Here is a 55,758-nt window from a genome sequence, read left to right on the forward strand (position 1 = left end):
CATCACACCCGGCATCGGCAAAACGCATGAACGCCAACCCCAACGGGAGCGGCAGGGACGCTACGAGCCAGACACCAGGTGATCAGGATCCAACCACCGCAACGCGGCACTGTCACCCTGACACTGAGTTGATGCTAGACGCCCCGGCGGTGCCGTGGCGCACAGGCATGGCGCGGTCTCCGAGGCGGCGCGAGAGAATGTCGCAATGACGCCGCCGCCGTTGCCGCACACCGAGATGCCGTCTCCGCAGTTCGTCATGTCGCTCGAGGGTCACCGGATCGCCACCTATTCGTGGGGTGAGGATGCCGCGCCCGCCGTGCTGTGCGTCCACGGCTTCGCATCGAGCTGTCTCGACAACTGGGTGAGCACGGGGTGGGTGCGCGACCTCATCCGAGCGGGCTTCCGGGTGCTCGGTGTCGACCAGCGCGGACACGGCGCGAGCGACAAGCCGCATGACCATCAGGACTACTCGATGCATGCACTCGTCGAGGACCTGCTCATCGTGCTCGACACGTACATGCTCGACGACGTCCGGTACGTGGGCTACTCACTCGGCGGGCGGGTCGGCTGGCAGCTCCTCGTCGACGCTCCCGACCGGGTGACGCGCGGCATCCTGGGCGGAATCCCCGACGGGCGACCACTCGCGCGCCTCAAGATCGACGAGGCACGCGCTTTCGTCGAGCGCGGCATCCCGATCGAAGACCCCGTCACCCAGAACTACGTGACGCTCGCCGAACGCGTGCGAGGCAACGACCTCGGCGTGCTCATCGCGCTGGCCGAAGGCATGCGGTTCGGTGACGCGGACCCCGACCCGGCGAATCCTCCGCAGCAGCCGGTGCTCTTCGCGACCGGCAGCGACGACACGATCCTGGAGCGTTCGCGTCGACTCGCCTCCCTGACCCCGCGTGGGGAGTTCATCGAGATTCCCGGTCGACACCACTTCAATACGCCGGGTTCGCGGGTCTTCCGCGAGGCGGCGGTGGCCTACCTCGGGGCGGAGTGAGCCCACGCAGCCACCCGCGCGGGGTCAGTCGCCTCTCTTGGCTCCCACGAAGTCCGGCTCGACCAGCGCTCCGGCCTCGTCGGCCGCACGCTTCGCCCCGAGTGCCGCATCGTCGGCTGCCTCCTGCAGCGCCGACTTGGCACGCAGCGGCGGAGTCCGGAAGAACAGCGACAGCACGAATGCGATCAGCACCACCCACATCGCGACACGGTAGATCGTGACCGCCGAGGCGTTGAATGCCACCAGGATCGGCTTGGTCAGCGCAGGATCGGCGTCCTTCAGGAACGACGTGTCGTCGAGCGTGCCGCTGTTGACGGCCGAGTTGCCGCCTGACCCGTCGAACTGGTCGAGGAGGGTTGGCACGAGCGCGGTCACGAAGGCCTCGCGGTCAGTCGCGTTCGAGAAGTCGAGCGTCACGGTTCCGTCGGCCGCGATGTTCGCAACCGGGATCTGGCTCTCGATCTGCGTAGCGGCCAGCTGCTGGGCCTGCGCGATCGCCGCAGCCTCGGCGGCCGCCTGGGCCGACGCCGGGATGGCGCCCGACGCCACCTGATCGGCGACCGCCTTCTTCGCGGCATCCGATGCCGCAGCCAGTCCGTCCTGGATCTTCTTCGTCGTCGCGTCGGTGACCTTCGTCACGATCGGGCCGTAGATCTGGTCCATGATCGCCTTGTTCGCCGGGGCCGACGAGACCGCCGGGTCGAATGCGGCATTCAGCGCACCGGTGAGCGTCTTCTCGGCGGCGAACGCGGTCTGGATGTTGCCGGGCATGGCCGCGAACAGCAGCGAGAGCAGCACGGCGGTGCCGAGGGTCCCGCCGATCTGGCGGAAGAAGGTCGAGGCGCTGGTGGCGACGCCCATGTCGCGGAGGCCGACCGAGTTCTGGCTCGCGATGGTGAGCGTCTGCATGAGCTGGCCGAGACCGAGTCCGATGAACAGCATCGCTCCGGCGATGAACCAGTACGAGCGGTCATACTCCAGGTTGGTCAGCCAGAAGAAGCCGAACGAGAGGCACAGTGTTCCCAGGATGGGGAACATGCGGTAACGGCCGGTTCGAGCGATGACCTGCCCGCTGCCGATGGATGCCGTCATCATGCCGACGATCATCGGCAGCATCTGCAGGCCGCTCTGGGTGGGGGTCGATCCGAGCACGATCTGCAGGTACAGCGGGATGGTCAGCATCGCCCCGAACATGCCGAAGCCCACGAGTACGCCGATCACCGTCGCCATCGAGAACGTCGGCGAGCGGAAGAGCTTCAGCGGGATGAGCGCGTCATCCTTCATCACGGATTCGATGATCACGAACGCGATGGCGCCGATCGCCCCGATGACGTAGCAGGCGATCGAGAGCGGCGAGTCCCAACCCCACACCCGACCCTGCTCCGCGACCAGGAGGAAGGGCACGAGGGCCATGATGATCGTGGCCGCACCCCACCAGTCGATGCGGACAGAGCCGTGCACATGGCGCGGAACGTGCAGGAACCGCAGGACTATGGCGAGGGCGAAGATCCCGATCGGCACGTTGATGAGGAAGACCCAGCGCCAGCCGGCGATCCCGAGGATCTGGTCAGCGCCGGCGAACAGGCCGCCGATCAGCGGCCCGAGCAGGCTCGAGACGCCGAAGACCGCGAGGAAGTACCCCTGATATCTGGCGCGCTCGCGTGGCGCGAGGATGTCGCCCATGATCGCGAGCGGCATCGACATGAGACCGCCCGCACCGAGGCCCTGGATGGCACGGAACACGGCGAGCTCGGCCATGGACGTCGAAAAGCTCGCGAGGATCGAGCCGATGATGAAGACGACGATCGCGAAGATGAACAGCGGTCTGCGGCCGAAGATGTCGGAGAGCTTGCCGTAGATCGGCGTCGAGATCGTCGACACGATCAGATATGCGGTGGTGACCCACGCCTGCTGGCTGAGGCCGTGCAGATCGTCGCCGATCGTGCGGATGGCGGTGCCGACCACCGTCTGATCGAGAGCCGAGAGGAACATGCCGGCCATCAGGCCGAACATGACGAACAGGATCATCCGGTGGGTCATCACCGGTGCGGTGCCGGTGGGCGCCGTCGTCGGCTTCGCTGTGATGTCTGACATGGGTCCTCGATGTTGGGGAATTGATCGGCGACCCCGGTGTCGTCAGTCTCGGTTCACAGCCTAAAGGAGCATTCCGGCCATCGGTACCGGTGGCACGGAGGCGGCATCCTGCTGACGGATACCACGCCCCAGTCATGCGATCAGGGAGAACGGATGCCGCGGCCGGCGCGAGACCGGTCGCAGGCATCCATGCGGCTCAGGCGCCGCGTCTCATGTAGCGCAGCAGCCACGCGATGATCGCGACGACGATGATGACGATCCCGACCCACAGGAGGAACTTCGCTGCCCCGACGAAGATGCCGAGCAGCAGAAGGATGATCCCGACGACGAGCAGAATTACAGCGAGTGCGGTCATGCTCCCCACTGTGGCCTTTCGGGGGCACCGTGTCGACGGCTTGACAGCCGTGCCCGCGACGAATACGCATCTCACGGCCCGGGGAACAGCGAGTCCCGCAGACTGCCCCAGACCCGTCGCCCGGTCGTGAGGCGTCGGCATCCGGAGTGCTGTTCCGATATGGCTCGCGGGGTGTCAAGCTGGTGACGGCGGCGGTCGCCGGGTGACTGGCGACCGCCCGCCGTGACCGTGCTCCGGATCGTCGACGGGATGCCGGAATGGCCAAGGCCGCATTTACCGGACCCGATGAGGCGCTTTTGCTCTACGAGCGGGCGATCGCTGCGGCCGGCTGGGAGCGCAAGGGCGCGACGATGCCGTACACCTCGGCCGGCGGTCACATGTCGAGCTTCCTCGATCCCACCGGCACGATGGCGATTCGCCTCGCGCCTGCGCTGCGCGATGAGTTCATCGAGAGGTACGCCTCGCGCATCGCCGAGCAGCACGGCCGCAGCATGCCGCACTTCGTGGTCGTTCCCGAAACCCTGCTCCGCGACACCAGCGAGCTGGTGCACTGGCTCGAGCGCGCGGAGGTCTGAGCGGCTCGTCCATCCTGACGAACGCCGCCCGGTGAGTTTGTCGCTCGACACCAACATCGTCGATCGGACCCCACCTAGCCTGACCACGTGATCAGGTGCGCAATGAGTCAGCCGGCGTGATGCCCGACGTCGACGGCATCCGTGAGTTCATCCGTTCCGAGCAGGCGCGGTTCGCGGTTCCCGGCATCGCGGTCGCCGTGGTCCACGACGGGACGGTGCTGCTGTGCGAGGGCTTCGGAGAGGCGGATCTGGAGGCCGGGGAGCCCGTCGGCGTCGATACCCACTTCCCGATCGCCTCGGATACGAAGGCGTTCACCGCCGCGACACTGTGTCTGCTGGCGGATGCCGGACGGGTCGACCTCGACGCCCCGGTCCGCGACATCCTGCCCTGGTTCGAGATGCACGACCCTCATGCCACCGCCCTCGTGACGCCGCGTGACCTGCTCAGCCACCGCACGGGACTCCCACGCCATGACATGGTCTGGTTCGGCGACTCCGATCTGCCGCTGCAGGAGACGACGCGCCGCCTTCGCCACCTGCCGATGTCGCAGCCGCTTCGCACCTCATGGGACTACAACAACCTCTGCTACATCGCCGCCGGCCACCTGACCGAGGTCGTGACGGGGATGCCATGGCACGAGGCGGTCCGGACGCACCTTCTCGACCCTCTCGGGATGACGGACACGGTGTTCTCCGCGCAGGACCCGTCCGTGCGGCGGCTCGCGCAGCCGTACCGGGCCTCGGGCGACGGGATGTCCCGACTGGCACTGCCCGCCCAGGCCGCCGCACTCAAGGCCGGACCTGCCGGAGGACTGGTGTCGACCATCGCCGACCTCGCGAGGTGGCTCACCGCGCGGCTCGGACATCGGGATGACGTCCTTCCGGCGTCGACTCTGGACCAGCTGCACTGCCCGGCCATGATCGGCGGGATCAGCCTCGACGAGCTGCCCGAGGTCGCCTCGCTCGGCTATGGGCTGGGCTGCCAGGTCGAGAGCTATCGCGGAACGCGCCTCATCCACCACGGCGGGAACATCCCCGGGTTCTCGTCCGACGTCGCCATCGTCCCCGACACCGACATCGGCATCGCCGTGCTCACGAACCTCGACAGCAGCTACCTGCGACTCCCGTTGATCTACGGGGTCGTCGATCTGCTGCGGGGCGAGCCGGATGCCGGACTCGGCGCCCGCATCCACGAACTGCAGACGGCGCTCATGACCGGCCACACCGAGGCCCGTGCCCGGCAGCATGCGCGGGCAGACGACGCGCCGCCGTCGCGTGATCTCGACGGCTTCGCCGGAACGTATTCCCACCCCGCCTACGGCGAGTTGAGCATCCGCGTGGCGGGCGATCAACTCGTCCCCGATTTCCACGACGCGGCAGACCGCATCCTGTTGGAGCACCGTGGGCACGACACCTGGGATCTCGTGTTCGTCGATAACGAGCTGGACTGCCGGCTCGTGTTCACCCAGGGACTCGACGGCCGTATCGCGGGCCTCTCGGTCGACCTCGAACCGGCTGTCGCCCCCGCGGGGTTCGCCCGCCGCCACGAGCCCGCTTCCGCCGCCCTGCTCGCGGCGATGGTCGGCGCGTATCGGATGGGCCCGGCCACTCTCACCATCCGGATGCGCGGTGCCGAGCTCGTCGCGCATTCCGACATCCTGGGAGACACCGCTCTGGTCGGCGCGGGCGGCACCGACTTCACGTGCGCCGCCCTGCCCGGCATCGGTGTCACCGCCGAACTCGATGCCGTCGGCGAGGTGTCGCAGATCGTCGTGGACCAGGTCGGGATCTTCCTGCCTGCTGCCCTCTGAGCACCACTGCTGCCCGACACTGCGTGCGCACTGTCGACCACAGCGCTCCATGACGCCAGACTGGGACTGCTGACCGACAGGGGCAGCTCACGAACTGGGGACTTCGGAGCACCGGAGTGGGGGATGCCGTGGAGTACGCGCTCGAGATCCGTGGACTCACGAAGCGCTACGGGGGAGCGACCGCCGTCGACGACCTCAGCCTCGCGGTCCCGCATGGCTCGTTCTACGGGCTCGTCGGTCCGAACGGCGCCGGGAAGACGACGACGCTGTCGATGGCCACCGGTCTGCTGCGGCCGGATGCCGGGAACGCCCTCATCCACGGCATCGATGTGTGGCAGCGACCCCGCGAAGCGAAGCCGCTGATCGGCAACCTCGCCGACGGCGTCGATCTCTACGACCACCTCACCGGCGAGCAGCTCATCACCTTCTCCGGCCAGCTCTTCGGCCTGGACCGCGCCACGCTGCGGTCGCGGACGGCGGATCTGCTGCAGCTGCTGGATCTCGAGAACGCGGCGGGCCGACTCGTCGCCGACTACTCCGCGGGCATGACCAAGAAGATCGCGCTGGCCGCCGCGCTGGTCCACTCGCCGCGGCTCCTCGTGCTCGACGAGCCCTTCGAGTCGGTCGACCCGGTCTCGGCTGCGAACATCCGCGACATCCTCGACGAATTCGCGAGGGCCGGGGGCACCGTCGTCGTTTCCAGTCACTCGATGGAGCTGGTTGAGCGCATGTGCGACCACGTCGCGATCATCGCAGCGGGCCGCGTGCTGGTGTCGGGCACGATGGACCACGTCCGCGGACCCGGCGACCTGGAGACGCGGTTCCTCGAACTGGTCGGCGGACGGCGTCACGGGGAGGGTCCCGCGTGGTTGCTGTCCTCCTGAGACTGCGATTCCGGGTGCTCGCCAACACGCTGCAGCGCAACCCGATGCAGCTGGTGGCAGTGGTCACGGGCGGCGTGCTCGCCCTCGGTCTGGTCATGCTGGTGCTCGCCGGCATGCTCCTCGCATCGACTGCCCCGCCACCGGTGACGCAGGCGCTCGTCGTGATCGGGGGCACCGCGCTCGTGTTCGGGTGGCTCGCCGTGCCGCTGCTGTTCGAGGGAGTGGATCGTACGCTCGAGCCCCTCAAACTCGCCCCATTCCCGCTGGGCACCGGCACGCTGATGGCGGCGATGTTCGTGTCCGGTGTCGCGTGGCTGCCCGGAATCGCCACCGTGGCGGTGTCGCTGGCGACAGCGATCGCCTGGCACGCCTACCCGGTCTCCGCCTTCGCCGCGATCGTCTTAGGCCTGCTCGGGGCCGCGACCTGCGTGGTCGGATCGAGAGTGACGACGGCGGCCGCGGGCGCCCTGCTGCGCGGTCGTGGCGCCGCGCGGGCGGTGTCGGCCGCGCTCGGCGTGATGCTGCTCGCGATACCGCTCGCGATCGCCGCGCTTGACGGCGTCGCGGTCGCGGGCGGTGGCGACCCCCTGGCGGGTTTCACCGCAGCCGTCCAGGTGCTCTCGTGGTCGCCCTTCGGTGCGGTCTGGTCGGTCCCCGGCCGCATCGCGATGGGCGACGCTCCCGGCGCGGCAGTCGCCGCGACGATCGCGGTCGGCACATTCGCGGCGGCCGCGGTGCTGTGGCGGCTGACGCTCAGCGCCGGGCTGCGGGTACGCGGGGAGCGTGCACCCCATCCCGCTGCCGGCGGGCACCTCGGCTTGTTCGGACGGGTGCCGTCCACTCCGACCGCAGCCGTGCTCGCCCGATCGCTGATCTACTGGTTCCGCGACGCGCGGCAGGCGCGGCAGCTGCTGCTCCTGCCGCTGCTGCCTGCGCTGCTGCTCATCTGGTGGCGCCTCTTCGACCTCGACGGCTTCGCCCTCGTCATCGGCCCGATCGTCGCCTCGCTGCTGCCGATGTCGGCATTCGCCGCCCTCTCGTACGACGGCACCGCCTTCGCGGCCGAGCTCGCCGCCGGTGTCCGGGGTGTCCACGATCGGCTCGGCCGGGCCCTGGCGATGCTGATCATCGCGGCGCCCGCCACCACCGTCGTGCAGGTCGCCGTCGCCGTCCTCATCGGCCGAGTGGAGGATCTTCCCGCGCTGCTCGGGCTGTCGCTCGGCGTGCTGCTGATCTCGCTCGGCGTGGTGAGCGTGTCATCGGCCCGCATCGTGGTGCCGGTCGCGCGCCCGGGACGCAACCCGTTCTCCGCGCAACCCGGCGCGGTGACGACATCCATCTTCGCCTCGTACGCGGTCGCAGCCGTGACGATCGCACTGACGCTGCCGGTGGCGGCCCTCGCCATCGCCGCGCTGCTCACCGGGTTCGCTCTGCTCGGCTGGATCGCACTCATCGCGGGTCTCGCGTCAGGAGCGACCGTCGCGCTCGGCGGAGTGGTGCTCGGCGGTCGCCTTCTCGACGCGTCGGGGCCGGAGCTGCTCGCCCGCCTTCGCCTGCTCCGCGTCTGAGCGTCGCGTCCGGCGACGGATGCCGGGCAGAATCGTGGGGATCCTGCCCGGCGTCTGATTGCGCACCCCGGGTCAGGTCGCGACGATGCCTTCTCCCCCTGCTGCACCGGGAACGGTCACCGAGCCGATCCGGGTCAGCGAGCCGGCAGGGCCGATGCGGTACCCATCGACGACTCCGGCGGCACCGGCCTGCACATAGACGAGGCGTCCGTCGATGGATGGCTTACACCGTGGTGCGGTCGGCCAGCTTGCTGCCGTAGTGCAGCCGCTCGCCATCGGGCGCGCCGGCCTCGATCCATGCGGTGAGCCGGCCGGTGAGATCGCGCACGAGCACCGCGGGCTCTTCGGTCTGAGAGATCCCTTCGCTGAACGCGATCCCCTCCTCGAACTCCGGCAGTAGGCGAGCACACGCGTCACCATGAACGCGTCTGTCTCGGACGGGTGGCGGGTGACGCGGAGGGCGAAGTCGTCGTACACACCGCGGTCGATGTCGGCGAGCTGCACCACGATGGTGTGGATCAGTGCGCGGAGTGCCACGACTTCCTCACCACGTCATCGTCAGCGCATCCGCCCCGACGATGAAGTCCATCGAGACCTTGGCGACCTCCGCCCACCCGTGATCGATCGTCAGGGAGTGGCCGCGGTTCGGCAGGATGGCGATGTCGGTGACGCCCGGGTTCTTCGACTGGATCTTGTACGCCTGCTCGGTGGGCTTGACCGGAACGGTGTGGTCGAGCTCACCGCCGATGATGAGCAGCGGACCGCGATCGGGGTTCTTCGTGTCGACCTTCGTCTCGGAGAACGGGTTGAGGTTCGCCATGACGACCTGGAAGATCGGGTTGCCCGCTGCGGCGACATGGAACTCGTCGTACAGCCGGCGCGCCTCGTCCTCGTCGAGGGCGTTCGCCCAGCCGTACTGGAACTCCTCGAACGACAGCGTGACGCCGTGCTTGAGGCTGGTGCCGGGATGCGAGACGACGGGCGCCGAGGACTTGAAGGAGGATGCCGGCACCGACAGGACGCCCTGGAACGGCGCCGGGTCGATCGCGACGGTAGCTCCGGAAACGCCGGTGCCTGCGATCTTCTGGGCGATGAGACCGCCGAAGGAGTGGCCGACGACCGCGGGGATCTCGGTGAGCGCGGCGATGGCTTCGAGGTAATGGTCGGTGACCTCCTGCACCATCTTCGAAGCGAACGCATCGGGGTTGGCCCGCGCATCCTCGATCGATTCGGGGTCGTCGGGCCATCCGGGCGCGATCGTCGTGAATCCGGCCTCTTCGAAGAACGCACGCCAACGATCCCAGCTGCTCGACAGCAGCCAGAGCCCGTGCACGAAGACGACGGGCCGCAGCCCCGATTGATTGGCCCGTTCGATCTCGGCGAGCTCGTTGGCGGTCACTGACATGGCTTCTCCTCATCGTGTGCGAACACGTGCAGGCTATCGTCGCAGCGGGGCTTCGGCATCCGTGCGTCGCGCATTTGGGCGGTCTCTTGCACCACGACGGCATGAATGCGCAGCTGGATGCCGTCTGCGCCGACTACTCCCCCCGCCGAGCTACAGCTCATCTCCAACTTCCTCCGTCGAACTGCGGATGCCGGTCGCCGGGCCGTCGGCGTATTCGTGGACGTACGCTGAGTGGACACGGATGTCGCCGGCACGCCTCGAGTTTTCGCACCAAGAGCGGCGCACAGCAGCTCAACCCGCGTTGTCACCGAATTCAGGAGTCCCATGAGCGGTCCCCACGCCGACTGGAACCAGCAGATCATCGACGAGTTCCGCGCGAACGGCGGTGACATCACGTCGCGGGGCTTCGGTCGCAGCCTGGTGCTGGTCCACCACATCGGCGCGAAGTCCGGGATCGAGCGCGTGGCCCCCGTGATGGCATCCGCCAGGACGACGACACCTGGCTGATCGCCGCGTCCAAGGCCGGTGCGCCGCAGAATCCGGCGCGGTACCACAATCTGCTCGCACATCCCGACGTGATCATCGAGACCCCCGAGGGTGTCGAGCACGTTCACGCGGACGAACTCACCGGGGCTGAGCGGGATGCCGCCTGGGCGCGGTTCACCGAGCGCAGCCCCGGGTTCCGCCGGTACGAGCAGACGACCACCCGGGTGATCCCGGTCGTCGCGCTGCGCCGACGGGTCTCCGCCGGCTGACCGGGCCAGGCCGACACGATCCGGACACGTTCGCGAGTACGCTCGGGCACAGCAGTGACCGTGCTGCGTCAGGAGACGACGATGACGGCGAACTCGCGCGCAGCTGACTCCGGCGGAAGTCCGCGGACAGCGGACCCCGGCCTGATCGGGCTGCTGGGCTTCGTCATCGCCACCGTCGCCGCACAACTGGAGCACCTCGGCCTGCAGGACAGCAACCCCGTGTTCTGGATCGGGGCCGTCTTCGGCGGGCTGGTGCAGGTGACAGCCGGCATGCTCTCGTATTTCAAGGGCGACGACTTCCACTTCGCCGTCTACAACGCCTTCGGGTGGTACTGGATCGTCGTGCCCGGGTTCCTGCTCGGAGAGGAGCTGGGATTCCTCGAGGTCACCGGCATCGAGCGAGGCATCTTCGCGCTGGGCTTCGCGCTCATCGCCCTCGCATTCGCGGTCGCAGGCGCGGCCCACAACACCGTGCTGCCGATCACCCTGCTCTGCGTCTCGGGGGGCCTGGGCCTCCAGGCCATCGGCTCGTTGACCGCGAGCCCCGCGGTCGCGAGCGTCGGCGCATGGGTCCTCCTCATCGCCGCCGCGCTTGCCGCGTACATGCTGGTCGAGAAGTTCTACTGGCTCACGCTCGGCCGACGGGTCGTCCCGCTCGGGCCGCCCTGGCTGGCCGGAAATCGGGACCGCGAGTCCTGAGCTGCGCGCCTGAGCCGCGCGCGCCGCGGACTCATTCTGCCGACTCGAGAGGCACCCGCACGGTGAGCGCGCCCGGCTCAACCCAGGTGCGGATGGCGATCGCCTCTCCGAACTCGTCGCCGTCGATCTCGAGCTTCTCCGGGCCCTTCAGCGTGAGGACGAAACGCCTTCCCGTGAGGTAGGTGAGTGCCCTGACGTCCTTCGTGCGCACGCTCCGACCGGCGCGGGTGCGGCTGAGCACGCCGTTCTCCCACATGATCTTCCCGACGATCTGGAACCAGCTGAACAGCGTCTCAGGGCGAAGCAGCACGATGTCGAGCAGTCCGTCGTCCACCACCGCGTCGGGGAAGAGCTGCACGTTGCCCTGCAGGGACCCGCAGTTGCCGACGATCACCGTGTGCGCCCGCAGCGACCGGGCCGGGCCGTCATCCAGTGTGCAGCGCAGGTGAAGCTGATTCTTGTCCCGCAGCGCCAGTCCGATCGCCTTCACGTAGGCGAGCCATCCGATCTTGGCCTTGAGCTCGTCATCGGTATTGGCGAGCATCTTCGCATCGAGCCCGAACCCCGCCATCACCAGATAGGCGTGCGTATCGGTCCGCGAATCCGCGCGGCGGACGTCGACCATGGCGAGGTCGATCTTGCGGTCCTCGCCCGTGAACGCCGAGTGTATCGACCCTTTGAGATCGTCCAGGGTCAGGTCCAGGTTGCGGGCGAGGAGGTTGCCTGTGCCGGATGGAAGCAGCGCGAGCACGACGTCGTGGCCCCGGACGGCCTCTGCGACCGCGCGCACCGTGCCGTCCCCGCCCGCCACGACGATCATCGAGACGCCGGCGGCGAGCGCCTGAGCAGCGGGCCCCTGACCAGGGTCCTCCTCGGATGTCTCGAACCACAGCGTCCGGCCCCAGCCCGCCGCCGCTTCCTCGATCTTCACCGCCGCCTTGATGGCCTCCAGGTCCACCTTGATGGGGTTGAAGACCACAGCCGCAACGCGGCCGACCGCAGACGGTTCGGTCGCGACATCGTCCGCGACGACTTCGAGATCGCTCATCGTTCGCTCATGTTCGGGCGACCCGCGCATTCGATCATCTTCACCGTCGATTCCCGGCGCTCTGATCGCCGTGCTCACCACCCTATGCACGGACCGCATCGCGCGGGCGGGCTTGACAATCGCCGCCAGAGGACGAACGACCCAGCCGTGGCAGCCGTTGCCGTCAGGAGAGGATCGAGGGTTCCGGCGGCACGTCGGCCCCCGCGATGGTGAGCTTGTCGATGGCGAGTTCATCGACCTCGAGCTTGCCGACCGTGATCGCCTGATCCGTTTCTTCGGAGTCGTCGGGCCCGGTGTCGATGTTCTCGGCGACGAGCATGATGCCACCCGAGGAATTCGCAGAATTGGCGAGTTCTTCGATCCACGCGCGGCTCAGTTCGGCCGGCTCGGGTTCGTCGAACACGAATCGCAGGGGGATCGATGGATGCAGCCAGATCGTGCTGCGGCCGCGGGGCTGATCGTCCGGATGCCGCCACGACAGGGTGAAGCTCTCACTGCGACGCAGCTTCGTCGCTATGACGACCTTGACGTGCGCCAGCGCGCGGTCCTCGATGTGGATCGGGGTGGCTGATCCGCCATAGAACAGGGTGCCCACGACGACACGATAGGCCTCCGCGACGACGTGCGCCACACTCTCCCCATCCCGACGGATCGGCGGCATCCTCGGCTCCCGTCGGCGCCCGGCCGGTAGCGCCATCGACAACCTCGGCGCCGCTGGGGGAAAGCCCCGAGTGTGAACGGAAGTCTGGATCGAGACCTCAACGTCCGTGCGTCGATGACGCCACCGGGGTCCTGGGTGAACAGACCCAGTGTACGAGCCCAGGTTGCGCGGCGCCAGGGTCCCGATCCTGACACGCCCCGGGGCTAACCTGGGGATCTGCCCTGCCGGGGATTGCGGATGCGAGCCGGAGGGTTGAAATCAGTACACGGTTGTCCCTGGACCACGGTTGGCCGTCCTGCCCCCTCACTGGGAGCGGACCATCTCGCCCACCATGGATCGAGGCGCACGTGAACACTCTGGCACCCCCTCAGCCCGACAGTCGCATCAGGACGACGACTCCTCGTGGCGAGAGGACCAACCCCACGACCGAGTACTCCGCGCTGCTTCGCGCCGTCCGAGACCAGGGACTGCTGAAGCGCCGGACCGGGTTCTATGCGCTGATGTTCAGCGCCGTCACGGCTGCCCTGCTGGGTGCCGGCGCCGCCTTCGTCCTGCTCGGCGACTCGTGGTATCAGCTGCTCATCGCCGCAGCGCTCGGCGTGATCTTCACCCAGTTCGCGTTCCTCGCGCACGAAGCATCGCACCGCCAGGTGTTCGAATCGGGCAAGGCGAACGACCGTGCCGCGCGCACCATCGCGAACCTCGTCGTCGGCATCAGCTACTCGTGGTGGATGACGAAGCACAGCCGGCATCACGCGAACCCGAACGTCCTCGGCAAGGACCCCGACATCGCACGCGACGTGATCTCCTTCACTGACGAGGACGCGGCGCGCGCAACCGGGCTCTACGGATGGTTCACACGACGCCAGGGGTTCCTGTTCTTCCCCATCCTCATCTTCGAGGGCGTCAATCTGCACATCCACGGCCTGCGCACGGTCTTCGGACGCGACAAGGTCGACCGACGCTGGCTCGAGATCAGCATGCTCGTGCCCCGGCTCGGGCTCTACGTCGCAGCGATCTTCGTCATGCTGCCCCCGGGCCTGGCGTTCGCGTTCCTCGGCGTCCAGCTCGCGGTCTTCGGGGTCTACATGGGCGCCTCGTTCGCCCCGAACCACAAGGGGATGCCGCTGCTCCCGCGCGACTCCAAGGTGGACTTCCTCCGCCGTCAGGTCCTGACCTCGCGCAACATCCGCGGCAATCGGCTCATGGACGCGTTCATGGGCGGACTGAACTACCAGATCGAGCACCACCTCTTCCCGAACATGCCCCGCCCGCATCTGAAGCAGGCACAGCTGCTCGCCCGGGCCTACTGCGCGGAGCACTCCATCGCCTACACCGAGACCACGCTGATCCAGTCGTATGGAATCGTGATCCGCTATCTCAACCGCGTGGGGCTCGCCGCAGGCGGCGACCCCTTCGACTGCCCCGCCGCGTCGACCTACGGCCGCTAGCAGACAGGCGAACCGCGGATGCGTGTCGGCCTACGGCAGTCAGTAGGCAGGCGAACTGCGGATGCCGCGCCGCCCGACGAGTCCCGCCTGGGCGCGCAGGTAGCCGGCGTACCCGCCGGGGGTCCGTCCGACGAAGCGGCCCGACGTGAGGACCTCGGCCGCGTCGCTGGCGCAGATGTTCGCGCCGAGCAGTCGGCAGCGGTCCACGAGGTCGACGTCCTCGTGCTCTGCGAGAGCGCCGAACCCGCCCGCTGCGGCATAGAAGCTGGCGCGCACACCGAGATTCGCGCCATGGACGTGGCCGTTCGGGACACCCGGAGAATGGGTCCGCAGCCAGTGGCGCCGATGAGGGCCGCTGAGATCGGCGAAGTCGGGGCGCACGGTTCCGACGAAGACGTCCGCACCCCGCGCCGCGGCGTGCGATTGCGCGACGATCCAGTTCGGCGGCACGGCGGAGTCGGCGTCGGTGTTGGCAATCCACACCCGATCCGCCGCTGTGCCCGCCAGCTCCTGCTTCGCGGCCTCGATCCCCTGCGCGCGCGCCTCTCCCACTCGGGCCGAAGCCAGCACCATCGTCGGGATCGGATGCACGCCCGCGACCGCGGCCGAGCCGTCGGTGCAGTCGTCGAGGACGATGCGCACCGCGCACCGGATGCCGCATCCCGCCGCCGTCGCGACCGCAGCGGCCAGAGCGGTCAGAGAGCGATCGAGCAGCGCCTCCTCGTTGTGCACCGGAACCACGACGATCACCGCCGACACCTCGCCACCGGTCACAGCAGCCCCTCACGCTCGGCGACGGAGTGCACCGGCGCGCGACAGAAGACCTCGAGGATGAAGTCCCGCTCCTCGTGCCGGACGAGCGCCTCCCACACCGTGCTCTGCCGAAGCGCGGCGTGCACGACGTCGCCGGTCTGGGGGTAATCCGCGACGGGATGCCGCCAATGGCAGGCCACGAGGCATCCGTCGTCGGACAGGCATCCTTCGACGAGCCGGATCGTGCCGTCCAGGTCGTCTGCCGAGAGGTAATAGCCGACCTCCGAGAGCACGACGGTGTCGAACGTTCCGTCCGGCCAGTCGCGCGGCATCAGGCCGTGGACGAACGTGACGCGACTCTCCTCGCCGAGGCGCGCACGCGCCGCCTGCAGCGCCGCCTCGGCGGGATCCACGGCGACGACGTGGGAAGCCCGGGCCACCAGCTCGCGCGTGACCAGGCCCGTGGCGCATCCGATCTCGAGGACATCGCCCAGGTGCGCGTTCGGGAGCGCCGACATCAGGATGCCGCGCTTGCGCTTCTCGTACCATCGGGTCTCGAATCCCCACGGGTCGTCGTGGCGCTCGTAGAACCGGTCGAACCACTCGCCGGCGAGCGACGGTGCGGAGTCCCGGCGCGACTCGTCGATGAAGACCTCGACGCCGCGCTCGAAATGCGCGCGCATGTCGCGGTGGATGACGGCTTCGTCACCGGCCGCCGGCGACAGCGGGGCGACCTGGGTGGCGTGGACGCCGAGCGCGCGACGCTTCGCCGTGATCTCGCTGCGCGTCAGGGTCAGGGCGCGGGCGGAATCCCAGGGCATGTCGTCGGGCGTCCCCCAGTGCCAGAGCCAGATCGGATACCCGAGATGGCGGATACCGCGCCCTTCGCAGACGCGCGCCACGGCCTCCGCCGCGATCCGGTGATCGCGATGGCCATCGCCCGCCCACGGCGCGGCGATCGCCACACGATGTTCGCGGCTCGGTGCGACGTCCAGCTCCTCGAGGACCATCGTCAGTGAGTCGGCGAGCGCGTCGATGTTCTCGCGAAGAGCGCCGTCCGGGATGCCGAGGAACTCCACTCGCGCGCCGCCGGCGAGCGATTCGACCGCCCGCCCGACCTCGGTGCGGCGCAGCGCTGCGAGGCGCCCGGGCGTGTGGGTGGGCGAGTCCGGATGCGAGGCCTCGCCATCCGTCGCGACGATCACGGTGACGCGTCCGCCGCCGCGGTGCACCCGGTTCATCAGCCCTGCCGCGCCGAGCGTCTCGTCGTCGGGATGCGCCGCCAGGACGATGAGCTCATCCACCTCGAGCTCGAGCTCGGGGACGCCGGCCGTGCGCGGGTCGGCGAGCCAGACTGCTTCGGGCGTTCCGGCGTCGAGATGGCTGAAGGCCGGCATCACGACCCGGCCGATATGCGCAGGCGCCCGATGCGCGCGGCATCGCGCAGGCCGTGGTGCTGCCTGAGGTACAGGTGAAGATCTGAGACACGGCGGGCATGTCCCGGGTCGCTCACCAGCGGAGCGGGGCCGAGCGCGGCATCCGCTTCGGCGAGTGTGAGGGTCGCGGCATCCACCACCGCTGCCCGCACCCGCTCTGCGAGAAGTCGCTGGTCCAGACCGGGAGGAACCCCCGCGTCGACGAGGTCGGCTGCCTCGGCGAGCACACTACGCGCCGCCCACAGCGCGGCATCGGCTCTGCCCAGATGGACCAGAGCGAGCTGGTCCGCGCGCTCTCCACGAGCCGGCTCGACCAGAGCGTCCGCGACACCCTGCGCCGCTCCCCACCAGCACGCCGCCACCGACATGCCGCCCCACGCGAATCCCGGCCGGGAGAGGTACCACCCCACGTCGCCGACGGGCGCGGCGGGCGCGTCGTGGAAATCCACCGGGCTGCTCACCACGTGCGGCAGACCGCGCGCGAACCATTCGCCCCGATGCGGCTGGACGCCGGCCCCTCGCAGGTCCACCGCGAACAGCTGCCGCCGAGTGTCGTCGACGAACCCCGTCACGAGGGCGTGCGAGAGCTCATGGGCGAGCGAGCACCAGGGCTTCGTGCCCCGCAGCACCCATCCGGCGTCGGTGCGGACCGCTTCGAGCCGGGTTCCTGCCGATTCCGCCGCGAACACTCCCCATGACGAGCCCTCGCCCGCACCGACTGAGCCGACACCCCACGGATCACATCCGTCGGCGAAGTCGCACCCCGCCTGATGCAGGATCCCCAGTGCGTCCAGGTGCGGCTCGAGCATTCGCGCCGCGGACACGCTCACACGTGCGATCGCGGCCAGCAGCTCCCACAGCAGTCGCGTGTCGCCCTCGCCCGCGACGGGAGCACGCCGGCCGACATCGACACACCAGTCGAGCGTCGCCGCGACATCCGCCCCGAGCTGCGGCATGCGACTCGCCGATGCAAGCGTCTCGGTCACGAGCGGACTGTCGTGACCGTCGGCCGTCAGCGAGACGGCGGACATGTCACCAAGCACCGCCTGGCCGGACGTCCGCTGCCATGCCCAGGCTGCGGTGCGGACGGGTGGCGGTGCGGACATGCCCGGGACGATACGCACCGCACCTGAAACGGATGACCCCGTGGCGCCGTCCGCCGATCCCGTGGTATTGGCAGGCTCCGATATCCGGCTGACGGGATGCCGTGAACCCTGACCTGCGGCAGGCGCGCGGCGCTAGAATGGGAGCGGATGTCCTAGACCCAGTCATTCTCGCGACGCGCATCCCGTATCGCAGGCCGACCGACAGGGGTCTGACATGACCGACATCCTTCCCCGTGAAACCGCTGGCGCGGTTCGAACGACGGGCGGCGGGCCTGCGAACGCCTACACCGAGTTGGCGCGCATGGTCGCCACGAGCGGCCTGATGCGCCGCAGGTACGGCTATTACTGGACGAAGCTCATCGCCGCGCCCGTCGTGCTCGCGCTCGTGCTCGCGGCCTTCGTGCTGATCGGCGACACGTGGTGGCAGCTCATCACGGCGACCGTGCTGGCGATCGTGCTCACCCAGGTGGCGATGCTGGGTCACGACGCCGCCCATCGGCAGATTTTCCGCTCGGGCAGATGGAACGACTGGACCACGCTGGTCATCGGCAATCTGCTGGTCGGCATGAGCTATGGATGGTGGCAGCACAAGCACACCCGGCACCACGCCAATCCCAACAAGATCGACTTCGATCCCGACATCGATCTGCCCGTCATCGCGTTCACTCCCGAGCAGGCCGACCGCCGTCGGTCCAGCCGCAAGGGACCCGTGCGCTGGGTCATCGCGCACCAGGGTGTGTTCTTCTTCCCGATCCTCCTTCTCGAGGGACTGTCCCTGCACGCCTCGAGCGTCCGACGCGTCTTCTCGAAGGAGCCGCTGCGTCGCAGGCCCATCGAGATCGCGTTCATCCTGGTGCGGATCGTGGGATTCGTCGCGCTCGTCTTCGTCGTCCTCTCGCCGGGGATCGCCTTCGCATTCCTCGGAGTGCAGCTCGGTCTCTTCGGCGTCTACATGGGGATGTCGTTCGCGCCGAACCACAAGGGGATGCCCCTGGTGCCCGCCGGGATGAAGCTCGACTTCCTTCGCCGGCAAGTGCTGATGAGCCGCAACATCCGCGGCAGCCGGCTGCTCGACACCGCGATGGGCGGCCTCAACTATCAGATCGAGCACCACCTGTTCCCCTCGATGCCGCGCCCGAACCTCCGCGCCGCCTCCGGGATGATCGCCCAGTTCTGCAACGACCATGACGTCCGCTATACGGAGACCGGCCTCTGGCAGTCGTACGGGATCGTGGTCCGCTACATCAATCGCGTTGGGCTGGGCGAACGCGATCCATTCGAGTGTCCGCTGCTCCAGCAGCGCCAGGCGGTGTAGCGCAGCCGCTCAGAGCTTGAGCCGGCCCGCGATCACCTCGGCCGCGACCACACCGAGGCGGCTCTGCGTGGAACGCGCATGCGCGCGCAGGCGCGTGAACGCGGCATCCATGTCGATGCTCTCCCGCTGTGCGAGATAGCCCTTGGCCTGCTCGATGATCACGCGGCTGTCGAGGGCGCGCTGCAGCTGCGTTCGTGCGATCTCCGACTCCTCCACGAGACGCTGCTGCAGGATGCTGATGGTCGCGATGTCGGCCAGCGATTGAGCGGCTATCGCATCGGGGGTGTTGAGCTCGCCGGTCTGGTCGCGGAACAGGTTGAGCGAGCCGAGGGTGGAGTCACGCAGGCGCATCGGGATCGCGTGGATGGACGAGAACCCCGAGCGGCGCGCCTCGGCGGCGAACGCCGGCCACCGGTCGGCTATCTGATCGAGATCGGCGACCGAGACGACCTGCCCGAGGGTGACGGCCTCGACGCACGGCCCCTCGCCGACTCGCACCTGCATCAGCCCGACGAACTCGCTGCGCTCGTTCGTGGAGACGATCACTTCGAGGTGACCTTCCGGGCTGCGAAGGAGGATTCCGGCCGCGGCCGCGTCGAAGAGGGCGATGCATTCGTCGACCAGATGCTGAAGCACGTCGACGACGTCGAACTCGTCGACGAGCGAATCAGCCAGCGTGACGAACGTCCCCACCAACTGCTGCTCACGGGTCAGCGCCGTCATGCCGTCATTGTAAACCTTGCGTCGAACCATGGACCCGGATGCAGGCGACGGGCACGAGGTCGTCGGCCACCTTTATTCGTTGCATACAAGATGCACGGATCATCCCCGCCTGCAACCCCTGTACGTGCGCGCCCAATGCCCGACACCATGGACGAATGCAGCGGTTGCACTACGCGGGTGACACGATCGTGATCTCTGACGAGGTCTCCACAGCGCTGCTCGCCTTCGCGGCGGCACTGGCCGAAGCCCAGACCTCGGAAGTGGTCGCCGTGCCGGTCCTCGACGAGCTGGGAATCGTGACGAAAGTCGACATCCTCCTGGGTCCGGCGAGCCAGCTCTTCGCGACCCCGGTTTCGGGACTTCGCGAGATCGAGACCGACGGCGGACTGGTGGCGGACCTTCGCCGGCGGACTTCTCTGCTGCGTCCGCACGCCGGAACCGAGCAGTCCGATCCGTGGGCCGGGGTGGACTTCGACCTCTAGCGGGCAGGTGGCGATGCACGGCAGGGTTGCGGAATGGAATATCGCTCGCTCGGAAGTTCCGGACTCAGGGTTCCCGTGCTGTCCTTCGGCACTGCGACGTTCGCCGGCGGCGACCGGGTGGGCTCATGGGGCAATGTCCAGGTGGATGAGGCCCGCCGCATGGTCGATCTGGCGCTCGATGCCGGGGTCGACTTCTTCGACACGGCAGACATCTACTCCGGGGGGCGGGCCGAGGAGATCCTCGGGCAGGCTGTCGCGGGTCGCCGCGAAAAGGTGCTGATCGGCACGAAGGCGAACGGCCGGACCGGCACGGGCACCAATGACGCGGGCAGCTCGCGCCATCACCTGACCCGTGCCCTCGAGGCCAGCCTCCAGCGCCTCGACACGGACTACGTCGACGTCTACTACCTCCACGGCTTCGACGCCCTCACCCCTGTCGATGAGGTGCTCAGCACTCTCGACGACTTCGTGCGGAGCGGGAAGGTCCGCTACATCGGATGCTCCAACTTCTCGGGCTGGCAGCTGATGAAGTCCCTCTCGGTGTCGGAGCGGTACGGATGGAGTCGTCACGTCGCCCATCAGGCGTTCTACTCGCTCGCCTCCCGCGAATTCGAGTGGGAGCTGATGCCGCTCGCCATCGACCAGGGGATCGGAACCGTGGTGTGGAGCCCGCTGTCGCAGGGACGGCTGACCGGCAAGCTGCGACGCGACGCGCCCGTTCCCGCGGGCAGTCGGCTCGCGGTGCCCGGCGAGACCGAGGCATCCGGCTCACGCGAGACCCTCTACCGCACGATCGACGTGCTCGACGAGCTGGTCATCGAGACGGGCAAGACGATCCCCCAGCTCGCGCTCAACTGGCTGCTGAGCCGCCCGACGGTCTCGTCGATCATCTTCGGCGCCCGTGACGAGGCACAGTTCATCGAGAACCTCGGGGCCGTCGGATGGTCGCTCGATGACGATCAGATCGCGCGGCTCGACGCCGCGAGCGCGACGACTCCGATCTATCCGTACTGGCACCAGGTCGTGAACAATTCCGAGCGTGATCCCTTCCCCACCTCGGTGACGGTGAGGTCTGACACGTGAGCGCGACACCGATCGTCGGCGGATTCCATCCCGACCCGTCCGTCTGCCGGGTCGGCGACGACTACTACCTCGTCAACTCCTCGTTCGAGTACCTGCCGGGGGTGCCGATCTTCCGCAGTCGCGACCTCGTCGCCTGGCAGCTCATCGGCAATGTGCTCGACCGTGAGGACCAGCTCGTGCTCCCGTCGTCGGCGGGCAGCAGCGGCATCTTCGCGCCGACGATCCGCCACCACGACGGCCGGTTCTTCATGATCACCACGAGCATCAACACCGTGAGCGACGGTCATCTCATCGTCTCGGCGACCGACCCCGCCGGTCCGTGGACGACTCCGGTGCAGACGCGCGGCGCGGTCGGCATCGACCCGGATCTGTTCTGGGACGAGGACGGCACCTGCTATCTGACGTGGGCCTCCGGCTGGGGCGAGACGCCGATCATGCAGGTCGTGATCGATCCCGGGACGGGGACGCTGCACTCCGAGCCGCGCGGCCTCTCGCGCGGCACGGGTCTCGCGCACCCCGAGGGGCCGCACATCTACCGCCGCGGCGACTGGTATTACCTGCTGCTCGCAGAAGGAGGCACCGAGCGCGGGCACACGGTGACCATCTCGCGTTCACGCACGGTCGCGGGGCCGTACGAGGGCAACCCCGCGAACCCGATCCTCAGCCACCGCAGCACCGCCGACCCCGTCCAGAACACCGGGCACGCGGATCTCGTCGAGACCGCGGACGGGTGGGCGATGGTGTACCTCGGAGTGCGTCCGGTCGGTCCGAGCCCGAGCTTCCACCTCAACGGCCGCGAGACGTTCCTCGCAGGAGTGGAGTGGGTCGACGACTGGCCCGTCGTCGATGAGACCGCGTTCGAGGTGCAACCGCGTGATACGTCCCTCGAGGACGACTTCCCCTCGCCGGAACTCGACCGCCGCTGGATCGCACCGGGGCGGCATCCCCGCGAGTTCGTCTCGGCCGGCCCGGACGGCGGTGTCGCCATCCAGCCGTCCCCTTCGCCAGAGCATCGCTCGCTGCTCGCGATCCGCGTCGAGGATCAGAACTGGGATGCCAGAGCCACCGTCGCCGCCGGCACCGCCCGTCTCGTGCTGCGACTCGACGACTCCCACTGGGCAGCAGTGGAGTCACAGGGTGGCGCTGTCTCGGCGCGGGTGGTCATGGGACCCGCCGATCAGACGCTCGCGAGCACGCCGGGGCCCGGTTCGCCCGATGTCACACTGGCGATCCGCGCCACGCAGCCGGCACCGGAGCCCTGGGGACGCATGGCAGCCGCCGACAACCTCGAACTCGGGTATGTCATCGGGCAGGACTTCCAGGTCCTCGCGAGCATCGACGGACGCTACTTCTCGACCGAGGTCGCCGGCGGGTTCACCGGTCGGGTGGTGGGAGTCGAGCCGTTGCCAGGCCGCGCCGACCCCGCCATCCTGCGCCGGTTCGAGTATCGCGCGCTCTGATTCGAGCATCGGGACCTCCGGCGCGACGGGTGATCGGCCGTGGGTTCCGCCGCCATGCGGTCGCGGCATCCACCACCGTCCGGGCCGACCCTTTCGGAGCAGCGGTGGTGTGCGCTCGCTAGACTCGCGACGACGGGAGGCCGCGATGTCGGATCAGGCAGGCGCGCCCGGCAAGGAAGCCGAGGATGAATCCCTCGCCCAGCGTCGGCTGCGCGACCTCCTGCGCGCGAACGCCACTGTCGTCGAACGCCTGGATCTCGAAGTCGTACTGCGTCGCATCGTCGAGGCGGCGATGCGGTTGGTCGATGCCCGTTATGGCGCCCTCGGGGTCATCGCCCCGGGAGGTCAGGGCCTCGAGCGTTTCATCCATGTCGGGATCGATGCCGTCACCGCCGAGCAGATCGGTCAGCTGCCCACCGGCAAGGGCCTCCTCGGCGCCGTGATCGCCGATCGTGCGCCGATCCGACTCGCGCACCTCGCCACCGACCCGCGTTCGGCGGGCTTTCCCGAAGGTCATCCTCCGATGGATGCCTTCCTCGGCGTTCCCGTGCGGGTCGGCGACCAGGTCTACGGCAACCTGTACCTCACGCAGGGTGCGAGGGGGCCGTTCAGCGCGGACGACGAAGAACTGGTCATCGCGCTCGCGGCAACCGCCGGGATCGCCATCGAGAACGCTCGTCTGTACGACATCGCCAAGACCCGGGAGATCTGGAGCGTGACGACCGCCGACGTGATGGCCGCCATGCTCGAGGTGTCCGGTGAGAGCGTGCTCGAGGTCATCGCGGAGCGCGTCGGCGCCTTGATCGACGTCGACCTGGTCGTGGTCGCCGTTCCGCATGGCAACGATGACTTCCGTGTCACCACCGCCAGCGGCCCGGGTGCGGCTTCGCTGCAGGGCCGCGTCTTCCCCGCCGCGGGCACGCTCGCCGCCCGCGCGCTGGCGACCCAGCGGGCCGCCAGCGCCGTGGGCGAGGCGGACCAAGCCCCCGTCGACTGGCAGCCCGGGTCCGGACCCACGGTCGCCATCCCGCTCTACAGCGGCCCTGAGCCTCTCGGCGTGCTCACGATCTCCCGACGCCTGGGCGCACCGCCCTTCACCGATGCCGATCTGGACATGGCCTTCGCGTTCGCGGCGCAAGCCGGCGTCGCGATCGAAGTCGTCCGAGCGCGGGAGGACCGCCGCCGGCTCGACACGGCAAGGGACCGGGCGCGGATCGCGCGGGATCTGCATGACCATGTCATCCAGCGACTGTTCGGTGCGGGGCTGTCGCTGCAGGCGGTCTCGGCGACAGTGGATGCGGAGGCATCCGCCGCAATCGAGGCGCAGGTCGACGCCATCGACGCCGCGATCAAAGACATCCGGACGGTGGTGTTCGCACTCGGCGCCGGCGAGCGCGGCAGGACGAAGCGAGCACGCGATCGCCTGTTGGATGTCGTCTCAGAGGTGTCAGCGGGCTTGTCGCCGACACCTCGGATCGCGTTCTCGGGGCCTCTTGACTCGCTCGTGCACCCGTCCCTCGCCGACGATCTCGTCGCGGTGCTGCGCGAATGCCTCACCAACACCATCAGACACGCGGACGCCCATACCGTCGAGATCAGCGTGGGAATCGCTGACGGACTGGTCACCCTGGCAGTCGAGGATGACGGCCGCGGCATCCCGGATGGCGCCCGGCTGAGCGGACTGGCGAACATCACCGAGCGCGCGCTGCTCCGCGGCGGGGCGTGCACCATCACGTCCGGCGGCGCGAGGGGAACACGCATCGAGTGGTCGGTGCCGGCGACGGACGGCCCCGAATCGGGGAGCACGTGATCCGCGTCTTCCTCGTGGACGATCATGAGATCGTGCGACGGGGGATCGCGCAGCTCGTGGATGCGGAGCCCGACCTCACCGTGGTCGGTGAGGCGGGCACATTCCGCCAGGCCGTTCGGCGCATCGAGGCGACGATCCCCGATGTCGCCGTGTTGGACATGCGGCTGCCGGATGGCGATGGCGTCAGTCTCTGCCGCGACATCCGCTCCGCCCACCCGGGCGTCGCCTGTCTCATCCTCACTGCGTACGATGACGACGATGCGCTGCGGTCCGCCGTGCTCGCCGGCGCGAGCGGGTACGTTCTCAAGGACATCCGCAGCGACGCGCTCATCGACGCGATCCGTCGCGCAGCCGCCGGGAGCACCATCCAGTCGGCGGATGTCCTCCGCCGCGCGGCGACCGCGATGCGACCCGGCACGCCGGACGAACACGAGTCCTTCGCCCCGGCGCTGTCACTGCGCGAGACCCAGGTCCTCGACCTGATCGCTGGAGGGCTGACGAATCGCGAGATCGGCGCACATCTCGGGCTCGCCGAGAAGACGGTCAAGAACTACGTCAGCGGGCTGCTGGCGAAGCTCGGCATGGAACGGAGGACGCAGGCTGCGGTGTACGGCGCGGAACGCAAGCACACGTCACGGTGACCCTGTGTATTCACGACTGCCGGGCTTCGCCTGACCGGGAGGGGGCGGGCGTCAAGGGCCTTTCGACGTTGAGTGAGTCCGGATCCGGCCACTCCACGGTGTCTTCATACGGTCGCGTCGGTTCGCGCGGGCTTGTGGGCACCTTCATGATCGGAGGATCTTCGGCCCGCGGAGTCGCACTGGCGCTCGACGCGAACCGGCGGCCCGAAATCGAAGACGGCGTCAGACAGATGTAGTGGTACTTGCCGGTGGGGCTGGATGAAAGCACGTCCCTCACACCGGATTCGCGGATCTCCTTGTCCATGGCGAGCCGGCGAGCGGCGCCGCGAAGCACCACGCTCCAGTGGAATCCGTCGTCTTCACCATCGATTTCGAGCGCGGCGACGGGATGCACGGCGATAGCCATGAGCTTCGAGCCGGGCCCCGTCTTCACGTAGATCGATCCGTCGTGAACGGTGTAGTTGAGGGGGAACACGTCAGGAAGCCCATCGAGCCCCTCGACGGCGAGGCGGCCGAAGCTCCGGGCCTCGATCAGCCTCCAGCACTCGGAAGTCGCGAGATGCTCGACCGCGCCATGCTCGGGCCTCCCGGCGGCGCCGGTCGCGACCCCGGGAGCGTTGTGGGCCTCGGAAGGCGTTCGGATGCGGTCACTCGAAGTATTCATGTGGTCTGCTCCTTTGGATCCCTCCCAGTGCACGCCCCGTGCGGGCGCGCCGGTAGTGCCGAAGGTCCCGTCGCGTCGAGCGGAGGGACGATTCGCACGCGGGCCTTGACCCGGAGCCGGGCGCGCTGTTGCATCGAGGCGGGGGAGCAGACAGAAAGGCACGGCGATGACCGGCTTTCTTGCTCGTACCACCTCAGCATCGTCGCCCATCGCCATGGCCGACGATGTCGTGTCCGACATCGCCCCGTCGTTGTCATTCCTGCGAGCGCCGACGTCCGCACCCGGGTCGCTGCCGCTGGCCGTCGCCGAGATCGACTCGGCCGACACGTTCGATGCGGTCTCGACCGACGCGGGTGACCTGGTGGCCAGCGGCCGAGCAGCGAAGTTCCTGATCGACCGGCGCGACCCTTCCGCGCTCTCGCCGAGATTCGTCAACGGCAACTTCCTGCGAGACGGCGTCGTGCCCGATGAGGCGAAGTTCCACTACCCGTTCGGCCGGGTGACGTTCCGGATCCCCGAGTCGCTCGACATGTTCAACGCGGTGACTTACTTCACGCTCGACAAGCGATACATCGCGGGCACTCTGCGCACGTACCACCTCGACGGGTCGCAGGATCCGGTGTACGGCCTGCAGTTCTACCCGCAGGACCTGATCCGGGAGCGGGCGGTGGTCGAGGCGGTCGGCGCCATCAAGACGCGAGTCGGCATCGGCGGCGCGCGATTCGCGTTCGTGCCCACCGCGTCGCAGCAGACCACCGCGATGGTGACCGGCGAGCTGGCGGCCCTCGGAATCGAGGTGCTTCCGATCGACCGGATCCTGGGCGCGATCCAGTACCTGCCCCTCAACCTCGGCGAGGCGTGGGGCTACCTCCGCGTCTTCCCCTCTGACAACAATGCGCTGACGCCATCCGACATCCCCGTCTTCGATGAGCTCCCGCTCGACCTGTCCGTCGTGGCCGGGGTCCTCACCCGCGCCGTGCAGGACACCAACTCGCATGTGAACCTCAAGTCGAAGGAGCGCAGGACTCCGAACGCGGTGCTGCGCAACGCCGGACCGGACAACCCGCGGCTCGCACCTTTCGCCGATCAGCCCGTCCACCTCGTGGTCGGAAGGGACGACTTCACCCTCGACCGGACGACCCCCGAGATCATCGCCGCCAAGCTCGCGGAGCGCATGGGCCGCCCGCTGATCAGGCTCGAATGGCTCCCCGAGACCGAGCTGCGTTCGTACGACGAGATCGCCGCCGGCACGACCCGCGAGGCGCGAGGATCCGCGGCGCGCTACGGGTCGAAGGCTGCGAACCTCGGGTTCCTCGCCCATCGCGGCGTGCTGGGTCGCGTCGCCGACGTCGGCAGCCCCAGCGCGGAACGGGGATACGAACTCGTCCCGCGCGGTTTCGCCGTGCCTTTGCAGGCGTACCGCGACTTCATCGAGCATCCGCCGAACGCCGATGTGCGCAGCATGATCGAGGCTTTCGTCGCGGCCGAGCAGACGGGCGAGCTCTCACCGCAGCAGCGGACCGAGCGCGTCGACGACATCCGGTCCGCCATCATGGCGGCATCCTTCCCACCGGGCGCCCTCGAGCGAGTGCGGTCGAAGCTCGACGAGGTGCTGCCGGATGTCGAGAAGGTGAAAGTGCGCTCGAGCGCGAACGCCGAGGACATCCCCGACTTCGACGGCGCCGGTCTGCACGACAGCTACTCCGCCAACACGACGAAGCGCGATCGCCCGATGGGGCCCTGCCTCGTCGAGGAGGACGATGCGGATGACGGGGATGTCAAGCGAAAGGTCAAGCCGAAGTCGGTCGGCTGCGCGATCAAGGGAGTGTATGCGAGCCTCTGGAACAAGCGCGCGGTCGAGGAGCGCAGCTTCGCGCGCATCGACCAGGACTCCGTCGCGATGGGGCTCGCGATCGTCCCCGCATACGACGCGGAATCGGATGTCGCGGCGAACGCCGTCGTCGTCACACGCGTGCTCAACACCGACGGCGTATACGGGTACTCGGTCTCCGCTCAGCAGGGGAACAATCTGGTGACCAATCCCAACCCCGGGACCTACTCGGAGATCACCATCGCGGCCTTCATCTCGGATGACGAGCCGACGAGTCTGACCGTCACGCGATTCGCGAAGCCCACCGCTGACGCACCCGAGCGGACGGAGCCCGTGCTGCCGTCGGAACGCATGCTCGAACTCGTCGATCTCGCGAAGCAGGTCGAGCGCGCCTACTGTCGCGCGACCCCGGGCTATTACCCCGACTGCGACTTCGCGCCCGCCGCCAACGACAAGGACACCGCGCTGGATCTCGAGGTCAAGGTCCTCGAGGACGGCCATCTGGTCTACAAGCAGGTGCGCGAGTTCGGCGGGCGCTGACGCGGGTCTGCAGGGGTCGCCGGTGGGGGGTCAGCCCCCTGTTCGGGTGCGCGAGGCATTCGTAGGCTGGGGGCCATCCCACCAAGACCGAGGGGTTCCCATGCGCACTGTCCGTCCCGCCGCCGCACTCATCGCCGCGGCATCCGCTCTTCTCCTCGCCGGCTGCATGCCGATCGTCGATCCCGGCCCCATGACCTCCGAGACGCGCGACATCGCCGAGGTCTCCACGGTCGTGCTCGACTCGTCGGGCGACATCTCGATCACCGAGGGTGCGCCGAGCCTCGTCATCCGCGCATCGAAGGGCGCACTCCCTCGGCTGACGTCCGACGTGAGCGGCGACAAGCTCGTGCTCGGAACCACACCGGGAACGGGGCTCGGCCTCGGCAAGGTGCACTACGAACTCACCCTGCCCCACCTCGAGACGATCGAGCTGAACGGCTCGGGCGACGTCGACGCGAGCGTCTCGGCGGCAGGCACGGTGCGCCTCGAACTCGGCGGCTCGGGCGACGTCGGCTGGACCGGCCTCGACGCCGATCGCGTCGAGATCGGCCTCTCGGGATCGGGCAATGTCCAGCTGAAGGGCGCGGCGAAGGAGTTGGCGGTCGAACTGGACGGCAGCGGAGACGTGGACGCGAGTCACCTCGAGGCGCAGACGGCGAAGATCTCGGTCGCCGGGTCGGGCAACGTCGATGTCTCGGCGCGCGACACGCTCCAGGCCGACATCTCGGGCAGCGGACGCGTGACGTACTCGGGGGATCCCGCAGTCTCGAGCGATGTTTCGGGGTCAGGCGAGGTCGTGCACGACTGAGGTCGGCGCGGGCCGCCTCACCCTCAGCTGCGAGCGACCAACTCGGGTCGAGACGAGGCGGGCTCGGGAAGCAGATGCAGTGCACCGCTTCCCCCGACGGTCCCGACGAGCATGTTCAGCCACGCGAAGTTGACGTTCCCGGACGCATTCTCCGCGTACAGGAACCGCAACGGGATCTCGGGCGACATCCAGAACTCGGTGGGTCTGCTCGTGTCGTCCGGGTCGTAGCGGAACATGAAGCGCTCGCCACGACGCAGCTTGCTGATCATGACGATCTGCAGGTGAAGGAGTGCGCGGTCTCCCAGGGCGCAGAACTGCTCCGGAGAACCATAGACGAATGTTCCCATTGAGGCTCCGGTCTCGCGCAGCTCGCGCCTGATGAGTAGACCGGGGTCTGGGGCAACTGGTTCAACTGTAGTCCGTCCGGCGACACCCACAAGGTGGACAGCTACTTGCGCTTGTGATTGCTCAGCTCGGCGGCGATGTCGGGAACGTAGTGGAACTGCTCGCGAGGGGGCCTCTCGTAGTCGTCGGCGACCGGGCGGTCGGGAATCGTGACGGCTTCCGGTTCGAGTCGCTTGTAGGGGACGCTGCTCAGCAGATGGCTGATCGCGTTGAGTCTCGCTGCGCGCTTGTCGTCGCTTTCGATCGTCCACCACGGCGACTCTGCGGTGTCGGTGGCTTCGAACATCTCATCCTTCGCCCGTGAGTAGTCCTCCCAGCGGAGGATGGACTCGAGGTCGGTCGGCGACAGCTTCCATCGGCGCATCGGATCCTCGAGCCGCGAGGCGAAGCGGGACTGCTGCTCTTCGTCCGAGACGGAGAACCAGTACTTGATCAGGATGATCCCGTCTTCGATGAGAACGCGCTCGATGATGGGCACCTGATGCAGGAATCGCAGGTAGTCCTCCTCCGAGGTGAACCCCATGACGCGCTCGACGCCGGCCCGGTTGTACCAGGATCGATCCATGAGCACGATCTCGCCCGCCGTCGGCAGTCGTTCGATGTAGCGCTGGAAATACCACTGACCGCGCTCCCTCTTCGACGGTCGCGAGAGGGCCACCACCCGGGCATGCCGCGGATTCAGATACTGCACCACACGCTTGATCGCGCCGCCCTTGCCTGCGGCATCGCGACCCTCGAAGAGCACCAGCACGCGGGCCCCTTCGGAGATCACCCATTGCTGCATCTCGACCAACTCGATCTGCAGGCGCTCCAACTCGGCGTTGTAGAGCCGCTTCGGCACTCGGGCCGCTTTGTCGGTCTTGTGCTTCGACATCAGTTCCTGTCCGGATGGTCGTTCACGATCTCATCGATCCGCGGCTTCGTCGTCGCCGCGTGGCCAACCCTATGCAGGACGGCGTATTGCGAGGCGGGCTTGACAATCTCCTCTGGACCGTCCGGAGTCACGGACGCGCCACGACAGGGCACCCGCCGACGCCGGCGAACGGCCGCAGGCGGTCCCCGCCGACCTCGGCGCGCCCCTATGGATGCGGTCAGTCCTCGTACCCGATGAGCCAGGTGACCCCGAAGCGATCGACCACCTGCCCGTCGTACGCTCCCCAGGGCCTCAGCTGCAGCGGATCGGACACGACGCCCTCACCCGACAACGCTGAGAACCACGCCTGAAGCGTCCCCGGTTCTGCAGTGCCCAGCAGCGAGAACAGGATGCCGCGCAGCGCGAGGGTGTCATCCTTCTCGCCGGCATCCGCCCCGGAGAGCTCGACGAGGCCGCGCAGCATCCCGTGGGCGATCGCGTCGGGCGCGCCATCCGTCCGGCCGAAGTCGGCGAAGGTGTGGAGGATGAGCTCGCCACCGAAGACGTCGCGGTAGAAGGTCAGAGCCTCGCGCGCGGTGCCGTCGAAGTGCAGGTAGGGAACCAGTCCGGTCATGCATCACATTCTGGCGTAGCGCGCGCGTGCGAAGCAGTAGAGGCCGTAGATCACGAGACCGGCGCCCACCACCCACAGGATGAAAGCCCCGAACGGCAGCCCGGCGAGCGTGTGGAGCGCGGCATCCAGCCCGCCCGCCTTCTGCGGGTCGTGCGTGAATGCGGCCACGACGAAGAGGATGCCCGTGACGGCGACGGCGATCCCCTTGGCGACATACCCGACGACGCCGAACGTCACGATCCCCTTGCGCGCGGGCTCGCCGGGGAGGTCGAGGTGCTTCTCGAACGCGCGAGTGAACCCCCGCACGATGAAGGCGACCCCGATGGCGCCGACGACCAGGCCGACGAGGACCAGGAGGAATACACCACCCGGCGTCGCCAGCAGCTTCGCGCTGAACGTCTGCGACGACTGCGACGAGTCGGATTGCCCGCCGAGCGCGTAGACCAGCGCGGTTCCCGCGATCGCAAGGTACGCGACCGCGGTGCCGAGGTCCTTCGCGCGGTGTCCCCACTTCTTCTTCGCGTCGGGGTCCTGCTCGACGAAGGCCTCGGCGATCTGCCAGATCGCGAGCGCTGCGAGGCCGAGCACGATGGCCCACAGCAAGATGACGCCCACCGGCGTCTTGCGGATCTGCTCCATCGCACCGCCCTGGTCCGCGGACCCACCGCCCCCGGTCGCGACCGAGATCGCTAAGAGGCCGATCACGATATGGAGGATGCCGAGAACGACATAGCCGATCCGGGCGATGGTGCGGAAAGCGGACGATCCTTCAGCAGCTCGGGCTGCAGCCTTTGGTGTGGTCATTTGCGAAGCGTATCCACTGTTCCGGGTGACCGCCGAGGGGATTGCATTCCAGTCCTCACCCGTGATCCAGCCTCTCCGGACGAGTTCACGGAACGGCCGTCTCCCGCTTCGTCAAACGCGCGGCCCGGCGATCGCGCACGGCCTCGACTGCGCACCAGACGAGGGTGGCGACGGCGATCCCCTCCAGCATCCCGGCGACCACGTCGCTGAGCCAGTGCGCGTGGAGGTACGTCCGACTCCACATCATCGCCACGACCCACGCTGCACCCGCGAGCCACACGTACCAGCGGCGGAACAGCAGGCCGAACACGACCGCCATCGTCGTGGCCACCGCGGTGTGGCCCGAGGGGAACGAGGTCGCGACGCGCTCCGCGAGCGAGTCGCCGGGGCGCACGCGCGCGATGAGGCTCGCCATGGGCGCCCCGATCGCGACGACCACGACGATCGCGATCGCGAGGGTCGCGGCATCCCATGGTCGTCTGCACAGCAGGAGCACGATGACGAGCACGATGCCGATCACGATCATGCCGATCGTGCCGCCCACGATCGCGGGGATCCAGGCGATCACCACCCCGGTACCGGTGAGGGTCGACACCATGAGGTCGTGCCACCACAGGTCGATCACGAGCGGGTGCCGACCGCCGAACGCCACGACGATGCGCAGGATCACGAAGGCCGTGGTCGCCAACACCCCGACGACGAGGACGACCGAGCGGCGGGTGTCCGGTTCGGGGGTGGCCACGGGAGGCGGGGTTGCGGTGTCGTGCGCTTCACTCATGCGCGGTGCCGGGTTGCTCATCGAGTGATCGTCGCAGAGTCGTCGCTCAGAGCGATACCCCCTTGCCGTGGCGGAGAAAGACGAGGCAGGGGTCGGACGCGGATGCCGCGCCCGACCCGATCCGCTACCTCGGCGAGGGGTGAATGTCGGTCGCCTCCGCGGGCTCGGGGGTGATCGCGAGGCCCTTCGGCCCACTGGCGGCAGCCATCATCTCCTCCACCCACTCGCGGTTGATGTGCGGGCTGCGGCTGCCGAAGAACTGGAACTGGATGGGCACGGACGGACTGAGCCAGAAGCTGCGAATCCCGCTTCCGTCGCTCATCGCGACGTCGAACATGAACGATTCGGAACGACGCAGCTTGTTCATGATGACGATGCGCAGGTGAGCAAGGGTGCGATCGTCGATGTCGAACGAGTTGGCCGTGGTGCCGTAGATGAACCTGCCCACTGCAGTGCCTGTCCGGGTGCCTGCCCGCGATGATCGTCAGGGCTCAGGATCGACGGCGAGTGACGCTGCGGCGGGTGACGGAGACGTAGATGAGCAGCACGATGATCGCCCCGATGATGGAGCCGATGATGCCGGCCGGCTGGAAGAAGCCGTCCATGGGGTCGTGCTGGAAGATCAGGAATCCGAGGAAGCCGCCGACGAACGACCCGACGATGCCGAGGACGATCGTCATGAGGATGCTCATGCTCTGCTTGCCGGGGATCACGGCGCGAGCGATGAATCCCGCGATGAGACCGATGATGATGATGCTGACGATGAGGCCGAGCATGGTTGCTCCTTTGTGCGTGAACGCCGGGTGACGCTCGATATCGGACGCCCTTCGGGTGTACCGGCCGCCGCGATGTTACGGGCAACATATCGACTGAACCACCCCTCCGGGTGTGGCGGCACACCCCTGAGGGTGAAAAGCTGAGGCATGCCCTCGTCTTCGGCCGGTCGCCCGGTCACCGTGGCGCTCGTGGATGACTACGACGTCGTCCTCAAGGGCCTCGCGCACCTGTTCGACGAATACGGCGATCGGGTCGTGGTGGTCGAGATCGACTCGAAGACCGAGGTATCCGAGCCCGTGGACGTCGTGCTCTACGACTCGTTCGCCCAGCCGGAGTCCGACCACCACGAGATCGCCGAGCTGATCGACAACCCCCGCGCGCGGCACGTCGTCGTCTACACCTGGAACCTTCAGCCCGAGCTCATCGAATCAGCCCGGCTCCTCGGCGTTCACGGCTATCTCTCCAAGACGCTCACAGCCGCCGAACTGGTGGCCGCCATCGAGGCCGTCCACGCGGGCGAGACCGTGATCAGCGAGCAGCGCGGTCGCGCGGCGAGCGCGGCGGGCCTGGATTGGCCCGGACGACTCGAGGGGATCACCGACCGCGAGTCCGAGATCCTCGCGCTGATCACGCAGGGCAAGAGCAACGCCGACGTCGCGCGCCTCACCTACCTCAGCCCGAACACGGTCAAGTCCTACATCCGCTCCGTGTATCGCAAGATCGGCGCGACGAGCCGGGTCCAGGCCGTCCTGTACGGGATCAGCCACGGCTTCGCCCCGGACACTCACCGCATCGACCACTGGCGCGGCGGGCCCTGATCCGGCTTGCGCGTGATCGGGCCGCCCGGTTTGTCGGCTGTCGGATGCAGCGCCCGGTGATGGAGAGCCGTCACGCCCTGACCCGCGGGGGTCGCGGTGAACGCGGTCCAGGCATTGAACGCGGGAGTGCCGAACGTGACGACGGCTTCGATCCTGCCCGGGGCGAGTGCCGCGTGGAGCCATCGGTCGCGATGGGCCTGGATCTCCGGATCGTGACTGTGCAGCGGATGCCGGGGGTCAGCCGCAAGACCATCGGAGGATTTTGGTATTCAGTGTTGCCAAGTACCGGTACTTAGTGTTACCGTCTACTAGTAGTCAGCAGCACAGAGTAGATGGAGGAGGTGATCCCGTGGGCAATCAGATGACGGAGATGCTGAAGGGAACGCTCGAAGGCATCGTGCTGGCGGTCCTGGCCGTACGACCCGCGTACGGCTACCAGATCACAGCGCGGCTGCGGGAGGAGGGCTTCTCCGACCTGGTCGAGGGCACCGTGTATGCCCTGCTGGTCCGGATCGAGCAGCGCGGTCTCGTGGATGTCGAGAAGGTCCCGTCCGAGAAGGGTCCACCCCGCAAGGTGTACTCGCTCAACGCACAGGGGCGCGAACAGCTCGAAGAGTTCTGGAGGACATGGAGCTTCCTCGCAGAGCGGATCGAACAGCTCCACACCGACAGCACCGACAGCACCGACAGCACCGACGAAGGAGAGCAGTAGCCATGGCCGCCAAGTGGATCGAGATCTTCACCGGATCCCTCGAGCAGAAGAAGCAGTACAAGCAGTACAAGGCCCGTCTCGCGGCGCTGCCCGAGCCCTATGGCTCAGCGGCGAAGGCGGTCGAGCGCTACCTGATGGTGTCGGGGGGCGTCACCGACGGCGAGACCCTCGTCACCATGTTCGGCGACTTCGCCGACCTGTGGGAGCGGGCGGCCATCGACAGCACCCCGGTGCGCGAGATCGTCGGCGACGACCCGGTCGAATTCGCAGAGTCGTTCGCCCAGGCCTACACCGGCAAGCAGTGGATCGACAAGGAGCGAGCCCGCCTCAACAAGGCGATCGCCGATGCGGAGCAGGAGGACCAGAAGTGACCACCGAGCCGGCGATCCGGGTACAGGGGATCGAGAAGTCGTTCAAAGACCTGCACGTGCTGCGCGGCGTCGACTTCGACGTCGCAGCCGGGAGCATCTTCGCGCTCCTCGGCTCGAACGGTGCGGGCAAGACCACGCTCGTGCGCATCCTGTCGACACTGCTGAAGGCGGATGCCGGCACCGCAACCGTCCATGGCTTCGATGTCGCCGTCAAGCCCGGCGACGTGCGAGAGTCGATCAGCCTCACGGGTCAGTTCGCCGCGGTCGACGAAGTCCTCACCGGCCGCGAGAACCTGGTGCTCGTCGCGAAGCTGCGTCACCTGCACAATCCGGGCGCGATCGCGGACGACCTGCTCGCCCGCTTCGCACTCACCGACGCGGGCGGCCGCAAGGCGTCGACGTACTCGGGCGGCATGCGGCGCCGGCTCGACATCGCGATGAGCCTGATCGGCAACCCGCCGATCATCTTCCTCGACGAGCCGACCACGGGCCTCGACCCGCAGGCGCGCATCGAGGTGTGGCAGACCGTCAAGGACCTGGCTGACGGCGGCACGACCGTGCTGCTGACGACGCAGTATCTGGACGAGGCCGAGCAGCTCGCCGACCGGATCGCGATCCTGCACAAGGGGACGATCATCCAGAACGGCACCCTCGCCGAACTCAAGGGGCTTCTCCCGCCCGCCAAGGTCGAGTACATCGAGAAGCAGCCCTCGCTCGAGGATGTGTTCCTCGCCCTCGTCGGCGACACCGGCGAGACCGACACCCCTGACGCCGACCGTGCCGACGGCAGCGTCCCCGCAGGAAAGGAACTCCGATGACCACGTACGTACTCGGCGACACCGCCGTCCTCACCGGTCGTTCGCTGCGGCACATCCTCCGCAGCCCTGACACGATCATCACCACTGCGGTCACTCCGGTCGCGCTGATGCTGCTGTTCACCTACGTGTTCGGCGGTGCGATCGACACCGGATCCCAGGAGTCGTACATCGACTACATGCTTCCCGGCATCCTGCTCATCACCATCGCATCCGGCGTCGCGTACACCGCCTACCGGTTGTTCCTCGACCTGCAGGGCGGCATCTTCGAGCGCTTCCAGTCGATGCCGATCGCACGGTCGAGCGTGCTCTGGGCGCATGTGTTCACATCCCTGACGGCGAACCTGACCTCGATTGCGATCGTCATCGGCGTCGGACTGCTCATGGGGTTCCGCACCGGCGCGTCGGTTCTCGCGTGGCTCGCGGTCGCCGGCATCCTGATCCTGTTCACCCTCGCTCTGACGTGGATCGCGGTCATCGCCGGGCTGTCGGCGAAGACCGTCGACGGTGCCAGCGCCTTCAGCTACCCGCTGATCTTCCTGCCGTTCATCAGCTCCGCGTTCGTGCCGACGGACTCGATGCCGGGTCCGGTCGCGTGGTTCGCCGAGAACCAGCCGGTGACCTCGATCGTGAACAGCCTTCGGGCGCTGTTCGCCGGGCAGCCGGTCGGGAGCGACATCTGGGTGGCGCTCGCCTGGCTCGTGGGCATCCTCGTCGTCGCCTATGCCTTCGCGATCGCGATCTACCGCCGCAAGATCAGCTAGCGCGGACGCTCCTGCTGGGCAGACGCCGCTCGTTTCCGCAAGGAGCGGGCGGCGTCTGCGCGTTCGGTGCGCGTGTGACCACAGCGTCGGATCCCCACCCACTGACATCCAGGCTGCCTGTCCCTCATCGGGCTCACGGCACCCGCAGCTCGGGCCGGGGCTGCCACAGCTCGGATCCGGGCAGGTGCGCCTGTATGGCAGAGGCGACGGCGGGTGCCGCGGTGAACTGCACCACATGACGGTGGGACGGAACGGCCACGAGCCGGCCGTTCTGCGCGCTGTCGCGCAGTCGCCGGCACCAGGAGACTCCGGCGACCGGGTCGCTGCCGCCACGGACGACCAGCACCGGCGCGGACAGTGCAGCGACTCGCCGCTCGATCGGGTAGGCGAGCATGTGCGGCAGCTGCTTCGAGTACCAGACCGGACCGCATCGCAGGTAGTCCGCGAAGACGAGCAGATTCGCATCGAACGGTTCGCCCAGGATGTCGCGAATCAGCGCCGCGGACTGGGCCCGCACCGACCGGTGCTCGTCGTCGGTCACAGGTCCGATCAGAACCACCATGCCGGCCAGCTCGGGACGCCGGGCGGCGAGTTCGACCACCCACTGGGAACCCATCGAGTGCCCGACCAGGATGGCGTGCGCCACCTCGAGTTCGGTGAGCAGCTCGCCGAGGGCGCGGGCGATGTCCGAGACGGTCGCAGACCAGGTGGGCTTCGGCATCCCCCCGAACCCCGGCAGGTCTATCGAGTGGACGTCGCCCTGAGTCGCAAGCTGATCGTGCAGGCGGGCCATGTACCGGTGCGAGGTGCCGATGCCGTGAATCAGGACGAAGGTCCTCGATGAGGCGGCACGCGTGGACGACCTGATCCGGAACGACATCTGCGCGATGCGCACCACTCTTTCCTCGACACCTGACGCCGTTTTCACCCGGCCCACCTCCCTCTCGCGATGCAGCGCATTGATCCGCTCATTCAGCTCGGCGGTCGCGGGGCGGCAGGTGCGGGATGGGGATCGGCCGGGTCGCTGCGCTTGCGCGACCCGCCCAGCCCGTGACCGCGTCGAGCACCTCGACCGCCGTCGTGTACGTCGTGGGAAGCGACATCGTCTGCAACCACTCCACCTGCACTTGGTCACGATGGATCTCGCGGATGAGCGCCACGAGGTGTCGCCCGTCGCCCACCGGATAGCCCTTGTTCAAGATCTGCCAATTGTGCGTGTCGATTCGTGCGACGAGGAAGATGTCCGCGTTCTGACGTCGGTTCATCGTCGGGCCCGGAACTGCTGCAGACGCTCGTTCATTCGTCCTGAGCGGCTGTGGCATCCGGGCTCTGCTCGCCCTGCCGTTCGCGGATGCGACGGCCTTCCGCGACATCCTTCGCTTCCTTCGCCGCGGTCTTGTCACTCTTGCGGGTGTCGCGAGGCGGCAGCTGGAGTTCCTCCTCTGCGGCGATCCCGGCCTGCAGCTGGCGGCCGCGCTCCAGCTCCGCGTCGAATTCCGCCCCGAACAGCAGCGCCAGATTCGCGATCCACAGCCACAGCAGGAAGATGACGATGCCCGCCAGCGACCCGTAGGTCTTGTCGTAGTTCGAGAAGTTGGCGATGTAGAAGCCGAATGCCAGTGTCGCCACCGCGAGCACCACGATCGCGAGCAGCGCGCCGATGCTGATCCAGCGGAACTTCGGCTGCTTCGCGTTCGGGGTGGCGTAGTACAGCACCGCGACGATCAGCACGACGATGAACACGAGCACCGGCCACTTCAGGATCGACCACAGGATCTGCGCCGCCGGACCCACTCCAAGCGCGGTTCCCACCGCCGCGGTGACCGGTCCGGACACCACCAGGATGATCGCCGCGGCCACCATCAGCACGATCGCGATCACGGTGACCAGCAGCTGCACCGGCTTGAGCTTCCAGAACGGGCGTCCCTCATCGATCTCGTAGATGCGATTCATCGCGCGGCTGAACGCACCGACATAGCCGGAGGCCGCCCAGATCGCCAGCAGGATGCCGCTGATCAGCGCGAATCCCGCCGCCGGCGAGCTCGCGATCTGCTCGATGGGGCCCCGGATCGCGGCGGCCGTGTCGCCGGGGGCGACCTGGTCGACGATCCCGAGGATGGCGTCGCTCGCGGCCTTGCCCTGACCGACGACGCCCAGCAGCGAAAAGATCGCGATCAGTCCGGGAAAGATTGACAGCACCGCGTAGTACGTCAGCGACGCCGCGATGTCGGTGCACTGATCGGACGAGAACTCGCGGAGCGTCTTGACGAGGACGTACTTCCACGATCGCTTGTCGAGATCGTCGGGCGAGTCGGGCTTGGCCGGGTCATCCGGCGCCGGTGCGGAGTCGGTGGTGCGCCGATCGGCCAGCTTCGTATCTGCAGTCATCTCGGGTCCTTCATGAAAAGGGCGGGGCCACGCTGTGCGCGGCTCCGCCCGTACGGGACTCCGGTCAGTGACCGGAGACGTTCACTCGCGCCTGCTCGGCCTGGTCCTTGACCTCAGCGGTCGCGGACTGGGCGTCGGACTTCACGGTCTCGATCGAGTCGGTCGCGGCATCCTTCACGGCCGTCGCGGCGTCCTGCGCAGGCTCCTTGAGGTTCGCGCCGATCTCTTTCGCGACATCCGTCACCTGATCGACGAGGGGCTGCGCCTGGTCCTTGACATCGGCGGCGATCTGCTTCTCCTTGGTCGAAGCCGGGATCAGCGACGCGACCAGCAGGCCCGCGCCGAGCGCGATCAGCCCGACGGCGAGGGGGTTGCCCTCCGCCTTGGCGACCACGCGGTCCTTCACGTCGACGGCGTGTGCTGCCGCCGACGATCCGGCGCCGGCCAGCGAAGAGCCGGTGTCATCGGCAGCGCCCATGACATGGTCCCGCACCGATCCCAGCGCGTTCTTCACCTTGTCGGTCTGGCGTCCCACGATCTTAGACGGCGAGACCTTGTCGGCGAGAGCGTCGACGTCACCGCCCAGTTCGCGTCGGGTGTTCTCGATATCGGCACGGATGTCGTCGGGTGAATCGCTCATCGGTTCTCCTCGTTCCTCTTGAGTGTTTCGGGAATCTCTTTCAGGGTCTCCACGGTCTGCGGGGTGCCCTGCACTTCTTTCAGCTGACCGCGCCCCACGAGGAACAGGATCAGCGCGATGATCGCCCAGATGATCGCGACGACGACGCCGGCCCAGCCGCCGCCCATCACGGTTCCGAGCGCCCACCAGAGCGCGACCGACAGGAAGAACACGGCCATGAGCGCGGCGTAGCCGGCCCCGCCGAGCATCCCAGCGCCCTTCGCAGCTCGCGTCGCCGACAGCTTCAGCTCAGCCTTGGCGAGTTCGACTTCCTGACGCATCAGGGTCGAGATGTCTCGGCTGACCTCGCCGAGCAGATCTCCGAGCGACGTTGTCGCGGCTTTCGCCTCAGAAGGTGTCGGATCGGACATCGTCACCCTCCGAAGAGAGGACGTCACCGCGGACAGCCGTGGACTGCGCGTACAGGGGAGTCTCCTCGTCCGTGATCGCGAACGCGGGGGTGGTGCCGTTGGGCGTCCACTGCGCGTCCACTGCCCCGTTGCCCGAGGCGGCGTGTGAGCCGGCGTCCGATGCGTTGGCTGCGAGTGCGCGCGTCAGACGACCGACCGCGACACCCACCAGTGCTGCTGCGACGATGAACGTGCCCGGCTTGCGCCGCGCGTATCGCTTCACCTCGGTGAGGACCGAACCCGGGTCGCGGTCGCCGAGCCACGTCGCCGCGCCGGAGATGCGCCCCGACAGCTGACGGACGAGATCCGTGGCCACGCCGGCGTTCTGGGAGTTGGCCGACATCGAGTCCAGCTCTGAGCTGACCGACCTCAGACCGGCCGCGACCCGCTGCTGCTGGGTGTTCGCCTGCTCCTTGAGCTCGCTCTGAGTCTGTGCGATGAGGTCCTTCGCCTGGTACTTCGCTTCGCCCAGAACGGCTGATGCCTCATTCTTCACGGTTCCGGCGACATCCTTCGCCTGCCCGACCGCAGTGTCCTTCAGTTCTGAAGCTTCGTGCTTCGCCGAGTCGAGCGACGTCGACGTATCGCCGAGGACGACACCCGATCCGTTCGTCGACTCCGGCTCATAGTTTTCCGGCATGATTGCCCCTCTCGAGTGCCGGTCGAGAAGAACCGGCTTGTCCCTTACTACGGGACGACCGGAAATAATCGGTCGCCCTTGCCAAGAGCCCCTCGGTGTGCAGTCCCTCGGCCGCGGACACTCGATGGCGACCAGGACGGGCGGCCCCGGCGCACCCGTGTGCAGCGTCGGGAAACGTGGGCTCGCGCCCGCCCGTGAGGCTATGGACGACGGGGGGTTCGCGCAACCCCACCCCGCGAATCTGCCCGGGGGACATGATGGCGGAGTGATGGCGCTGCACTATATGGGTGACTCGGTTCTGGTGACCGATGACGTGTGCGGCGCGTTGCTGCGGTATGCCCGAGCCCTCGCCGAAACCCAGGCGTCGGACGTCATCACTGTGCCGATCGTCGCATCGACCGGCGAGAGCATCTCAGCCGAATTCCTTCTCGGGCCGGCCAGCCAGCTGTACGCAACGCACGCGACGGATGGCGTCGACGAGCAGACGCACGCTGACGTGGTCGCTGAACTTGATCGCCGAAGTCGCGCGCTTCATCCCACCGCGGTCTCCGAGCATCTCAGCGGCCGGCGCCCACCGGAGTTCACCCAGGACTTCGAATAGCGACGGCGCTCGAGCCGGTGACCTCGGCGGCAGAAGATGCACGTGCCGACAGGCGCTCGCGGCCGCGACGTTACCCGGCGTCGCATCGCCTGTCGACACCGCCGCTTCTTCGGCGATACCCGGTAAGAGTGGTGACAACCCCGACTCCCAGGAGGATCCATGTACTTCCACGTGCAGCGTCTCATCAACGAGATCGAGCAGGACGAGCCGGATCCGGCAGCCGCCAACGCGCTGCAGGAGGGATTGGGCGGCCAGTTCGGCGAGATGCGAACGATGATGCAGTACCTCTTCCAGAGCATCAACTTCCGGGGGGCTGCCGCGAAGCCGTACCGCGACCTGATCCAGGGCGTCGGAACCGAGGAGATCAGCCACGTCGAACTGATCGGCACGACGATCTCGCGTCTGCTGGACGGATCGCCGGCCTATCAGGGCAAGAAGTCCGATCCGATCGACAAGCCCGGATCGGCTGGGGCGATCCCGCTGAACATCGCCTTGGACCAGGGCAACATCCACCATTACCTGGTGGGCGCGCAGGGTGCACTGCCGGTCGATTCCGTCGGCAACCCGTGGAGCGGCAGCTACGTCTACAACTCCGGGAACCTGGTGCTCGACCTGCTCTACAACCTGATGCTCGAGTCAACCGGACGCCTGCAGAAGTGCCGGATGTACGAGATGACGGCCAACAAGACCGCCCGCTCGACGATCTCGTACCTGATCGTGCGGGACCAGGCGCACGAGAACGCCTTCGCGAAGGCGCTCGAGACCCTCGGCATCAACTGGAAGAACACCCTTCCGATACCGAAGACGAACGCCCAGAAGTTCCCCGAGGTGAAGCGTCTGCTCGATCTCGGGCTGCAGAGCAAGCAGTACTCGTTCGACCTGACCGGGCAGTCCGAGGCCGGAAAGATCTTCCAGGGGATGTCTCCCTCCAAGGACGGCACCAAGCTCGACGCCGGCGAGCAGGCGCCCGAGGGTGTCCCGTCGACGATCTCGCCCGAACGGTTCGAGGAGTTCTCCCCTGGAGCCGACAAGGACCTCATCGCGCTGATCGAGGCGACGGCCGCCATGGAGATGGCGGACATCGAGGCCACCTTCGGAGCACTGAACGCCCCGGCCTGAGACCCCCGCACGTCGACGCGTACGTGACGAACGCGAATACCATGGCTCGAGAAGGGAGCGAGCATGAAGGTGACCGTGAACCCCACGACGTGCATCGCCTCGGGGAATTGCGGAAAGATCGCGCCGAGGGTGTTCGCGAACCGTGATGAGGATGACGGATTCGTCAGCGTCGTCGACGAGAACCCGCCGGAATCCGAGTGGGCGGTTGCGCGCGAGGCGGAATCCCTGTGCCCGTCGGCGACCATCCATCTCGTCGAGGACAGCTCCGACCGCACCTGAGCCGCCCGTTGATGGGCGGGCTGAACGAGCCTACAGTTGAGCTCAGCGGCGGTGTGACGTGCACGAGCGGATGTCGGCCAGGCTGGAGCGCCGAAGGGGGTTCGGTGCGTCGATGTCGCGCCTGCGGCGCATCGCGGCGGGCGGTGTCGTCATCGCCCTGGTCGCGACCCTCGCCGCGTGCATTTCGAACGGTCAGTCGGTACGGCGGTCGACCGGATCGTCCGACGGAACGACGTTGCATCTGAGCCTTGCCGACGACTTCCGCGCGATGATGGGCGGGAAGGTCCTCGGCGGGGCGGAGGCCGGGGAGGACCGGCTCGACGGCGATCTGATACAGGTCAAGCCCGGGATGTGGCGCGGCACCGTGACCGGCAGGACGCAGCGGGACATCTTGGTCACGGTCATGGACCAGAAGTGCGAGACCTCGGTGAAGGGCTCGCAGAAGATCGACGTGGTGGCGAGGAGCGGAAAGTACGCCGAGGGCAGGAACCTCCGGCTCGCACTGACTCCCGTGAAGCCTCCCACGTACTCGACGTATCCCACCTGCAATCAGCCTGTCGTGAAGGAGAAGGCGTCCAACGGGATCGAGTTTCTCTGGTTCTACTTCGACGCCTATCGCGGTAAGGCGATGGATGTCCACCTGCCTCCGCCGCCAGGAGGCACATGGAACTGGGACTACGCGCCGAACCCGAACCCCGGGTATCCGAGCGGCTGCGGCGATCTCATCGCGCGGTGCGAGCATTCGACGACGCTGAAAGTCGAGTACCGCTGAGGGCGGGACTACAACCCGCATTGGGGACCAGATGCAGCGATCATCGCCCGTCCGGTAACGCTCCGCTAATGTCACCCTAAGTGATTGCTGAACGTACGCATCGCGATCTTATAGATGCCTAATCGGGTTGCTGTGCTACCGTCACTGCATGGCTCGTCCTTATGGCGATCCGGTCGAGATCGTCACCGGACCGATCCCCGCCCAGTCCCCGTTCATTCCGCTCGAGGCCAAGATCGTGATCGGGGTGGTCGCTCCGGCATCGCCCGAACCGATACCGATGGTGCTGCTTCCGGGATTCGAGTACCGGCTTCGCGAGTGGCGGCATCCGCAGACGCACGAGGTCCACTGGCTGCTCGAGCGCAGGAAGTCCACGACGGTCGCAGACGACGAGTAGCCGTCCGGCGTCTACTTCGTCAGCCGAGGCGCCGCTCCGAGCGCGTAGGTGCCGTCCTGGACGGACGCTCGGATCTCGGGGGGCATGTTGGAGAGCTTAGAGGCGAATTCCAGCGCTGTAAACTACCCGGAAACAGCCGTCGTGTCGCGTTCGGCGATCGCGTGGGCGACGGTGCGGTGCCTGCCCACGCCGTCGAATCCGGCCATGCGATCCTCGAGCAGGTCCAGCGTCGTGCGTGCGATGGCCGCCTTGTCGGGCGAGATGCTCGAGAGCGCAGGAGTGCTGTATCGCGCGAGCGCCGTGTCGTCCCAGCCGAGCACGGCGACGTCGTCGGGAACACGCAGTCCAGCCCGGTCGAGGACCCGGAGCGCGGCCATCGCGAACAGATCGTCCCTGCAGAACAGAGCGTCGAACCGCGCACCGGCGTCGAGCGCGGCCCGAAGCGCGGTGATACCGTCGTCGACCCCGAACCAGTCGGTCTCGACCACGAGCGCCGGGTCGCTGATGGCGTCTGCCGCAAGGAGCGACTCCTGATAGCCGAGCAGTCGCAGGTGCGTCGACTGGGTGGGATCGCGGCGCACCATCCCCAGGAAGCCGATCCGCCTCCTTCCCTGCCGCAGCAGCAGGTCCATCCCGTCGCGCGCCGCTGCGACGTTGTCGATCATCACGTGATCCGCGGTGAGCGGCCGCGCGCCTTCACCCAGCAGCACGAGCGGGGTGTCGGGCCGCAGCCGGGCGATCTCCATCGTGTCGATGCGAACCGGCTGGAAGATCACGCCGTCGACGAGGCCCTCCTCGCGATCCCGGATGACGGCGCGCTCGGCCTCGAGGTCCTTCAGGGTCTGCTCGACGATGATCCGGTAGCCGCGGCGCGTCGCCTCCTCGCCGATGTGGCGCGCGAGGTCGGCGAAGTACGGCTGGTCGATCTCGGGGATCGCGAGCGCGAGCATCCCCGTCCGGCCGGTGGCGAGCGTCCGCGCCGTGAGATTGGGCCGATATCCGAGCTGGTCGATCGCGGCCTGGACGCGCTCCCGTGTCGTCGCGGACACATGCGGGTAGTCGTGGACGACGTTCGACACGGTCTTCATCGAGACGCCGGCGAGCTTCGCGACATCCTCGAGCCTGACACGATTGCCGGGCCTTCCGCTTTTCATGTCGCTCATCTTAGGATCACTTGAAATTTACAGCGCTGATATTCCTCGGCACCTGCGCCTCGAAGCCGCACCACTCGCCGACCCGCGCGCGATCGTCCAAGGGGACCACTCCCTTTCGGATGGAGTCTCGATCGTCGAGGGAGGCATCTACGACGACTCGGCCTTGACCCTCGGCCGGGAGCTTCCATCATGCTCATCCCGGGCTGACCCGGTCGTCGAGCGGAGCGAGCCGGGGTCGTCCGGTCGTTGAGCGAGCGAAGCGAGAAGAACGCGCCTGACCACCCCGAGACCTCAGGTCCGTTTCGTCTCGGTCGTTTCGCTCCTCGCTCAACGATCGGGGGAGGGTGTGCGGCGGATCCTGAGGGTCAGCAGCTGGAACGGACGTAGCGTGAAGCGCACCGACCGTCCGTCGTGCGCCAAGCCTGCGGGTGCCGCGATCTCACGCTCGATCAGATCCGTCACGACGACGTCGTCGACGTCGAAGTCGAGCGTCAGCTCGGCAGCCGCTCGAGCACCCTCCGACTCGTACAGTCGCACGACGACGTCGCCGCTGCGGTCCTCCGCGAGCTTCAGCGACTCGACGAGCACCGCAGGATGATCGGTCCGCACCAGCGGCGCTACTGGGCCGAGGGCCGAGCGCTCCGCGAGGTTGATCCGATAGCCATCGCGGATCGCGGCGCGCACGTCGGCTCCCACACGCACCGAGAGATCGATCGTGTGGCGACCTTCGTCGGCGACCGGATCGGGGAACGTCGGTCCGCGCAGCAGCGACACCCGGGCCGTCGTGGTGGTGCCGCCGTCCGCGCGCGTGGAGCGCAGCGCGTCGTAGCCGTAGCTGGACTCGTTCGCGATGGCGACACCGAATCCGGGCTCGGCGACGTGCACCCATCGATGCGCGCACAGCTCGAAGCGTGCGGCATCCCATGAGGTGTTGCTGTGCGTGGGTCGCTGGACATGCCCGAACTGCGTCTCGGCGGCGACGCGATCGGCGTGGATGTCGAGCGGGAAAGCGAGCTTGAGCATCTTGCGCCGCTCGTGCCAATCGATGTCGTTGTCGATGTGCAGCGTCGGGTTGCCGGCACGGAGCCTGAGCACCTGCGTGACGTGCGACCTGCCGAATGAGCGCTCGATCGTGAGTGAGACCGTGTCGGCGTCCTGCGCCGCCGTGATGGCATCGACGCCGGTCTCGTCGCTCACGACTCGCTGGTAGTGGTCGTCGACATCCCACGCGTCCCACTGATTCGGGAGATCGCGGTGCAGCTGGAGCAGGTTGCCCGCGGCACCGGGGGCGATGGCATCGCGGCCGGTGGCGAGGTCCACGAGCGAGACGATCAGACCGTCGGCATCCACCACGACCCGCACGAGGCCGTTGTCGAGCACGTGACGGTCGGCCGTCTGCTCGAGGGTCGGCGCGCCGCCCTCACGCAAGGTGCGGCGGCCCGCAGAGAGGGCGGCCACTCCGTCGCGAGCGAACGGAGCGGCGTTCGCGAGGTATTCCGCGCCGTCGCCGACGTCGAAGTTCGCGAGGGCAGAGGCGATCAGCGTCTGCAGCTGTGCGGCGAGCTCGCGGTTGTTCTGCTCGACCTCGCGGTGGACCCATGCGATGGAGGTCCCGGGGAGGATGTCGTGGAACTGCTGCAGCAGCACGAGCTGCCAGATGCGCTCGAGGTCGTCGTACGGATACTCCGCTCCGGTGCGCACGGCGGCGGTCGCGGCCCACAGCTCGGCTTCGCGGAGCCAGTGCTCGTTGCGGCGGTTGCCCTGCTTCGTGCGGTGCTGCGTGGTGTAGCTCCCGCGGTGCAGCTCGAGGTAGAGCTCGCCGCTCCACACCGGGGGCTCGGTCATCTCGGCCGCGGCTCGTTCGAAGAAGCGCTCGGGCGTGTCGACCTCGACCGTCGGCGAGCCCTCGAGCGATCGCGTCCGCCGGACGGCGGCCATCATCTCCCGCGTCGGGCCACCGCCGCCGTCGCCGAAGCCGAACGGCAGGAGCGAGACCGACCCGTCGCGGTGGTCGTGGAAGGTGCGCTCAGCGCGGGCGAGGTCCGCGGCGGACACCTCGCCGGCGTACGTGTCGGCGGGCGGGAAGTGCGTGAAGACCCGGGTGCCGTCGATCCCCTCCCAGAGGAACGTGTGGTGGGGCATCGTGTTCGTCTGGTTCCACGAGATCTTCTGCGTGAGGAACCAGTCCGTGCCCGACGCCTTGATGATCTGCGGGATGGCGCCCGAGTAGCCGAACGTGTCGGGCACCCACGCCTCGCGCGTATCGACGCCGAACTCCTCGAGGAAGAACCGCTTGCCCGCGACGAACTGGCGCGCCATCGCCTCGGCACCCGGGAGGTTCATGTCGGGCTCCACCCACATGCCGCCGACGGGGATGAACTGCCCGGCGGCGACCTTCTCCTTGATGCGTTCGAAGATCTCGGGGTAGCCGTCCTTCATCCACTTGAGCTGCTGCGCGGACGAGCAGGCGAACCGGAACTCGGGATCGGCATCCATCAGCGCGATCACGCTCGAGAACGTCCGTGCGCACTTGCGGATCGTCTCGCGGATGGGCCACAGCCAGGCGGAGTCGATGTGCGCATGCCCGACGGCGACCACGCTGTGGCTGCTCGGCGACGCGGGAAGGGCGAGGATGGGTGCGAGGGCTTCGCGGCCCGCCGCGGCGGTCGCCGACACCTCGTCGGGGTCGACGACGTCGACCATCCGCTCGAGCGCCCCGAGGATCCGGTGGCGGCGCGGGGACTCGACGGGCAGCTGCTTCATGAGTCCGTCGAGCGTCCAGACATCCTGCGTGAGCTCCCACACTGTGACGTCCATGAGGGCCGCATCGCACTGCCCGAGCACGTATAGAAGCCCGTCGCCGGCCGTGCTCTTCTCACCGAGGGGCGTCGGCTTCCAGGTCCAGTCACCGGCGATGTCGGGATTCGCCGCACCCTCGATGTAGAGGTCGACCGTCCCATCGCCGTTCTGCGGGACGGGGACGTAGCTGCTGCGAGGGTTGATGGACTTGACCGTGGTGCCGTCTGGACGGAACGCGAGTCCCTCGACCTGGAAGCCGGGCCGATCGTGGGTGAAGCCGAGATCGATGACCAGCTCGACGCGTGTCGCCGCGTCGTCGCCGCGCAGCCATCCCTTCGGCACCTGGCCGGTCACGTGGAACCACGACGTCGACCAGGCCCTGCCCCAGGTGTACGGCAGCTCGATCGGGCGATAGTCCTGGGCCACCGCGTGCGTGAACGGCAGCGGTTCGTCGAGGTCGTCCCAGACGCCGATCGCGAGGGGGACGGTCTGGATGTAGAGCGCTGGAATGAGGCTGTCGCGGACGAATCTGTCGATGCGCCCTTCGGTGATGAGGCGGTTGTCGTGCATCATTGCTCCGGGTTTCAACAAGAGTCGAGAAAGTCATGCGGGTAAGCGTGAAATGCCTGCACTCACTTTCGCAGAACGCCTGATCCACGGCGCTCAGAGGGATGTCGCGCATCACGTGGATCCCGAACGTGAGGCCGAGCTGACGGATTCTGTCCGCGAGCGGCCCGAATCCGCGTCCCTCGCTCGCGCTGGGGAACCGCGGTTCTGGTCATGGACGTCTCCTCTCACGGCCGACTCGGACCCTCTGAGTATCTTCCCTGCATCCGCGAAGCGGGCGGCGCGGCGCCGTCGCGATTTCATCCATCTTGGGTGTCGTGGGCTGCCACGGCCGGTTGGTTGGATGGTCGGGCCAGGCCCGCCAACGAGTATGGAGGCCGCGATGAGTGATCCGACTCCACCCAGGGGTTCGCGAAGCGGCACGATCGCGTGGGCCCGTGCCATCGGCGACCGTGGCGAACGCGATGCCGCATCGTCTGCGGCGTGAAGGGCCCTGACGTGGACGCGACCGATCTTGCTCGCCTGCAGTTCGCGTCGACGAGCATCTATCACTTCATCTTCGTGCCGGTCACGATCGGGCTGGCCTTCCTCTTGGCGATCCTCCACACGAGGTGGTATCGATCCAGGGAGGTCCGCCATGAGAAGCTGACCCGATTCTTCGGCACGCTGCTGCTCATCAACGTCGCAATCGGCGTGGTCACCGGCCTCGTGCAGGAGTTCCAGTTCGGCATGAACTGGTCGGCATACTCGCTGTTCGTCGGCGATGTGTTCGGTGCCCCTCTGGCGATGGAGGGCCTCGCGGCGTTCTTCCTGGAGTCCACCTTCCTCGGGCTCTGGGTGTTCGGATGGAAGGTGCTGCCCCGCGGCATCCATCTCCTGTCGGCGTGGCTCGTGGCCGCGGGGGCGATGCTGTCTGCGGCGTTCATCATGGCCGCCAACTCGTGGATGCAGCATCCGGTCGGCTACACCACCGATCCCGACACGGGTCGCCCGGTGCTGTCGTCGATCGGAGACCTCTTCACCAACGAGGTCTTCATCTGGGGGTACATCCACGTCATCCTTGCGGCTCTCGTCACCGGTTCCGTCGTGATGCTCGCTGTCTCGGCGTGGCAGCTACGACGTGGGCACGAAGCCTTCAAGACCTCGGCGCTGCTGTCACTGGTCGTGCTGCTGCCGGCGTCGCTGCTTCAGCTCGGCGTGGGCAGTCACCTCGGCGTGATCGAGACGACGTATCAGCCGATGAAGATCGCCGCGGCCGAGGGGCAATGGGAGACCTGCCAGCCGTGCTCGTTCTCGCTGCTGCAGATCGGCGGGTTCACCAGTTCCGACGAGACTCCGACCAAGATCCTCGAGGTGCCGCATCTCCTCTCCATCCTCGCCACGGGCACGTGGGACGGGCAGGTCGTCGGGCTCAACGAGCTGCAGGCGCAGGAAGAGGCGCAGTACGGTCCTGGAAACTATGTGCCGGATGTCCGCCTCCAGTACTGGTCGATGCGCATCATGGCCTACCTCGGCACCCTGTTCTTCCTGTTGTCGCTGTGGGGCGTGTGGCACGCAGTGCGACGGAAGCTGCCGGCATCCAGGGTCTTCCTGTTCGTCACGATCTGGTCGGTGCCGTTCCTGTTCCTGATGAACACCGCGGGGTGGATGCTGACCGAGAGCGGGAGGCAGCCGTGGATCGTGCAGGGACTCATGAAGACGACGGACGGCGTGTCGGCGACGGTGTCGTCGACCGAGGTCATCATCAGCCTCATCGCGTTCTACGCGCTGTTCATCTTCCTGCTCGTGATCGACGTCGTCCTGATGCTCCGATTCGCCAGGCGCGATCTCGACGCTCCCGGGGAGGAAGTCCCCGCCGACGACCGCGACGCCCCGGTCCTCACCTACTGACGTGGCCCGCTGAGGAGGATGGGATGAATCTCGCGGATGTCTGGTTCGTCATCATCGCCGTCTTCTGGACGGGCTTCTTCGTCCTGGAGGGCTTCGACTTCGGTGTCGGCGCACTGCACGCGCGCGTCGGCCGGACCGAGATCGAGCGCCGGACGGTGATCAACACGATCGCCCCGTTCTGGGACGGGAACGAGGTGTGGCTCGTGGTGGGCGCGGCCGCGATCTTCGCGGCCTTCCCGGCGTGGTACGCGACGTGGCTCTCGGCCCTGTACCTCGCTGTCATGCTGCTCCTGGTCGCTCTGATCGCCCGGGGGGTGGCACTGGAGTGGCGCGGCCGGGGCCGAGGGGACTCCTGGCGCGAGGGATGGAGCTTCGCTCTCACGGGGGGCAGCGTCGTGGCGCCCCTCGTGCTCGGGATCGCCTTGGGAGACCTGCTGGCGGGGCTTCCGCTCGACGCGGATGGCGCCTTCACGGGCGGGGTGTCGAGCATCTTCACCGGGTTCGGCATCTGGACGGGGCTCACGCTCGTCGCGCTTTGCCTGCTCCACGGCGCGACGTTCGTCGCGATCCGGACGACCGGCGTGCTTCGCGAGCGCGGGCTGCGATGGGCCGGGATGCTGGGCATCGCCGCATTCGTCATGGTCGCGGTGTTCGCGGTGTGGACCGCACTCATGGCCCGGCCCGGCTGGCTTTCCTACGTGATGCTCGCCCTCGCACTGATCGCGATCGCGGTGGGACTGTGGCTGTCGAGGCGCGGCGCCGAGAAGGGCGCCTTCGTGGCGACGGCCGTCGCCATCGCTGCGACCGTCGGCTCGCTGTTCGCCAGCCTCTTCCCCGACGTGCTCGTCTCGAGCACATCGGCCGACTACAGCCTGACCGTGGCGGGAAGCGCGTCGAGCGAGTACGCGCTCACGGTGATGACCATTGTGGCCGCCATCTTCTTCCCTGTGGTGCTGCTGTACCAGGGGTACACGTACGTCGTGCTCCGTCGCCGCGTGGGCGGTACGGCGACACCCGCGGCACGGGTAGGGGAACCGCATCCCGTCGTGCCGGCGGAGTGATCGGAGACCGCGCCGCGGCCGCGGCCATTTCATCCATCTGGGGTGTCGCGGGCCCCGGGGCGTATTGGTTTGATGATCGAGCCAAGGCTCGTATCGAGTTCGGAGAGTGCGATGACTGATTCGACTGCCCCGACGACATCCCCCGCCGCCGACCAGTGGTCGGCTGTCGCAGACGTCCTGGTGGTCTTCGGGATCACCGGCGATCTCGCCAGGGTCATGACCTTCCGCTCGCTGTACCGGCTCGAGCGACGAGGGCTGCTCGACTGCCCGATCGTCGGAGTCGCGGTCGACGACTGGACGCTCGAACAGCTGGTGAACCGGGCGCGGGACTCGATCGTCGCCACCGGCGAGCCGCTCGACGAAGAGGTCTTCGCGCGGTTCACCGGGCGCCTGGCCTACGTGCAGGGCGACTTCGGCGACGCGGCGACGTTCCAGCGGGTGGGCCAGGCGATCAGCGGCGCCCAGCATCCGGTGTTCTATCTCGAGATCCCGCCGTTCCTTTTCGGCACCGTCGTGAAGGGTCTCGCGGACGCCGGGCTGACCGCTGCTGCGCGCGTCGTCGTCGAGAAGCCGTTCGGCCACGACCTGGAGTCGGCGAAGGCGCTGGCAGCGGATCTGCACCAGCACATCGACGAGAAGCAGCTGTACCGCATCGACCACTACCTCGGGAAGATGGGCTACGAGGAGATCCTCTACCTGCGCTTCTCGAACACGATCCTGGAACCGCTGTGGAACCGCAGCTATGTCGAGTGCGTGCAGATCACGATGGCCGAAGACTTCGGCGTCGAGGACCGCGGCCACTTCTACGATCCGGTCGGGGCGCTTCGGGACGTGGTGGTCAACCATCTCCTGCAGGTGCTGGCCGCCTCCGCAATGGAACCGCCCTCCGCGCAGGGTCCGGAAGCGCTGCGCGACGCCGCCGTCACGCTCTTCAGGTCGGTCAAGGCCGCGGAGCCGGCACACTACATCCGGGGTCAGTACGACGGATATCAGGACATCGACGGCGTGGCCGAGGGCTCCACCACCGAGACCTATGCGGCGCTGCGGCTGGAGATCGACAACTGGCGCTGGCAGGGCGTGCCGTTCTACATCAGGACCGGCAAGCGACTGCCGGTCACGCAGACCGAGGTGCGCGTCGTGTTCCGCGAGCCGCCACCCGTCCACCTCGGACTCGGCGGGAGCGACGGCAGGCGACCGGCGCGCGACGAGTTCGTCATCAAGCTCGATCCGTCGACCGGCGCCCGGCTCATCGTCGACGCCCACCGCGCCGACGGGAAGGGGCCCGAGGCGGTCACCCTCGACGTCGAGTTCGCCGATGAGGGCGGCGAGGGTCCGACGCCGTACGAGGTCCTGCTGCACGCGGCCATCGTCGGCAACTCCGCCCGCTTCAACCGCCAGGATATCGTCGAGGAGAACTGGCGGATCATGCAGCCGCTGGTCGACAACCCGTCGCCCGCGCATCCGTACGCCCAGGGCACGTGGGGGCCGGCGATCGCCTCCACCCTCGTCGCCGATCACGGCGGCTGGCAGGGCCCGTGGATCGTGAAGCCGGCGAGCGGGGTGAGGTCGTGAGTCTCTCGAACTCCCCGTTCCCGCCGATCGCCGACTACGCCTTCCTTTCGGACTGCCACACCGGGGCCCTCGTCGCCCCCGACGGCTCGGTGGACTGGCTGTGCGTGCCGGCGTTCGACTCCCCGAGCGCGTTCGGGAACCTGCTGGACCGGGGCGCCGGCTCGTTCCGGTTCGGCCCGTACGGCATCAACGTGCCGACCCAGCGTTCGTACGTGCCCGGGACGAACGTGCTCACGACGACATGGCACACTCCGGGCGGCTGGCTGCTGGTGCACGACGCCCTGACGATGGGGCCGCGACAGGGCCCGGATCGGGTCACTCCGCACACCAGGCCGCCGGCGGACGACGACGCCGAGCACCTGCTGGTGCGCGTCGTGGAGTGCCTTGAGGGCATGGTCGAGGTGGAGCTGGTATGCGAGCCCGCGTTCGACTACGGGCGCGCGCCGGCCGAGTGGAAGCTCGTCGATGAGGAGTGGCATGCCGCCGACGCCACCGGCGCCGGCCAGACGTTCCGGCTCAGCACCGACCTGCTGATCGGTGTCGAGGGGAGCTCGACGAGGGCCCGGCACACGCTCGCGAAGGGCGACAGGGCGTTCTGCGCGCTGTCGTGGGCGGAAGGGTTCGCCGGCCCCGTGGACGCGGCGGATGCCATGGCACGGATCGAGCGGACCGTGGCGTTCTGGCGGCGCTGGCTGGCACGGGCGCGCATCCCCGACCATTCGCTGCGACACCCACTGGAACGGTCCGCGCTGACGATCAAGGGCCTCACCTACATGCCCACCGGCGCCACCGTGGCCGCGCTCACCACGTCGCTGCCCGAGACCCCCGGAGGCGAACGCAACTGGGACTACCGATTCACGTGGATGCGGGACTCCACCTTCACCCTGCAAGCCCTGCACTTCCTCAACCTCGACTGGGAAGCGGACGAGTTCATGCAGTTCGTGGCCGATCTCGAGCCGAACGAGGACGGCGGCCTGCAGATCATGTACGGCATCGACGGCCGGCGGGACCTCACCGAGACCACCCGCGACGACCTCTCCGGCTACGAAGGAGCACAGCCGGTCCGGATCGGCAACGGCGCGTTCGACCAGCGACAGAACGACGTCTACGGCGCCGTCCTCGACTCCCTCCTGCTGCACACCCGCCGCAGCGAGCATCTGCCACGTCGGCTGTGGCCGCTGGTGAAGTCGCAGGCCGAGGGTGCCCTGGCGGCATGGCGCGAGCCCGATCAGGGGATCTGGGAGGCCCGGGGCGCCCCGCAGCACTACGTCTCGTCGAAGCTGATGTGCTGGGTGGCGCTGGACCGCGCCTCGAAGCTCGCCGGCATCCGCGAGGACCTCGCGCTCGAGAAGGCCTGGGCCGAGGCCGCGGACGAGATCCGCGCCGACATCCTCGCCCACGGCGTCAGCGACCGCGGCGTGCTGCGCCAGCACTACGACACCGATGCACTGGATGCCTCAACCCTGCTTGCGGCGATCTTCGGCTTCCTTCCGGGCAGCGACGAGCGCATGAAGAAGACCGTCGACGCCATCTCGTCCGAGCTCACCGAGCACGGCTTCGTGCTGCGGTACGTCACCGGCGAGACCGACGACGGGCTGTCCGGCAAGGAAGGCACGTTCCTCATCTGCTCGTTCTGGCTGGTGTCGGCGCTCTCGATCGTCGGCGAACCGCAGGAGGCCGCCGACATGCTGGAGCGGCTGCTGCGGATCGCGTCGCCGCTCGGGCTCTACGCCGAGGAGTTCGAAGTTGACCGCGCACGCCACCTGGGCAACTTCCCACAGGCTTTCTCACACCTCGCCCTCATCGAGGCGGCGGCGCGGATCATCCTCGCCGACCGCCTCGATGAGCTGTCGCTGTGACACCGGCGGCAGGGCGACCGACCGGACCGCTCGAGGAGGAATCCGTGGCCGACGATTACGACGTGATCATCGTGGGATCCGGGGCGGGCGGAGGGACTCTCGCGCACCGCCTCGCCCCCTCGGGCAGGCGGGTGCTCATCCTCGAACGCGGCGACTGGCTGCCGCGCGAGCCGCAGAACTGGGATGCCGCAGAGGTCTTCGTCAAGAACCGGTACGTCTCGAAGGACACCTGGTACGACAAGGACGGCAAGGCCTTCCAGCCGCAGATCCACTACTTCGTGGGTGGGGCGACCAAGTTCTACGGAGCGGCGCTGTACCGACTGCGCGAGCAGGACTTCGGCGAACTGCGACACCACGGCGGAATCTCGCCGGCATGGCCGATCAGCTATGACGACATGGCGCCGTACTACGCCCAGGCCGAGGAGCTCTATCAGGTCCACGGCATCCGCGGCGAAGACCCCTCGGATCCACCAGGCGGACCGTACCCCTACCCGCCGGTGTCACACGAGCCGCGCATTCAGAAGTTGTTCGACGACCTCGCCCGGGTGGGATTGCACCCCTTCCACTCCCCCAACGGGATCATGCTGGACGAGTCGAATCCGGCCTTCAGCGCCTGCATCCGCACCGCCACCTGCGACGGATTCGCCTGCCTCCTGCACGCCAAGTCCGACGCCGATGTGATCGCCGTGCGGCCCGCGCTCGCGCACGACAACGTCACGCTCGTGCGCAATGCGGAGGTGCGCAGGCTGGAAACCGATCCATCAGGTGGCAGCATCGCGTCCGTGGTCGCGGACGTCGACGGGGCCGAGCAGCGGTTCTCGGGCTCGATCGTGGTCGTGTCGGCCGGCGCGGTGAACTCCGCGAAGCTGCTCCTCTCCAGCG

56 protein-coding genes and 2 pseudogenes (1 of these 58 only partly in view) are annotated in these 55,758 nt (G+C 67.9%); 32 read left to right on the top strand and 26 right to left on the bottom strand.

Going from position 1 to position 55,758, the window contains the following annotated elements; translation table 11 throughout:
• The first annotated feature begins 205 nt into the window (after positions 1-205).
• Positions 206-1,003: an alpha/beta fold hydrolase gene (locus ABD212_RS06350; RefSeq protein WP_344092492.1), complete on the top strand. Its 798-nt coding sequence runs from the start codon at positions 206-208 to the stop codon at positions 1,001-1,003.
• A gap of 24 nt (positions 1,004-1,027) precedes the next feature.
• Here ABD212_RS06350 and ABD212_RS06355 read toward each other — a convergent pair whose 3' ends face one another.
• Together ABD212_RS06355 and ABD212_RS06360 are read right to left on the bottom strand one after the other, a co-directional pair.
• Positions 1,028-3,097, bottom strand: a complete 2,070-nt coding sequence (locus ABD212_RS06355) for an MDR family MFS transporter (RefSeq protein ID WP_344092494.1) — start codon at positions 3,095-3,097, stop codon at positions 1,028-1,030.
• Positions 3,098-3,293: 196 nt separating this feature from the next.
• Positions 3,294-3,452 carry a hypothetical protein gene (locus ABD212_RS06360; RefSeq protein WP_344092496.1) on the bottom strand — a complete coding sequence of 53 codons (159 nt, stop codon included), beginning with the start codon at positions 3,450-3,452 and terminating at the stop codon, positions 3,294-3,296.
• 257 nt (positions 3,453-3,709) lie between these two features.
• Here ABD212_RS06360 and ABD212_RS06365 point away from each other — a divergent pair, with 257 nt between their 5' ends.
• From ABD212_RS06365 to ABD212_RS06380, 4 genes are all read left to right on the top strand, one after another.
• Positions 3,710-4,027 carry a hypothetical protein gene (locus tag ABD212_RS06365; RefSeq protein ID WP_344092498.1) on the top strand — a complete coding sequence of 106 codons (318 nt, stop codon included), beginning with the start codon at positions 3,710-3,712 and terminating at the stop codon, positions 4,025-4,027.
• A 119-nt stretch (positions 4,028-4,146) separates the two neighbouring features.
• Positions 4,147-5,838 (top strand): serine hydrolase, encoded by a 1,692-nt coding sequence (locus ABD212_RS06370; RefSeq protein WP_344092500.1) that lies wholly within the window; start codon positions 4,147-4,149, stop codon positions 5,836-5,838.
• A 116-nt stretch (positions 5,839-5,954) separates the two neighbouring features.
• On the top strand, positions 5,955-6,722 hold the full coding sequence (locus ABD212_RS06375; protein WP_344092502.1) for an ABC transporter ATP-binding protein: 768 nt from the start codon (positions 5,955-5,957) through the stop codon (positions 6,720-6,722).
• Positions 6,704-8,290, top strand: a complete 1,587-nt coding sequence (locus ABD212_RS06380) for a transporter (RefSeq protein WP_344092504.1) — start codon at positions 6,704-6,706, stop codon at positions 8,288-8,290. The genes ABD212_RS06375 and ABD212_RS06380 overlap by 19 nt, the downstream gene beginning before the upstream one ends.
• A 226-nt stretch (positions 8,291-8,516) precedes the next feature.
• On the opposite strand, the pseudogene ABD212_RS06385 reads toward ABD212_RS06380, so the two are convergent.
• Together ABD212_RS06385 and ABD212_RS06390 are read right to left on the bottom strand one after the other, a co-directional pair.
• Positions 8,517-8,827 (bottom strand): annotated as a pseudogene (locus tag ABD212_RS06385) (YaeQ family protein); the annotation flags it as partial.
• A 7-nt stretch (positions 8,828-8,834) separates the two neighbouring features.
• Complete coding sequence (locus tag ABD212_RS06390; protein WP_344092506.1) at positions 8,835-9,695, bottom strand: alpha/beta hydrolase; 861 nt, start codon at positions 9,693-9,695, stop codon at positions 8,835-8,837.
• Positions 9,696-10,019: 324 nt separating this feature from the next.
• Between ABD212_RS06390 and ABD212_RS06395 the strand changes: the two genes are divergently transcribed.
• The 3 genes from ABD212_RS06395 to ABD212_RS06405 all read left to right on the top strand — a co-directional run bounded on the left by ABD212_RS06395 (position 10,020) and on the right by ABD212_RS06405 (position 11,149).
• On the top strand, positions 10,020-10,202 hold the full coding sequence (locus tag ABD212_RS06395; protein ID WP_344092508.1) for a hypothetical protein: 183 nt from the start codon (positions 10,020-10,022) through the stop codon (positions 10,200-10,202).
• Entirely contained in the window at positions 10,202-10,450 is a 249-nt protein-coding gene (locus ABD212_RS06400) for a nitroreductase/quinone reductase family protein (protein WP_344094091.1), read from the top strand. Before ABD212_RS06395 ends, ABD212_RS06400 begins: the two co-directional genes overlap by 1 nt.
• 81 nt (positions 10,451-10,531) lie before the next feature.
• Positions 10,532-11,149, top strand: a complete 618-nt coding sequence (locus ABD212_RS06405) for an acetate uptake transporter family protein (protein ID WP_344092510.1) — start codon at positions 10,532-10,534, stop codon at positions 11,147-11,149.
• Positions 11,150-11,180: 31 nt separating this feature from the next.
• On the opposite strand, the gene ABD212_RS06410 is transcribed toward ABD212_RS06405, so the two are convergent.
• Positions 11,181-12,197, bottom strand: a complete 1,017-nt coding sequence (locus ABD212_RS06410) for a diacylglycerol/lipid kinase family protein (RefSeq protein ID WP_344092512.1) — start codon at positions 12,195-12,197, stop codon at positions 11,181-11,183.
• Between the two features lie 286 nt (positions 12,198-12,483).
• A pseudogene (locus ABD212_RS06415) lies at positions 12,484-12,792 on the bottom strand (DUF7882 family protein); the annotation flags it as partial.
• A 413-nt stretch (positions 12,793-13,205) separates the two neighbouring features.
• On the opposite strand from ABD212_RS06415, the gene ABD212_RS06420 reads away from it, so the two are divergent.
• A complete protein-coding gene (locus tag ABD212_RS06420; protein WP_425561245.1) occupies positions 13,206-14,309 on the top strand; it encodes a fatty acid desaturase family protein in 1,104 nt (367 codons plus the stop codon).
• Between the two features lie 39 nt (positions 14,310-14,348).
• Here ABD212_RS06420 and ABD212_RS06425 read toward each other — a convergent pair whose 3' ends face one another.
• Genes ABD212_RS06425 through ABD212_RS06435 form a run of 3 tightly spaced genes read right to left on the bottom strand, consistent with a single transcriptional unit; the run spans position 14,349 to position 17,604 of the window.
• Positions 14,349-15,083: a glycosyltransferase gene (locus ABD212_RS06425; RefSeq protein ID WP_344092515.1), complete on the bottom strand. Its 735-nt coding sequence runs from the start codon at positions 15,081-15,083 to the stop codon at positions 14,349-14,351.
• The gene (locus ABD212_RS06430; RefSeq protein WP_344092518.1) at positions 15,080-16,459 is read right to left on the bottom strand and encodes a PIG-L family deacetylase; all 1,380 of its coding nucleotides are present in this window, start codon (positions 16,457-16,459) and stop codon (positions 15,080-15,082) included. Before ABD212_RS06430 ends, ABD212_RS06425 begins: the two co-directional genes overlap by 4 nt.
• Positions 16,459-17,604, bottom strand: coding sequence for an acyl-CoA dehydrogenase (locus ABD212_RS06435; RefSeq protein ID WP_344092520.1), 1,146 nt, complete (start codon positions 17,602-17,604; stop codon positions 16,459-16,461). The genes ABD212_RS06430 and ABD212_RS06435 overlap by 1 nt, the downstream gene beginning before the upstream one ends.
• Before the next feature lie 214 nt (positions 17,605-17,818).
• Between ABD212_RS06435 and ABD212_RS06440 the strand changes: the two genes are divergently transcribed.
• Positions 17,819-18,919 (top strand): fatty acid desaturase family protein, encoded by a 1,101-nt coding sequence (locus tag ABD212_RS06440; protein ID WP_344092522.1) that lies wholly within the window; start codon positions 17,819-17,821, stop codon positions 18,917-18,919.
• Positions 18,920-18,928: 9 nt separating this feature from the next.
• Here the strand turns inward: ABD212_RS06440 and ABD212_RS06445 are convergent, their stop codons facing one another.
• Entirely contained in the window at positions 18,929-19,642 is a 714-nt protein-coding gene (locus ABD212_RS06445) for an ANTAR domain-containing protein (RefSeq protein WP_344092524.1), read from the bottom strand.
• A 155-nt stretch (positions 19,643-19,797) separates the two neighbouring features.
• Here ABD212_RS06445 and ABD212_RS06450 point away from each other — a divergent pair, with 155 nt between their 5' ends.
• The 5 genes from ABD212_RS06450 (at position 19,798) to ABD212_RS06470 (ending at position 25,118) form a co-directional block, all read left to right on the top strand.
• Positions 19,798-20,124 carry a hypothetical protein gene (locus ABD212_RS06450; protein WP_344092527.1) on the top strand — a complete coding sequence of 109 codons (327 nt, stop codon included), beginning with the start codon at positions 19,798-19,800 and terminating at the stop codon, positions 20,122-20,124.
• Positions 20,125-20,199: 75 nt separating this feature from the next.
• On the top strand, positions 20,200-21,207 hold the full coding sequence (locus ABD212_RS06455; RefSeq protein WP_344092529.1) for an aldo/keto reductase: 1,008 nt from the start codon (positions 20,200-20,202) through the stop codon (positions 21,205-21,207).
• Positions 21,204-22,667: a glycoside hydrolase family 43 protein gene (locus tag ABD212_RS06460; protein ID WP_344092531.1), complete on the top strand. Its 1,464-nt coding sequence runs from the start codon at positions 21,204-21,206 to the stop codon at positions 22,665-22,667. The genes ABD212_RS06455 and ABD212_RS06460 overlap by 4 nt, the downstream gene beginning before the upstream one ends.
• A 145-nt stretch (positions 22,668-22,812) precedes the next feature.
• Entirely contained in the window at positions 22,813-24,477 is a 1,665-nt protein-coding gene (locus ABD212_RS06465; protein ID WP_344092534.1) for a sensor histidine kinase, read from the top strand.
• On the top strand, positions 24,474-25,118 hold the full coding sequence (locus ABD212_RS06470; RefSeq protein WP_344092537.1) for a response regulator: 645 nt from the start codon (positions 24,474-24,476) through the stop codon (positions 25,116-25,118). Before ABD212_RS06465 ends, ABD212_RS06470 begins: the two co-directional genes overlap by 4 nt.
• A gap of 10 nt (positions 25,119-25,128) precedes the next feature.
• Here ABD212_RS06470 and ABD212_RS06475 read toward each other — a convergent pair whose 3' ends face one another.
• Positions 25,129-25,782 carry a pyridoxamine 5'-phosphate oxidase family protein gene (locus ABD212_RS06475; RefSeq protein WP_344092540.1) on the bottom strand — a complete coding sequence of 218 codons (654 nt, stop codon included), beginning with the start codon at positions 25,780-25,782 and terminating at the stop codon, positions 25,129-25,131.
• Between the two features lie 214 nt (positions 25,783-25,996).
• On the opposite strand from ABD212_RS06475, the gene ABD212_RS06480 reads away from it, so the two are divergent.
• A complete protein-coding gene (locus ABD212_RS06480; protein WP_344092543.1) occupies positions 25,997-28,153 on the top strand; it encodes a PEP/pyruvate-binding domain-containing protein in 2,157 nt (718 codons plus the stop codon).
• A gap of 100 nt (positions 28,154-28,253) precedes the next feature.
• Entirely contained in the window at positions 28,254-28,961 is a 708-nt protein-coding gene (locus ABD212_RS06485; protein ID WP_344092545.1) for a head GIN domain-containing protein, read from the top strand.
• Positions 28,962-28,984: 23 nt separating this feature from the next.
• Here ABD212_RS06485 and ABD212_RS06490 read toward each other — a convergent pair whose 3' ends face one another.
• From ABD212_RS06490 to ABD212_RS06520, 7 genes are all read right to left on the bottom strand, one after another.
• Positions 28,985-29,308, bottom strand: coding sequence for a DUF7882 family protein (locus tag ABD212_RS06490; protein ID WP_344092547.1), 324 nt, complete (start codon positions 29,306-29,308; stop codon positions 28,985-28,987).
• Between the two features lie 101 nt (positions 29,309-29,409).
• Positions 29,410-30,240 carry a polyphosphate kinase 2 gene (gene ppk2 / locus ABD212_RS06495; RefSeq protein ID WP_344092550.1) on the bottom strand — a complete coding sequence of 277 codons (831 nt, stop codon included), beginning with the start codon at positions 30,238-30,240 and terminating at the stop codon, positions 29,410-29,412.
• A 217-nt stretch (positions 30,241-30,457) separates the two neighbouring features.
• Positions 30,458-30,853, bottom strand: coding sequence for a VOC family protein (locus tag ABD212_RS06500; protein WP_344092552.1), 396 nt, complete (start codon positions 30,851-30,853; stop codon positions 30,458-30,460).
• A gap of 3 nt (positions 30,854-30,856) precedes the next feature.
• On the bottom strand, positions 30,857-31,657 hold the full coding sequence (locus ABD212_RS06505) for a DUF1206 domain-containing protein (protein ID WP_344092555.1): 801 nt from the start codon (positions 31,655-31,657) through the stop codon (positions 30,857-30,859).
• Between the two features lie 85 nt (positions 31,658-31,742).
• The gene (locus ABD212_RS06510) at positions 31,743-32,456 is read right to left on the bottom strand and encodes a phosphatase PAP2 family protein (protein ID WP_344092557.1); all 714 of its coding nucleotides are present in this window, start codon (positions 32,454-32,456) and stop codon (positions 31,743-31,745) included.
• A 103-nt stretch (positions 32,457-32,559) separates the two neighbouring features.
• Entirely contained in the window at positions 32,560-32,883 is a 324-nt protein-coding gene (locus ABD212_RS06515; protein ID WP_344092559.1) for a DUF7882 family protein, read from the bottom strand.
• A 43-nt stretch (positions 32,884-32,926) separates the two neighbouring features.
• Positions 32,927-33,211 (bottom strand): GlsB/YeaQ/YmgE family stress response membrane protein, encoded by a 285-nt coding sequence (locus tag ABD212_RS06520; protein WP_344092561.1) that lies wholly within the window; start codon positions 33,209-33,211, stop codon positions 32,927-32,929.
• 147 nt (positions 33,212-33,358) lie between these two features.
• On the opposite strand from ABD212_RS06520, the gene ABD212_RS06525 reads away from it, so the two are divergent.
• The 5 genes from ABD212_RS06525 to ABD212_RS06545 all read left to right on the top strand — a co-directional run bounded on the left by ABD212_RS06525 (position 33,359) and on the right by ABD212_RS06545 (position 36,692).
• On the top strand, positions 33,359-34,030 hold the full coding sequence (locus ABD212_RS06525; protein WP_344092564.1) for a response regulator transcription factor: 672 nt from the start codon (positions 33,359-33,361) through the stop codon (positions 34,028-34,030).
• Between the two features lie 349 nt (positions 34,031-34,379).
• Positions 34,380-34,742, top strand: a complete 363-nt coding sequence (locus tag ABD212_RS06530; RefSeq protein WP_344092566.1) for a PadR family transcriptional regulator — start codon at positions 34,380-34,382, stop codon at positions 34,740-34,742.
• 2 nt (positions 34,743-34,744) lie between these two features.
• Positions 34,745-35,113: a DUF1048 domain-containing protein gene (locus tag ABD212_RS06535; RefSeq protein ID WP_344092568.1), complete on the top strand. Its 369-nt coding sequence runs from the start codon at positions 34,745-34,747 to the stop codon at positions 35,111-35,113.
• On the top strand, positions 35,110-35,931 hold the full coding sequence (locus ABD212_RS06540) for an ABC transporter ATP-binding protein (protein ID WP_344092570.1): 822 nt from the start codon (positions 35,110-35,112) through the stop codon (positions 35,929-35,931). The genes ABD212_RS06535 and ABD212_RS06540 overlap by 4 nt, the downstream gene beginning before the upstream one ends.
• Positions 35,928-36,692 (top strand): ABC transporter permease, encoded by a 765-nt coding sequence (locus tag ABD212_RS06545; RefSeq protein ID WP_344092572.1) that lies wholly within the window; start codon positions 35,928-35,930, stop codon positions 36,690-36,692. The genes ABD212_RS06540 and ABD212_RS06545 overlap by 4 nt, the downstream gene beginning before the upstream one ends.
• A gap of 133 nt (positions 36,693-36,825) precedes the next feature.
• Here the strand turns inward: ABD212_RS06545 and ABD212_RS06550 are convergent, their stop codons facing one another.
• The 6 genes from ABD212_RS06550 to ABD212_RS06575 form a co-directional block, all read right to left on the bottom strand.
• On the bottom strand, positions 36,826-37,587 hold the full coding sequence (locus ABD212_RS06550; protein ID WP_344092575.1) for an alpha/beta fold hydrolase: 762 nt from the start codon (positions 37,585-37,587) through the stop codon (positions 36,826-36,828).
• Between the two features lie 73 nt (positions 37,588-37,660).
• On the bottom strand, positions 37,661-37,957 hold the full coding sequence (locus ABD212_RS06555; RefSeq protein WP_344092577.1) for a hypothetical protein: 297 nt from the start codon (positions 37,955-37,957) through the stop codon (positions 37,661-37,663).
• A gap of 31 nt (positions 37,958-37,988) precedes the next feature.
• Positions 37,989-39,080, bottom strand: coding sequence for a YihY/virulence factor BrkB family protein (locus ABD212_RS06560; protein WP_344092579.1), 1,092 nt, complete (start codon positions 39,078-39,080; stop codon positions 37,989-37,991).
• Between the two features lie 64 nt (positions 39,081-39,144).
• Positions 39,145-39,720 (bottom strand): DUF3618 domain-containing protein, encoded by a 576-nt coding sequence (locus ABD212_RS06565; RefSeq protein WP_344092581.1) that lies wholly within the window; start codon positions 39,718-39,720, stop codon positions 39,145-39,147.
• Complete coding sequence (locus ABD212_RS06570) at positions 39,717-40,130, bottom strand: phage holin family protein (protein ID WP_344092583.1); 414 nt, start codon at positions 40,128-40,130, stop codon at positions 39,717-39,719. Before ABD212_RS06570 ends, ABD212_RS06565 begins: the two co-directional genes overlap by 4 nt.
• A complete protein-coding gene (locus ABD212_RS06575; RefSeq protein WP_344092586.1) occupies positions 40,108-40,809 on the bottom strand; it encodes a hypothetical protein in 702 nt (233 codons plus the stop codon). Before ABD212_RS06575 ends, ABD212_RS06570 begins: the two co-directional genes overlap by 23 nt.
• A gap of 268 nt (positions 40,810-41,077) precedes the next feature.
• Here ABD212_RS06575 and ABD212_RS06580 point away from each other — a divergent pair, with 268 nt between their 5' ends.
• The 5 genes from ABD212_RS06580 (at position 41,078) to ABD212_RS06600 (ending at position 43,974) form a co-directional block, all read left to right on the top strand.
• Positions 41,078-41,410 (top strand): hypothetical protein, encoded by a 333-nt coding sequence (locus ABD212_RS06580; RefSeq protein WP_344092588.1) that lies wholly within the window; start codon positions 41,078-41,080, stop codon positions 41,408-41,410.
• A 159-nt stretch (positions 41,411-41,569) separates the two neighbouring features.
• Positions 41,570-42,529: a manganese catalase family protein gene (locus tag ABD212_RS06585; protein WP_344092590.1), complete on the top strand. Its 960-nt coding sequence runs from the start codon at positions 41,570-41,572 to the stop codon at positions 42,527-42,529.
• A 63-nt stretch (positions 42,530-42,592) separates the two neighbouring features.
• Positions 42,593-42,808, top strand: coding sequence for a ferredoxin (locus tag ABD212_RS06590; RefSeq protein WP_344092592.1), 216 nt, complete (start codon positions 42,593-42,595; stop codon positions 42,806-42,808).
• A gap of 112 nt (positions 42,809-42,920) precedes the next feature.
• On the top strand, positions 42,921-43,580 hold the full coding sequence (locus ABD212_RS06595; RefSeq protein WP_344092594.1) for a hypothetical protein: 660 nt from the start codon (positions 42,921-42,923) through the stop codon (positions 43,578-43,580).
• 148 nt (positions 43,581-43,728) lie between these two features.
• The gene (locus tag ABD212_RS06600; protein WP_344092597.1) at positions 43,729-43,974 is read left to right on the top strand and encodes a hypothetical protein; all 246 of its coding nucleotides are present in this window, start codon (positions 43,729-43,731) and stop codon (positions 43,972-43,974) included.
• Positions 43,975-44,096: 122 nt separating this feature from the next.
• On the opposite strand, the gene ABD212_RS06605 is transcribed toward ABD212_RS06600, so the two are convergent.
• Both ABD212_RS06605 and ABD212_RS06610 read right to left on the bottom strand, forming a co-directional pair.
• On the bottom strand, positions 44,097-45,137 hold the full coding sequence (locus ABD212_RS06605; protein WP_344092599.1) for a LacI family DNA-binding transcriptional regulator: 1,041 nt from the start codon (positions 45,135-45,137) through the stop codon (positions 44,097-44,099).
• Between the two features lie 318 nt (positions 45,138-45,455).
• Positions 45,456-48,497: an alpha-mannosidase gene (locus ABD212_RS06610; RefSeq protein WP_344094095.1), complete on the bottom strand. Its 3,042-nt coding sequence runs from the start codon at positions 48,495-48,497 to the stop codon at positions 45,456-45,458.
• Positions 48,498-48,977: 480 nt separating this feature from the next.
• Here ABD212_RS06610 and ABD212_RS06615 point away from each other — a divergent pair, with 480 nt between their 5' ends.
• The 5 genes from ABD212_RS06615 to ABD212_RS06635 form a co-directional block, all read left to right on the top strand.
• On the top strand, positions 48,978-50,384 hold the full coding sequence (locus tag ABD212_RS06615; RefSeq protein WP_344092601.1) for a cytochrome ubiquinol oxidase subunit I: 1,407 nt from the start codon (positions 48,978-48,980) through the stop codon (positions 50,382-50,384).
• A gap of 23 nt (positions 50,385-50,407) precedes the next feature.
• The gene (cydB, locus tag ABD212_RS06620; protein ID WP_344092603.1) at positions 50,408-51,445 is read left to right on the top strand and encodes a cytochrome d ubiquinol oxidase subunit II; all 1,038 of its coding nucleotides are present in this window, start codon (positions 50,408-50,410) and stop codon (positions 51,443-51,445) included.
• Positions 51,446-51,556: 111 nt separating this feature from the next.
• Positions 51,557-53,017, top strand: a complete 1,461-nt coding sequence (gene zwf / locus ABD212_RS06625) for a glucose-6-phosphate dehydrogenase (RefSeq protein ID WP_344092605.1) — start codon at positions 51,557-51,559, stop codon at positions 53,015-53,017.
• On the top strand, positions 52,981-54,876 hold the full coding sequence (locus ABD212_RS06630) for a glycoside hydrolase family 15 protein (protein WP_344092607.1): 1,896 nt from the start codon (positions 52,981-52,983) through the stop codon (positions 54,874-54,876). The genes zwf and ABD212_RS06630 overlap by 37 nt, the downstream gene beginning before the upstream one ends.
• A gap of 44 nt (positions 54,877-54,920) precedes the next feature.
• A protein-coding gene (locus tag ABD212_RS06635; RefSeq protein WP_344092610.1) for a GMC oxidoreductase crosses the window boundary here: on the top strand, positions 54,921-55,758 show its 5' portion. It continues 710 nt past the right edge of the window; 838 of the gene's 1,548 nt are visible here — the first part of the coding sequence; it begins with the start codon at positions 54,921-54,923; the stop codon falls past the right edge of the window.

The organism is Microbacterium deminutum (assembly GCF_039530205.1).
GTDB classification, from domain to species: Bacteria; Actinomycetota; Actinomycetes; order Actinomycetales; family Microbacteriaceae; genus Microbacterium; species Microbacterium deminutum.

Excerpts from the sequence above, each read along its gene's own strand:
- ABD212_RS06350 (WP_344092492.1), top strand. The coding sequence starts at position 206 with ATGACGCCGCCGCCGTTGCCGCACACCGAGATGCCGTCTCCGCAGTTC.
- ABD212_RS06355 (WP_344092494.1), bottom strand. The coding sequence starts at position 3,097 with ATGTCAGACATCACAGCGAAGCCGACGACGGCGCCCACCGGCACCGCA.
- ABD212_RS06360 (WP_344092496.1), bottom strand. The coding sequence starts at position 3,452 with ATGACCGCACTCGCTGTAATTCTGCTCGTCGTCGGGATCATCCTTCTG.
- ABD212_RS06365 (WP_344092498.1), top strand. The coding sequence starts at position 3,710 with ATGGCCAAGGCCGCATTTACCGGACCCGATGAGGCGCTTTTGCTCTAC.
- ABD212_RS06370 (WP_344092500.1), top strand. The coding sequence starts at position 4,147 with ATGCCCGACGTCGACGGCATCCGTGAGTTCATCCGTTCCGAGCAGGCG.
- ABD212_RS06390 (WP_344092506.1), bottom strand. The coding sequence starts at position 9,695 with ATGTCAGTGACCGCCAACGAGCTCGCCGAGATCGAACGGGCCAATCAA.
- ABD212_RS06395 (WP_344092508.1), top strand. The coding sequence starts at position 10,020 with ATGAGCGGTCCCCACGCCGACTGGAACCAGCAGATCATCGACGAGTTC.
- ABD212_RS06405 (WP_344092510.1), top strand. The coding sequence starts at position 10,532 with ATGACGGCGAACTCGCGCGCAGCTGACTCCGGCGGAAGTCCGCGGACA.
- ABD212_RS06410 (WP_344092512.1), bottom strand. The coding sequence starts at position 12,197 with ATGAGCGATCTCGAAGTCGTCGCGGACGATGTCGCGACCGAACCGTCT.
- ABD212_RS06430 (WP_344092518.1), bottom strand. The coding sequence starts at position 16,459 with ATGCCGGCCTTCAGCCATCTCGACGCCGGAACGCCCGAAGCAGTCTGG.
- ABD212_RS06435 (WP_344092520.1), bottom strand. The coding sequence starts at position 17,604 with ATGTCCGCACCGCCACCCGTCCGCACCGCAGCCTGGGCATGGCAGCGG.
- ABD212_RS06440 (WP_344092522.1), top strand. The coding sequence starts at position 17,819 with ATGACCGACATCCTTCCCCGTGAAACCGCTGGCGCGGTTCGAACGACG.
- ABD212_RS06445 (WP_344092524.1), bottom strand. The coding sequence starts at position 19,642 with ATGACGGCGCTGACCCGTGAGCAGCAGTTGGTGGGGACGTTCGTCACG.
- ABD212_RS06450 (WP_344092527.1), top strand. The coding sequence starts at position 19,798 with ATGCAGCGGTTGCACTACGCGGGTGACACGATCGTGATCTCTGACGAG.
- ABD212_RS06465 (WP_344092534.1), top strand. The coding sequence starts at position 22,813 with ATGTCGGATCAGGCAGGCGCGCCCGGCAAGGAAGCCGAGGATGAATCC.
- ABD212_RS06475 (WP_344092540.1), bottom strand. The coding sequence starts at position 25,782 with ATGAATACTTCGAGTGACCGCATCCGAACGCCTTCCGAGGCCCACAAC.
- ABD212_RS06480 (WP_344092543.1), top strand. The coding sequence starts at position 25,997 with ATGGCCGACGATGTCGTGTCCGACATCGCCCCGTCGTTGTCATTCCTG.
- ABD212_RS06485 (WP_344092545.1), top strand. The coding sequence starts at position 28,254 with ATGCGCACTGTCCGTCCCGCCGCCGCACTCATCGCCGCGGCATCCGCT.
- ABD212_RS06490 (WP_344092547.1), bottom strand. The coding sequence starts at position 29,308 with ATGGGAACATTCGTCTATGGTTCTCCGGAGCAGTTCTGCGCCCTGGGA.
- ppk2 (WP_344092550.1), bottom strand. The coding sequence starts at position 30,240 with ATGTCGAAGCACAAGACCGACAAAGCGGCCCGAGTGCCGAAGCGGCTC.
- ABD212_RS06500 (WP_344092552.1), bottom strand. The coding sequence starts at position 30,853 with ATGACCGGACTGGTTCCCTACCTGCACTTCGACGGCACCGCGCGCGAG.
- ABD212_RS06505 (WP_344092555.1), bottom strand. The coding sequence starts at position 31,657 with ATGACCACACCAAAGGCTGCAGCCCGAGCTGCTGAAGGATCGTCCGCT.
- ABD212_RS06510 (WP_344092557.1), bottom strand. The coding sequence starts at position 32,456 with ATGAGCAACCCGGCACCGCGCATGAGTGAAGCGCACGACACCGCAACC.
- ABD212_RS06520 (WP_344092561.1), bottom strand. The coding sequence starts at position 33,211 with ATGCTCGGCCTCATCGTCAGCATCATCATCATCGGTCTCATCGCGGGA.
- ABD212_RS06525 (WP_344092564.1), top strand. The coding sequence starts at position 33,359 with ATGCCCTCGTCTTCGGCCGGTCGCCCGGTCACCGTGGCGCTCGTGGAT.
- ABD212_RS06535 (WP_344092568.1), top strand. The coding sequence starts at position 34,745 with ATGGCCGCCAAGTGGATCGAGATCTTCACCGGATCCCTCGAGCAGAAG.
- ABD212_RS06545 (WP_344092572.1), top strand. The coding sequence starts at position 35,928 with ATGACCACGTACGTACTCGGCGACACCGCCGTCCTCACCGGTCGTTCG.
- ABD212_RS06555 (WP_344092577.1), bottom strand. The coding sequence starts at position 37,957 with ATGAACCGACGTCAGAACGCGGACATCTTCCTCGTCGCACGAATCGAC.
- ABD212_RS06560 (WP_344092579.1), bottom strand. The coding sequence starts at position 39,080 with ATGACTGCAGATACGAAGCTGGCCGATCGGCGCACCACCGACTCCGCA.
- ABD212_RS06565 (WP_344092581.1), bottom strand. The coding sequence starts at position 39,720 with ATGAGCGATTCACCCGACGACATCCGTGCCGATATCGAGAACACCCGA.
- ABD212_RS06570 (WP_344092583.1), bottom strand. The coding sequence starts at position 40,130 with ATGTCCGATCCGACACCTTCTGAGGCGAAAGCCGCGACAACGTCGCTC.
- ABD212_RS06575 (WP_344092586.1), bottom strand. The coding sequence starts at position 40,809 with ATGCCGGAAAACTATGAGCCGGAGTCGACGAACGGATCGGGTGTCGTC.
- ABD212_RS06580 (WP_344092588.1), top strand. The coding sequence starts at position 41,078 with ATGGCGCTGCACTATATGGGTGACTCGGTTCTGGTGACCGATGACGTG.
- ABD212_RS06585 (WP_344092590.1), top strand. The coding sequence starts at position 41,570 with ATGTACTTCCACGTGCAGCGTCTCATCAACGAGATCGAGCAGGACGAG.
- ABD212_RS06590 (WP_344092592.1), top strand. The coding sequence starts at position 42,593 with ATGAAGGTGACCGTGAACCCCACGACGTGCATCGCCTCGGGGAATTGC.
- ABD212_RS06595 (WP_344092594.1), top strand. The coding sequence starts at position 42,921 with ATGTCGCGCCTGCGGCGCATCGCGGCGGGCGGTGTCGTCATCGCCCTG.
- ABD212_RS06600 (WP_344092597.1), top strand. The coding sequence starts at position 43,729 with ATGGCTCGTCCTTATGGCGATCCGGTCGAGATCGTCACCGGACCGATC.
- ABD212_RS06605 (WP_344092599.1), bottom strand. The coding sequence starts at position 45,137 with ATGAGCGACATGAAAAGCGGAAGGCCCGGCAATCGTGTCAGGCTCGAG.
- ABD212_RS06610 (WP_344094095.1), bottom strand. The coding sequence starts at position 48,497 with ATGCACGACAACCGCCTCATCACCGAAGGGCGCATCGACAGATTCGTC.
- cydB (WP_344092603.1), top strand. The coding sequence starts at position 50,408 with ATGAATCTCGCGGATGTCTGGTTCGTCATCATCGCCGTCTTCTGGACG.
- zwf (WP_344092605.1), top strand. The coding sequence starts at position 51,557 with ATGACTGATTCGACTGCCCCGACGACATCCCCCGCCGCCGACCAGTGG.